At 67.8% G+C, this 56,037-nt stretch carries 50 protein-coding genes (2 of these 50 running past the window's edge); 15 read left to right on the top strand and 35 right to left on the bottom strand.

Annotated features, from left to right (window positions below):
• Together rbsK and NFT33_RS05540 are read left to right on the top strand one after the other, a co-directional pair.
• Nucleotides 1-628 carry the 3' portion of a ribokinase gene (rbsK, locus tag NFT33_RS05545; RefSeq protein WP_251673765.1) on the top strand. The gene continues 335 nt to the left of window position 1, outside the view, so only the last 628 of its 963 coding nucleotides appear in the window; the start codon falls outside the window, past its left edge; its stop codon occupies nt 626-628.
• Nucleotides 625-1,581 (top strand): nucleoside hydrolase, encoded by a 957-nt coding sequence (locus NFT33_RS05540; protein WP_251673763.1) that lies wholly within the window; start codon nt 625-627, stop codon nt 1,579-1,581. The genes rbsK and NFT33_RS05540 overlap by 4 nt, the downstream gene beginning before the upstream one ends.
• Nucleotides 1,582-1,851: 270 nt before the next feature.
• On the opposite strand, the gene NFT33_RS05535 is transcribed toward NFT33_RS05540, so the two are convergent.
• The 11 genes from NFT33_RS05535 to NFT33_RS05485 all read right to left on the bottom strand — a co-directional run bounded on the left by NFT33_RS05535 (nt 1,852) and on the right by NFT33_RS05485 (nt 16,831).
• Nucleotides 1,852-4,365: a S8 family peptidase gene (locus NFT33_RS05535; protein WP_251673761.1), complete on the bottom strand. Its 2,514-nt coding sequence runs from the start codon at nt 4,363-4,365 to the stop codon at nt 1,852-1,854.
• Nucleotides 4,343-5,374, bottom strand: a complete 1,032-nt coding sequence (locus NFT33_RS05530) for an AAA family ATPase (protein ID WP_251673759.1) — start codon at nt 5,372-5,374, stop codon at nt 4,343-4,345. The genes NFT33_RS05535 and NFT33_RS05530 overlap by 23 nt, the downstream gene beginning before the upstream one ends.
• A complete protein-coding gene (locus tag NFT33_RS05525) occupies nt 5,367-5,684 on the bottom strand; it encodes a helix-turn-helix domain-containing protein (RefSeq protein WP_251673757.1) in 318 nt (105 codons plus the stop codon). Before NFT33_RS05525 ends, NFT33_RS05530 begins: the two co-directional genes overlap by 8 nt.
• A gap of 571 nt (nt 5,685-6,255) precedes the next feature.
• Nucleotides 6,256-6,978 carry a histone H1 gene (locus NFT33_RS05520; RefSeq protein WP_251673755.1) on the bottom strand — a complete coding sequence of 241 codons (723 nt, stop codon included), beginning with the start codon at nt 6,976-6,978 and terminating at the stop codon, nt 6,256-6,258.
• A gap of 162 nt (nt 6,979-7,140) precedes the next feature.
• Entirely contained in the window at nt 7,141-8,274 is a 1,134-nt protein-coding gene (locus tag NFT33_RS05515; protein ID WP_251674084.1) for a ribonucleotide-diphosphate reductase subunit beta, read from the bottom strand.
• Nucleotides 8,275-8,447: 173 nt separating this feature from the next.
• Complete coding sequence (locus NFT33_RS05510; protein WP_376744131.1) at nt 8,448-11,360, bottom strand: ribonucleoside-diphosphate reductase subunit alpha; 2,913 nt, start codon at nt 11,358-11,360, stop codon at nt 8,448-8,450.
• Between the two features lie 243 nt (nt 11,361-11,603).
• Nucleotides 11,604-12,224, bottom strand: coding sequence for a 1,6-anhydro-N-acetylmuramyl-L-alanine amidase AmpD (gene ampD, locus NFT33_RS05505; protein ID WP_251673751.1), 621 nt, complete (start codon nt 12,222-12,224; stop codon nt 11,604-11,606).
• The gene (locus tag NFT33_RS05500) at nt 12,221-13,732 is read right to left on the bottom strand and encodes a sigma-54-dependent transcriptional regulator (RefSeq protein ID WP_251673749.1); all 1,512 of its coding nucleotides are present in this window, start codon (nt 13,730-13,732) and stop codon (nt 12,221-12,223) included. The genes ampD and NFT33_RS05500 overlap by 4 nt, the downstream gene beginning before the upstream one ends.
• Nucleotides 13,729-15,690, bottom strand: coding sequence for an ATP-binding protein (locus NFT33_RS05495; RefSeq protein ID WP_251673747.1), 1,962 nt, complete (start codon nt 15,688-15,690; stop codon nt 13,729-13,731). The genes NFT33_RS05500 and NFT33_RS05495 overlap by 4 nt, the downstream gene beginning before the upstream one ends.
• Before the next feature lie 18 nt (nt 15,691-15,708).
• On the bottom strand, nt 15,709-15,984 hold the full coding sequence (locus NFT33_RS05490) for a PP0621 family protein (RefSeq protein WP_251673746.1): 276 nt from the start codon (nt 15,982-15,984) through the stop codon (nt 15,709-15,711).
• 37 nt (nt 15,985-16,021) lie between these two features.
• Nucleotides 16,022-16,831, bottom strand: coding sequence for a cytochrome C assembly family protein (locus NFT33_RS05485; RefSeq protein ID WP_251673744.1), 810 nt, complete (start codon nt 16,829-16,831; stop codon nt 16,022-16,024).
• A 56-nt stretch (nt 16,832-16,887) separates the two neighbouring features.
• Between NFT33_RS05485 and ffh the strand changes: the two genes are divergently transcribed.
• From ffh to NFT33_RS05465, 4 genes are all read left to right on the top strand, one after another.
• On the top strand, nt 16,888-18,282 hold the full coding sequence (gene ffh, locus NFT33_RS05480; protein ID WP_149504859.1) for a signal recognition particle protein: 1,395 nt from the start codon (nt 16,888-16,890) through the stop codon (nt 18,280-18,282).
• 161 nt (nt 18,283-18,443) lie between these two features.
• Nucleotides 18,444-19,220: a DUF2726 domain-containing protein gene (locus NFT33_RS05475; protein WP_251673741.1), complete on the top strand. Its 777-nt coding sequence runs from the start codon at nt 18,444-18,446 to the stop codon at nt 19,218-19,220.
• A gap of 300 nt (nt 19,221-19,520) precedes the next feature.
• Nucleotides 19,521-20,528: a porphobilinogen synthase gene (hemB, locus tag NFT33_RS05470; protein ID WP_251673739.1), complete on the top strand. Its 1,008-nt coding sequence runs from the start codon at nt 19,521-19,523 to the stop codon at nt 20,526-20,528.
• 11 nt (nt 20,529-20,539) lie between these two features.
• Complete coding sequence (locus NFT33_RS05465) at nt 20,540-21,628, top strand: magnesium transporter CorA family protein (RefSeq protein ID WP_149504862.1); 1,089 nt, start codon at nt 20,540-20,542, stop codon at nt 21,626-21,628.
• A 47-nt stretch (nt 21,629-21,675) separates the two neighbouring features.
• Here NFT33_RS05465 and NFT33_RS05460 read toward each other — a convergent pair whose 3' ends face one another.
• From NFT33_RS05460 to tsaB, 3 genes are read right to left on the bottom strand one after another with little or no spacing between them, the layout of a single operon-like run.
• Nucleotides 21,676-22,503 carry a uracil-DNA glycosylase gene (locus NFT33_RS05460; protein ID WP_251673737.1) on the bottom strand — a complete coding sequence of 276 codons (828 nt, stop codon included), beginning with the start codon at nt 22,501-22,503 and terminating at the stop codon, nt 21,676-21,678.
• Nucleotides 22,500-22,988, bottom strand: a complete 489-nt coding sequence (gene rimI / locus NFT33_RS05455) for a ribosomal protein S18-alanine N-acetyltransferase (protein WP_251673735.1) — start codon at nt 22,986-22,988, stop codon at nt 22,500-22,502. The genes NFT33_RS05460 and rimI overlap by 4 nt, the downstream gene beginning before the upstream one ends.
• Entirely contained in the window at nt 22,985-23,728 is a 744-nt protein-coding gene (tsaB, locus tag NFT33_RS05450) for a tRNA (adenosine(37)-N6)-threonylcarbamoyltransferase complex dimerization subunit type 1 TsaB (protein ID WP_251673733.1), read from the bottom strand. Before tsaB ends, rimI begins: the two co-directional genes overlap by 4 nt.
• 169 nt (nt 23,729-23,897) lie before the next feature.
• Between tsaB and dacB the strand changes: the two genes are divergently transcribed.
• Nucleotides 23,898-25,391: a D-alanyl-D-alanine carboxypeptidase/D-alanyl-D-alanine endopeptidase gene (gene dacB / locus NFT33_RS05445; RefSeq protein WP_251673731.1), complete on the top strand. Its 1,494-nt coding sequence runs from the start codon at nt 23,898-23,900 to the stop codon at nt 25,389-25,391.
• 17 nt (nt 25,392-25,408) lie between these two features.
• A complete protein-coding gene (locus NFT33_RS05440; protein ID WP_149505396.1) occupies nt 25,409-25,675 on the top strand; it encodes a SemiSWEET transporter in 267 nt (88 codons plus the stop codon).
• A gap of 16 nt (nt 25,676-25,691) precedes the next feature.
• Here NFT33_RS05440 and NFT33_RS05435 read toward each other — a convergent pair whose 3' ends face one another.
• The 4 genes from NFT33_RS05435 to purE are packed head-to-tail and all read right to left on the bottom strand — an operon-like array spanning nt 25,692 to nt 29,404.
• Entirely contained in the window at nt 25,692-26,645 is a 954-nt protein-coding gene (locus tag NFT33_RS05435; RefSeq protein ID WP_251673729.1) for an SGNH/GDSL hydrolase family protein, read from the bottom strand.
• A 28-nt stretch (nt 26,646-26,673) separates the two neighbouring features.
• The gene (locus NFT33_RS05430) at nt 26,674-27,729 is read right to left on the bottom strand and encodes an L-threonylcarbamoyladenylate synthase (protein WP_251673727.1); all 1,056 of its coding nucleotides are present in this window, start codon (nt 27,727-27,729) and stop codon (nt 26,674-26,676) included.
• A gap of 8 nt (nt 27,730-27,737) precedes the next feature.
• A complete protein-coding gene (locus tag NFT33_RS05425) occupies nt 27,738-28,928 on the bottom strand; it encodes a 5-(carboxyamino)imidazole ribonucleotide synthase (protein WP_251673725.1) in 1,191 nt (396 codons plus the stop codon).
• Nucleotides 28,928-29,404, bottom strand: a complete 477-nt coding sequence (gene purE / locus NFT33_RS05420; RefSeq protein ID WP_149505397.1) for a 5-(carboxyamino)imidazole ribonucleotide mutase — start codon at nt 29,402-29,404, stop codon at nt 28,928-28,930. The genes NFT33_RS05425 and purE overlap by 1 nt, the downstream gene beginning before the upstream one ends.
• A gap of 188 nt (nt 29,405-29,592) precedes the next feature.
• Between purE and NFT33_RS05415 the strand changes: the two genes are divergently transcribed.
• Nucleotides 29,593-30,570: a tetratricopeptide repeat protein gene (locus NFT33_RS05415; protein WP_251673723.1), complete on the top strand. Its 978-nt coding sequence runs from the start codon at nt 29,593-29,595 to the stop codon at nt 30,568-30,570.
• On the opposite strand, the gene NFT33_RS05410 is transcribed toward NFT33_RS05415, so the two are convergent.
• The 5 genes from NFT33_RS05410 to NFT33_RS05390 all read right to left on the bottom strand — a co-directional run bounded on the left by NFT33_RS05410 (nt 30,551) and on the right by NFT33_RS05390 (nt 37,890).
• Complete coding sequence (locus tag NFT33_RS05410; protein WP_220784723.1) at nt 30,551-31,660, bottom strand: hypothetical protein; 1,110 nt, start codon at nt 31,658-31,660, stop codon at nt 30,551-30,553. The two genes, NFT33_RS05415 and NFT33_RS05410, sit on opposite strands and share 20 nt — an antisense overlap.
• A gap of 49 nt (nt 31,661-31,709) precedes the next feature.
• Nucleotides 31,710-32,618 (bottom strand): phosphoribosylaminoimidazolesuccinocarboxamide synthase, encoded by a 909-nt coding sequence (locus NFT33_RS05405; RefSeq protein ID WP_251673721.1) that lies wholly within the window; start codon nt 32,616-32,618, stop codon nt 31,710-31,712.
• A gap of 147 nt (nt 32,619-32,765) precedes the next feature.
• A complete protein-coding gene (gene fba, locus NFT33_RS05400) occupies nt 32,766-33,830 on the bottom strand; it encodes a class II fructose-bisphosphate aldolase (RefSeq protein WP_149504873.1) in 1,065 nt (354 codons plus the stop codon).
• A 256-nt stretch (nt 33,831-34,086) separates the two neighbouring features.
• Nucleotides 34,087-35,517 carry a pyruvate kinase gene (gene pyk / locus NFT33_RS05395; protein WP_251673719.1) on the bottom strand — a complete coding sequence of 477 codons (1,431 nt, stop codon included), beginning with the start codon at nt 35,515-35,517 and terminating at the stop codon, nt 34,087-34,089.
• 69 nt (nt 35,518-35,586) lie between these two features.
• Entirely contained in the window at nt 35,587-37,890 is a 2,304-nt protein-coding gene (locus tag NFT33_RS05390; RefSeq protein WP_251673717.1) for an NADP-dependent malic enzyme, read from the bottom strand.
• A gap of 286 nt (nt 37,891-38,176) precedes the next feature.
• On the opposite strand from NFT33_RS05390, the gene NFT33_RS05385 reads away from it, so the two are divergent.
• Together NFT33_RS05385 and NFT33_RS05380 are read left to right on the top strand one after the other, a co-directional pair.
• Nucleotides 38,177-38,350, top strand: coding sequence for a DUF4160 domain-containing protein (locus NFT33_RS05385; protein ID WP_251673715.1), 174 nt, complete (start codon nt 38,177-38,179; stop codon nt 38,348-38,350).
• Nucleotides 38,343-38,597: a DUF2442 domain-containing protein gene (locus NFT33_RS05380; RefSeq protein ID WP_251673713.1), complete on the top strand. Its 255-nt coding sequence runs from the start codon at nt 38,343-38,345 to the stop codon at nt 38,595-38,597. The genes NFT33_RS05385 and NFT33_RS05380 overlap by 8 nt, the downstream gene beginning before the upstream one ends.
• A 187-nt stretch (nt 38,598-38,784) precedes the next feature.
• On the opposite strand, the gene NFT33_RS05375 is transcribed toward NFT33_RS05380, so the two are convergent.
• The 11 genes from NFT33_RS05375 to def all read right to left on the bottom strand — a co-directional run bounded on the left by NFT33_RS05375 (nt 38,785) and on the right by def (nt 52,430).
• Nucleotides 38,785-39,876 carry an HNH endonuclease gene (locus tag NFT33_RS05375; RefSeq protein WP_251673711.1) on the bottom strand — a complete coding sequence of 364 codons (1,092 nt, stop codon included), beginning with the start codon at nt 39,874-39,876 and terminating at the stop codon, nt 38,785-38,787.
• Complete coding sequence (locus NFT33_RS05370) at nt 39,876-41,666, bottom strand: restriction system-associated AAA family ATPase (RefSeq protein ID WP_251673709.1); 1,791 nt, start codon at nt 41,664-41,666, stop codon at nt 39,876-39,878. The genes NFT33_RS05375 and NFT33_RS05370 overlap by 1 nt, the downstream gene beginning before the upstream one ends.
• On the bottom strand, nt 41,663-43,234 hold the full coding sequence (locus NFT33_RS05365) for a restriction endonuclease subunit S (protein WP_251673707.1): 1,572 nt from the start codon (nt 43,232-43,234) through the stop codon (nt 41,663-41,665). The genes NFT33_RS05370 and NFT33_RS05365 overlap by 4 nt, the downstream gene beginning before the upstream one ends.
• Entirely contained in the window at nt 43,231-44,895 is a 1,665-nt protein-coding gene (locus tag NFT33_RS05360; RefSeq protein WP_251673705.1) for a type I restriction-modification system subunit M, read from the bottom strand. The genes NFT33_RS05365 and NFT33_RS05360 overlap by 4 nt, the downstream gene beginning before the upstream one ends.
• Before the next feature lie 14 nt (nt 44,896-44,909).
• A complete protein-coding gene (locus tag NFT33_RS05355; RefSeq protein ID WP_251673703.1) occupies nt 44,910-47,708 on the bottom strand; it encodes a type I restriction endonuclease subunit R in 2,799 nt (932 codons plus the stop codon).
• Between the two features lie 217 nt (nt 47,709-47,925).
• Nucleotides 47,926-49,119: a phosphoglycerate kinase gene (locus NFT33_RS05350; RefSeq protein ID WP_251673701.1), complete on the bottom strand. Its 1,194-nt coding sequence runs from the start codon at nt 49,117-49,119 to the stop codon at nt 47,926-47,928.
• An 81-nt stretch (nt 49,120-49,200) separates the two neighbouring features.
• A complete protein-coding gene (locus NFT33_RS05345) occupies nt 49,201-49,530 on the bottom strand; it encodes an AzlD domain-containing protein (RefSeq protein WP_220784732.1) in 330 nt (109 codons plus the stop codon).
• 29 nt (nt 49,531-49,559) lie between these two features.
• Entirely contained in the window at nt 49,560-50,300 is a 741-nt protein-coding gene (locus NFT33_RS05340; protein ID WP_376744127.1) for an AzlC family ABC transporter permease, read from the bottom strand.
• A 150-nt stretch (nt 50,301-50,450) separates the two neighbouring features.
• Nucleotides 50,451-50,843, bottom strand: coding sequence for a hypothetical protein (locus NFT33_RS05335; RefSeq protein WP_149504879.1), 393 nt, complete (start codon nt 50,841-50,843; stop codon nt 50,451-50,453).
• Nucleotides 50,844-50,934: 91 nt separating this feature from the next.
• Nucleotides 50,935-51,882 (bottom strand): methionyl-tRNA formyltransferase, encoded by a 948-nt coding sequence (gene fmt, locus NFT33_RS05330; RefSeq protein ID WP_251674082.1) that lies wholly within the window; start codon nt 51,880-51,882, stop codon nt 50,935-50,937.
• Between the two features lie 32 nt (nt 51,883-51,914).
• A complete protein-coding gene (gene def / locus NFT33_RS05325; RefSeq protein WP_220784735.1) occupies nt 51,915-52,430 on the bottom strand; it encodes a peptide deformylase in 516 nt (171 codons plus the stop codon).
• Between def and NFT33_RS19155 the strand changes: the two genes are divergently transcribed.
• The 4 genes from NFT33_RS19155 to NFT33_RS05310 all read left to right on the top strand — a co-directional run bounded on the left by NFT33_RS19155 (nt 52,429) and on the right by NFT33_RS05310 (nt 55,476).
• Nucleotides 52,429-52,557, top strand: a complete 129-nt coding sequence (locus NFT33_RS19155) for a hypothetical protein (protein WP_259373207.1) — start codon at nt 52,429-52,431, stop codon at nt 52,555-52,557. The genes def and NFT33_RS19155 overlap by 2 nt on opposite strands.
• Nucleotides 52,558-52,603: 46 nt before the next feature.
• A complete protein-coding gene (locus tag NFT33_RS05320; RefSeq protein WP_251673700.1) occupies nt 52,604-53,785 on the top strand; it encodes a LysM peptidoglycan-binding domain-containing protein in 1,182 nt (393 codons plus the stop codon).
• A gap of 20 nt (nt 53,786-53,805) precedes the next feature.
• Nucleotides 53,806-54,957 carry a DNA-processing protein DprA gene (gene dprA / locus NFT33_RS05315; protein WP_251673698.1) on the top strand — a complete coding sequence of 384 codons (1,152 nt, stop codon included), beginning with the start codon at nt 53,806-53,808 and terminating at the stop codon, nt 54,955-54,957.
• A gap of 66 nt (nt 54,958-55,023) precedes the next feature.
• Nucleotides 55,024-55,476 (top strand): Smg family protein, encoded by a 453-nt coding sequence (locus NFT33_RS05310; RefSeq protein ID WP_149504883.1) that lies wholly within the window; start codon nt 55,024-55,026, stop codon nt 55,474-55,476.
• A 30-nt stretch (nt 55,477-55,506) separates the two neighbouring features.
• Here NFT33_RS05310 and NFT33_RS05305 read toward each other — a convergent pair whose 3' ends face one another.
• Nucleotides 55,507-56,037: the 3' end of a DUF1631 family protein gene (locus NFT33_RS05305; protein ID WP_251673695.1), read on the bottom strand. It continues 2,163 nt past the right edge of the window; 531 of the gene's 2,694 nt are visible here — the last part of the coding sequence; its start codon lies beyond the right edge, outside the window; it ends in the stop codon at nt 55,507-55,509.

The following is a 56,037-nucleotide window of genomic DNA, read 5'->3' as shown; positions in this document are numbered from 1 at the left end:
GAACAGCATCGTCGTCATTCCCGGTGCCAACCACGCGCTGACGCCGGAGCGGGTGCGTGCGCAGGCCGATCGGCTGCGCCAGGCCCGCGTGGTGGTCGCGCAGCTCGAATGCCCGCTCGACGCGGTGGCCGAGGCGCTGGCGATCGCACGCGAGGCCGGTGCGGTCACGGTGCTCAACGCCGCGCCGGTGCAGCCGCTGGGCGATGCACTGCTCGGCCAGCTCGACTGGCTGGTGGTCAACGAGATCGAGGCCGCGGCGCTGGCCGGCATGCCCGTGCCCGGCCCGGCCGAGGCGCGCGCGGTGGCCGAGCAGCTGCGCCGGCGCGGCCCGCGCCAGGTGCTGGTGACGCTTGGCGCCGAGGGCCTGGTGCTGGCCGGCCCCGAGGGCACGCTGGCGCTGCCGGCGCCACGGGTGCAGGCGGTCGACACCACCGGCGCCGGCGACACGGTGGTCGGCGCGCTGGCGGCTGCGCTGGCCGCCGGCCGGCCGCTGCGCGAGGCGCTGACCCGCGCCCAGGCCGCGGCCGCGCTGGCCGTCACCCGGCTCGGCACCCAGTCGGCGATGCCGACGGCCGCCGAGGTCGATCACCTCGTCGCCGACCTGCACCTTCAGGGAGACACCCCGTGAACCGCACCCGCATCCTCTTCGACACCGATCCGGGCATCGACGACGCGATGGCGCTGGCGATGCTGGCGCTCGATCCGCGCGCCGAGCTGGTCGGCATCACCACCGTCTTCGGCAATGTGCCGATCGAGCTGACCACCCGCAATGCGCTGGCGCTGCGCGAGCACTTCGGCATCGACCATGTCCCGGTGGCGCGCGGCGCGGCGCGGCCGCTGGTGAAGCCGGCCGGCGACTTCGCCGACTTCGTGCATGGCGCCAACGGCCTGGGCAACGTCGAGCTGCCCGAGCCGAGTGGCGCGCTCGATCCGCGCCCGGCCGCGCAGTTCATCGTCGAGATGGCGCGCCGGCATTCGGGCGAGCTGGTGCTGGTGCCGGTCGGGCCGCTGACCAATCTGGCGCTGGCGCTGCAGCTCGACCCGGATCTGCCCCGCCATGTGCGCGAGGTGGTGCTGATGGGCGGCGCCTTCGGCACGCACGGACACGGCGGCAACATGTCGCCGGTGGCCGAGGCCAACATCTTCAACGACCCGCATGCGGCCGACCTCGTCGCCACCGCGCCGTGGCCGGTGACCTTCGTCGGCCTGGACGTGACACACGAGGTGGTGATGACGACCGGCTACCTCGACGAGCTGGGCGCACGCGGCGGCCCGCACGGCACCTTCCTGCGCGACATCACCCGCTTCTACGAGGCCTTCTACGAGTTCCGCACCGGCGGCGGCATCTGCTGCCATGACGCCACCGCGGTGGCCTGCGCGCTCGACGTCTCGGCCTTCACCCGCCGACCCGGCGCGGTGCGGGTGGTGACCGAGGGGCTGGCGGCCGGCCAGACCATCCAGTCGGTGCGCGGCAGCCGCTTCCCCGCCACCGACTGGGACGCGCGACCCGAGCAGCAGGTCTGCACCGGCGTCGACGTCGCGCGGGTGCTGGCCGACTTCCGCCGGCTCTTTCCCGGCTGAGGCATGAAAAATGTCCGCTGTCAAGTCTTTCGTGCTGGCATGCAGCGGAACGAAAGTTCTTATGGGTCAACAGGTTAGGCCAGATTCCGGCCGTTTCTTGCTCTTGCTGTTGGCGCCGACCGGAAATTGAGCCCATTTTTCGGGTAATGCCGAAGTAAAAGTGAGCCAAGTGTTCAACCTACTCTGCTGCTTTTTTAAGCGGCGGGGTTCGAGGAGTTATCACCATGGACATGATTGGCAAGATCCGACGGCAGCACGCCGGGACGCTCGTTACGTATTCACGACGACGGCATTCGCCACAGGGATTTTCTGGGCGACAGCAGTGTAAAGATCAACGTCCGTCTGCTGCGTCTGAATGGACACTACAAGGCTATACCGTGCTGGCAGGCCATAGCGTTCCAGCGCAGGCCGCGTCCGCCACCACCCTGCCGAAGGATAGACAGCGATGAAGCCACGGCTGGCCAATTCAGCTGCCGTGCCTTTCCAGACATCCTGGTGCAGCGAACCACGATGTCGTTGCCGTTCACCCAGTAGCCAGTTGGGATCAGAGGGATTCACCGGATCGTCCTCGTCCTCGCGCTGGGCCGCAGCATTCACCCGTGCTACAAAGTTCTCAGTAGACGCATCAAGCGGACGCTGCACATCGAATCGCAGACGATGCGAAGGGTAGTGATACTTCGATGTAGCGCCACGCGCCGACGGATTGGGTTCAATGAAATAGGAGAGCGTGACACGCATCTCGACAGGCGTGTCCTGCAACGCCTCCAGTTCATCCTTCGGCCACGGCAAGGAATGCAGATTCATGTCGCGCGTCACAATGCCCTTGCCCTGAACCTTCGCATAGGGGTGCACCTGGTCTTCAACCAGCAAGGTCAGCGAGTCCCCCGCACTCCAGAGCGCCCGACTCAAATCAGGAGCACCCCATCCGCAGTGACGAATCAGGTGAACATAGTTATCCTTATTTGGCACTGCGGGCAAGAACATCCCGCGCATTGTCTCGCTCCATTGCGCCGAATGCACCAACAACGCACGCACGGTCTCCGGTCGGAGGTGCGGATAGGCCGCCATGATCTGCGCAGCCATCCCCGCACACAATGCCGACGCTGCGCTGGTGGCATTGCTGGTGGTGAACAAACGATTCAGCGGCTGGTTGTGGGTCGTCAGCAAGCTCAGGCTGACCATGCCAACCGCGCCAAGATCATCCTTGGCCGCATTGCCACCTTCCAGCACCACTTCGGGTTTCAACGGCCATGCTCGATCCCACGTTCTGGTTGTCGTTGTGAAGGGGCTGAGGCCACCGGCTTCAGCGACCGAATTCAAGGACGCATGCCCTTCTGTGTCGATCTTGTCAGTGCAAGCGCCCACCGTGATCGCGTTCCATGCCTGGCCGGGGTCATGCACAAGATTGGTGGAAAGGCTATCGGGATACCCTGCCCACGCATTGGGATCGCGCGTGTTGCCAGCGGACAGCACGAACAGGCGCGGACTTTCGCTAGCCCCATCGGTATCCGCTGCAAGGCTATCGACAGCAGCAGACCATGACGACGGACGGCCACGATCACGATAGTCCGAAGCTGTCACAGCCGACGTAAACACGCGCTGCCGGTTCGGGGCGGAGATTTCAGGGCGCGCGACGCCTTCGGTAAAAAGATAAGCATGGTGCCGCGCATCGCCTTCGTTGGCGCCTTCTGCAGGCACCAGCTTGACCGACTCCAGCCGATGCGGGACGCTGATCGGGTCAGCAGAGGACAAGGCATCCGTAAGATCGCCATAGGCCGCCAAGCCGGCCAAGCCCGTACCGTGATCCACTTCGTCATCCACGCCCCATGCCGGTTCTACCGTATGCAGGTCTCCGGCATCCATCAGGGGGGCCAGCAGCGGATGAGCGCGCGTCACGCCGGAGTCTAGTAGGCAAACTCGGGGGGCCGCATCGTCAGGTGGCGGCAATTGGGCACGTCGCAGCAAATCGTCTGCCCATTCGCGTTGCTCACCCACCCCCATGCCATCGAAGAATTCGGCAGTTTCCTTGGCATATCGAAGCTCGGCAACGCAGTTCAGCGTCATCACCGATCGTGAAAGCTGTTGCTGCGATCCGTGCATCAGCAGCACCGTGCGCTCGGGAAAGTTGACCTGTTTGTCGCTGACGACACATTCCGCCAAGCGAGCGAGCTTTTTGAAGTCTTCCACGACGACCTGCCGTTGCCCTTGACCTCGAACAGGTAGCCATACCTCCCACCAAAAGGCAACTGTCAAATCAGCAGGCAAGAGGGCGGGGTCGTCAGTCCACAAGGCTCGGACTTCTGCTGCTCGAATGGACTCGATGGCATCCAGCAGTTTCCGGTGGTCACGCGCCTGACCGCGGCTGTCCTTCTTCTCCGCCAGGTAATCGGAGACGTACCTCTCAAAATGCGCGAGGCCCCCATCAGGGACAAAGACATTAGCGAAAGTCCGATTGCCCTCGTGGCGCACACTGAGAAGCTCGATTTTCTTCGTCTCGTTCGCCAAGCTCTCGAACGCAAGTTCGACATCCGGGTGGCTGGTGAACTGGATTTGCAAACCCAGCCCGCTTTCCAGTTGTAGGTCTCGTTGGGCCTGCGCAGCTTGTGTTGCTGCGGGCTTCAAGTTGTCAATCTGACCGCTAAGGGACGCACCGTGCTGCTGCCGGGGTAGCGCCGGTACATCGCGCGTCGATCTGCCTCCAGCAGAGTGCGCTTTAAATTCGACAGCTTGTGATGTGTCTCGAAGAATTAAATGCGGACGTTTAGCTTGTTGTTGATCCGGCATGGTTCGGCACGACCTTCTTGGTGTTCATTCTGAAGCCAAATTTGCGGCGCTCATCGAAAGCGCGTGCCAGCACATCTGCCTTCACGCGCTCCTCGTCGTGCATTACCGCCTCCTTGATGGATTCATCCACAGCGCGTTTGATCTCTGCGTAACTCAAGCCTTCCGCCTTGGCCGTGATGGCCTTGAGCGGAAAAGGCTTGGGCGCAAACTTACCCAACCGAGACTGGAGCAGCTTGGCGGCCTGCGGCGTGGTCGGAAGCCGATACTCGATCACATCGTCGAATCGACGAAAAAGCGCGTAATCAAGAATATCCACATGGTTGGTCGCCGCGACGATCAAGCTATGGGATTGGTCGCTCTCGATCATTTGCAGGAAGCTGTTCAGTACCCTCCGAATCTCGCCCACATCGTTGGCCAGTCCTCTCTGCGAACCAATGGCATCGAATTCGTCGAAAAAGTAAACGCCGCGCACTTCATTGATAGCATCGAAGATTTGACGCAACTTGGCGGCAGTCTCCCCCATGAACTTGGTAATCAGGGCATCCAGTCGAACAGCAAACAGCGGGATGCCCAGTTCACCTGCCAGCACAGAGGCGGTCATCGTCTTACCAGTGCCTGGCGGTCCGACCAGCAGCAGTTTGCGTCTCGGCGACAGGCCATGCTCGCGGATGCGCGAATGGTGTTTCTGCTCTTTCATTATGCGGCCAAGCTGTTCAGCCATTTCCGCATCGAGCACCATATCTGCCAGACGATTCTTCGGATAGGAAACCGTTAACAGGTTAGCCAGCTCGCCGCGCGGACGAGCCAGCGGCACCAGTTTGCCCTCGGAGTTATCCGGCGAGACACGGGCTTTCGCCGCGTCGATCATGTCACGCAGTTCTTCGGCGAGCTTGCCGTGGCCCACCTTCGCTTCACGGGCCGCGACCTGCATGGCGACGGAGTAGAAGTGTCGGTCATCCCGCTCAATATGGGATTTCACCAACGCCTTGAGTTGTTCGGCATTAGCCATAGTGGCCTCCCACAATCGCTGTAAGGTTGGTCGATGTTCCCAGCGATGCCAGCGCAGACTGCATCAACTGATCGGCGAGGTGCTCGTCGATCGCACCCAGTTCCATTTGATCGGCAGCCAGCACGAACAGCAGGCCGACAGGCACATGCAACGCCTCTGCAATCTTGGTGACCGTCGAAAGTGTCGGGTCGCGCTTATTGTTCTCAAGCAACGACAGGTAGGATACGGAGCAATTGGCTCTGTTCGCAATGGCGCTTTGAGAGGCGCCCCGTTGCGTTCGGCACAGTCGAATGGCTTGTCCAACATTCATGGCGCTTGCTTTCTCACGGGCTGCGACGAGCCTAGATACAGCTAAATTTTACCACCAGTGAACCCTGTCGACGAGACTTCGCCCCTGATCACCGCGTTGGCAACGCCTCGGGCCGCCAGTCTTGAGCCACCACGACACAAGCCAACTCAACGATCTGCGGCCCGTGCAGCCCCAGCAAAGGCTTGCGCAGTAGGCCGACGGCGGAACGCTGGGGCACCCGGTTACCGCTGGAGTTTCACTCCCCGATCTCGCCGTCGAGCCCCCTACGACTGCGGTGCGCGATGGTGAGCACGAAGCGCCTTGTAGGTCCGCTGGAACGTTGCTCCGTACGTATTCACCCACCCCTCCGTGCGCCCCAGGAGCCTCGTAGGGGCCAGCGGAGGGGAAGCCAGGTCAGGTTTCGGAAAGCAACCGCATATGTTGGACTCGCCTAAGTTATTGATAAACCTGCCGTATCGGGCTCCGGCGTAGTCCAACGAAGTTCGGTGCTGGAGTCATGGTGAAATGAAAAAAGCCCGGCCGGGGCCGGGCTTCGTCAGGCCGGAAGCCGAGGCTTCCGGTCAGGCGGGAATCACGGCTTCTCGCCGGTCGGGAAGGGCCAGGCGGCCTTCGGGTTCAGCGTCGTCTTGGCGGTCGTCGACGGCGCGGCGGCGGTTGCGCTCTTCTTCGCGGCCTTCTTCGCCGGCTCGGCCTTCTTCAGCGCGGGCTTCGGCGTGGCCTTCTTGGCGGCTGCCTTCTTGGCAGCCGGCTTGGCTTCCTCGACGACCGGCACCGGAGCGGGAGCCGGTGCCGGCTCGGCGGCGACGGCCGGAGCCGCAGCCTTCTTCGGCGCCGCCTTCTTCGCGGCAGCCTTCTTGGCCGCCGGCTTGGCTTCCTCGACGACCGGCGCCGGAGCGGGGGCCGGAGCCGGTGCCGGCTCGGCGGCGACGGCCGGGGCCGCAGCCTTCTTCGGCGCCGCCTTCTTCGCGGCAGCCTTCTTGGCAGCCGGCTTGGCCTCCTCGACCACCGGGGCCGGCGCAGGCGTCGGGGCCGGCTCGGCCACGGCCGGAGCGGCTGCCTTCTTCAGCGCCGGCTTCGGCGTGGCCTTCTTGGCCGCAGCCTTCTTGGCGGCCGGCTTGGCCTCCTCGACCACCGGAGCCGGTGCAGGCGCCGGGGCAGGTGCTGCGGCGACCGTCTCGACGACGGCCGGGGCGGCCGCCTTCTTCGTGGTCTTGCGGGCCGGCTTCTCGGCCGGAGCGGCGGCCGGGGTTGCCGCGACAGCCTCCGGGGCCGCAGCCGTCTTCTTCGTTGCCATCACAGTTCTCCTAGATGAGATTGACATTGCGCACCCGGCCGGTCGCAGGCAGAGGAGCCGGGGGTGATCCTCGGTCCGCGCAGCTGTTCAGCACAGGCGCCCGGGGCCGTGAATGGGAAGGTCTCGAGACGCAGGCGACGGACGGCAGCAGCACGGCAGGGCTCAGTCCCAGGACAGGGCGCCGCCCGACTGATACTCGATCACGCGGGTCTCGAAGAAGTTGCGCTCCTTCTTCAGGTCGATCATCTCGCTCATCCACGGGAAGGGGTTTTCCTCGTTCGGGAAGAGCTCGTCGAGACCGATCTGGGTCGCGCGGCGGTTGGCGATGAAGCGCAGGTAGCCCTTGAACATCGACGCGTTCAGGCCCAGCACGCCGCGCGGCATGGTGTCCTCGGCGTAGCGGTATTCGAGGTCGACCGCCTTCAGGAACAGCGCCTTGATCTCGTCGCGGAAATCGGCCGTCCACAGGTGCGGGTTCTCGAGCTTGATCGCGTTGATCAGGTCGATGCCGAAGTTGCAGTGCATCGACTCGTCGCGCAGGATGTACTGGTACTGCTCGGCGGCACCGGTCATCTTGTTCTGGCGGCCCAAGGCGAGGATCTGCGTGAAGCCGACGTAGAAGAACAGGCCTTCCATCAGGCAGGCGAAGACGATCAGCGACTTCAGCAGCGTGCGATCCGCCTCGGGCGTGCCGGTGACGAAGTTCGGATCCATGATCGCGTCGATGAACGGGATCAGGAACTCGTCCTTGTCGCGGATCGAGGCCACCTCGTGGTAGGCGTTGAAGATCTCGCTCTCGTCCAGGCCCAGCGACTCGACGATGTACTGGTAGGCGTGCGTGTGGATCGCCTCCTCGAAGGCCTGGCGCAGCAGGAACTGGCGGCACTCCGGGGCAGTGATGTGGCGGTAGGTGCCCAGCACGATGTTGTTGGCCGCCAGCGAGTCGGCGGTCACGAAGAAGCCGAGGTTGCGCTTGATGATGCGGCGCTCGTCGTCGCTCAGGCCGTTCGGGTCCTTCCAGAGCGCGATGTCGCGGCTCATGTTCACTTCCTGCGGCATCCAGTGGTTGGCGCAGGTGGCCAGGTACTTGTCCCAGGCCCACTTGTACTTGAACGGCACCAGCTGGTTGACGTCGGTCTGGCCGTTGATGATGCGCTTGTCGGCGATGTTGACGCGGCGCTGGCTGGCGCCTTCGTCGGCGGTGACGGTCGCTGCCGAGCCGGCGCCGTCAAGATTCGACGCGTTCGTGTTCGGGGGGGTGAGCGTGGAGAGAGGGGTGTCGTCCCAGTCCAGCATGTCTGACATGTCTGACTTCCTAGTGGGGGTGAATTATCGGAACCTTGCCCGCAAACACCAAGCATTTCTTCGGCGAAATACGAGGTGCGCGGACCGGTTTCACCACGGGGTCATATGCCGTGGCGGCGGGGGCGTCGCTGCGGCGCGCATGAGGCGCCGGCGACGCCTGGCGATCACTGGCAGGCTTCGCAGCCGGGGTCGTCGATGGCGCAGAACTTGACGTCGGTGGCCGGCGTCGAGGCGCCGGCTGCCGCGGCCATCTGCGCCTGCGCGGCGGCAGCGGCCTTCTCCATCGCGCTCTGGCCGGTGCTGCTGCCGCCGGCGCTGACCGCGTTGAGCTGGCCGGCGCGGCCGGTCGACTTCTCGGCGTGCGTGGCGCCCATCGTGCGCAGGTAGTAGGTGGTCTTCAGGCCGCGGATCCAGGCGAGCTTGTAGGTCTCGTCGAGCTTCTTGCCCGAGGCGCCGGCCATGTAGATGTTCAGGCTCTGCGCCTGGTCGATCCACTTCTGGCGACGCGAGGCGGCCTCGACCAGCCAGCGCGGCTCGACCTCGAAGGCGGTCGCGTAGAGCTGCTTGAGCTCCTCGGGCACGCGGTCGATGCGGCGCAGCGAGCCGTCGAAATGCTTCAGGTCCATGACCATGATGTCATCCCACAGGCCGAGCTTCTTCAGGTCGCGCACCAGGTACTCGTTGACCACGGTGAACTCGCCCGACAGGTTGGACTTGACCGAGAGGTTGCCGAAGCACGGCTCGATCGAGGCGTCCACGCCGATGATGTTCGAGATGGTCGCGGTCGGCGCGATGGCCACGCAGTTGGAGTTGCGCATGCCGTTGTCGCGGATGCGCAGGCGCAGCGCCTCCCAGTCCAGCGTCGAGGAGGTGTCAGCCTCGACGTAGCCGCCGCGGGCCTCGGCCAGCAGCTTGAGCGAGTCCAGCGGCAGGATGCCCTTCGACCACAGCGAGCCGTCGTAGCTCGCGTAGCGGCCACGCTCGGCGGCCAGCTCGGTCGAGGCCCAGTAGGCGTGGTAGCAGATCGCCTCCATCGAGCGGTCGGCGAACTCGACCGCCGCCTGCGAGGCGTAGGGCACGCGTAGCTGGTAGAGCGCGTCCTGGAAGCCCATCAGGCCCAGGCCGACCGGGCGGTGCTTCAGGTTCGAGTTGCGGGCCTTGGCGACGGCGTAGTAGTTGATGTCGATGACGTTGTCGAGCATGCGCATCGCCACCGACACCGTCTTCTTCAGCTTGGCCTGGTCGAGCACCTTGGCGCCGTCCGCGCCGGTCGTCAGGTGGTGCGCCAGGTTGACCGAGCCGAGGTTGCAGACCGCGATCTCCTGGGCATTGGTGTTCAGCGTGATCTCGGTGCAGAGGTTGCTCGAGTGCACCACGCCGACATGCTGCTGCGGCGAGCGCAGGTTGCAGGCGTCCTTGAACGTGATCCACGGGTGGCCCGTCTCGAACAGCATCGTCAGCATCTTGCGCCACAGGTCGACCGCGCGCACCCGCTTGAAGAGCTTGATCTCGCCGGAGCGGGTCTTCTCCTCGTAGGCGGTGTAGGCGCGCTCGAAGGCGGTGCCGAACAGGTCATGCAGGTCCGGGCAGGTCGACGGGCTGAACAGCGTCCACTCGCCGCCCTCCATCACGCGCTTCATGAACAGGTCCGGAATCCAGTTCGCGGTGTTCATGTCGTGGGTGCGGCGGCGGTCGTCGCCGGTGTTCTTGCGCAGCTCCAGGAACTCCTCGATGTCGAGGTGCCAGGTCTCCAGGTAGGCGCAGACCGCGCCCTTGCGCTTGCCGCCCTGGTTGACCGCAACGGCCGTGTCGTTGACCACCTTCAGGAAGGGCACGACGCCCTGCGACTCGCCGTTGGTGCCCTTGATGTGGCTGCCCAGCGCGCGCACCGGCGTCCAGTCGTTGCCCAGGCCGCCGGCGAACTTGCTCAGCAGCGCGTTGTCCTTGATCGCCTCGTAGATGCCGTCCAGGTCGTCGGGCACGGTCGTCAGGTAGCAGCTCGAGAGCTGCGAGCGGCGGGTGCCGGCGTTGAACAGCGTCGGCGTCGACGACATGAAGTCGAAGCTCGAGAGCACCTCGTAGAACTCGATCGTGCGCGCCTCGCGGTCGACCTCGTTCAGCGCCAGACCCATGGCCACGCGCATGAAGAAGGCCTGCGGCAGCTCGATGCGGGCCTTGCGCACATGCAGGAAGTAGCGGTCGTACAGCGTCTGCAGGCCGAGGTAGTCGAAGTTCATGTCGCGCTCGGGCCGCAGCGCGGCGCCCAGACGCGACAGGTCGAACTGCAGCAGGCGCTCGTCGAGCAGCTCGGCCTCGACGCCGCGGCGCACGAACTCGGGGAAGTACAGCGGATAGCGCAGGCTCATCTCGGCCTGGGTCACGTCGTCGCCCAGCACCTCGCGGCGGATGGTGTGCATCAGCAGGCGGGCGGTGACGCGGGTGTAGCCCGGATCCTTCTCGATCAGCGTGCGCGCGGCCAGGATCGCGGCCTTGTAGACCTCCTCGACCGGCACACCGTCGTACAGGTTGCGGCGCGTCTCGGCCAGCACCGGCGCGGCGGTGACCTCCTCGCCCAGGCCGGCGCAGGCCGACTCGACCAGCGCCTGCAGGCCGCCCTTGTCCAGCGGCTTGCGCTGGCCATGGTCCTGCACGACCACATCGGCCGGCGCCTGCGCCGGCGCGCGGCCCTGGCTCAGGCGCTCCTGCGAGCGGCGCTCGCGGTACAGCACGTAGGCACGCGCCACGTCATGGTGGCTGCCGCGCATCAGGCCCAGCTCGACCTGGTCCTGCACATCCTCGATGTGGAAGGTGCCGCCGCTCGGACGCGAGCGCAGCAGCGCGCGCACCACCGACTCGGTCAGCACGTCGACCGTCTCGCGCACGCTGGCCGAGGCCGCGCCCTGCGCGCCGCGCACCGCCAGGAAGGCCTTCATCAGCGCCACCGCGATCTTGTGCGGCTCGAACGCGACCACCGCGCCGTTGCGGCGGATGATCTGGTAGCCGGCGTAGGCGGAAGGCGACGGCGCGGTCGGGGCGGTCGAGGTCGGATCGATGGAGCTGAAGTCGGTTGTCTGCATGGACATGGAGTCTTCCTGTGTTCGTTCCCTGAGGACGTCAGGCGGTCGTCGTCGGCAATGCGCCGCCCCGGTCGGCCTGCGGGTGGCGGGCCGTCCTGGACGGTGAAATGGGGAGTGGTCTGGGCGTTGCGGTGCTGGACGCGCGGCCATTCTGCGGAGAGCCCGCAGCCGCGACGGACGCGAGCATAACACTAGCCGTAGTGTCCTGCGATCTGCAAAACACTATGGCTAGTGTCCCTCAGTTCATGTGCCTCTTGACAGGAGCGGCAGGAGCGGCTTGTGCGCGCCGAGGTGGCGCGCCAGCCGGCGCCAATCGAAGCCTGCGCCCGGATCGTGCTTGCGCCCGGGCGCGACATGCTCGTGGCCGACCGCCTCGAGAATCGGCCAGGCCTGTGCGGCCTGCCTCAGCAGTCGTGCCAGCGCCCGGTACTGGGCGGCACGGAAGGGGTGTCCTTCCAGCCCCTCCAGCTCGATGCCGAGCGAATGGTCGTTGCAGTTGTCGACGCCGCGCCACGACGAGCGCCCGGCATGCCAGGCCCGCCCGTCGACCGCCACGAACTGCACCAGCTCGCCGTCGCGCCGGATCAGGAAATGCGCCGACACCTCCAGCCCGGCCAGGCCGGCGAAATACGGGTGCGCAGCCGGATCGAGCCGGTTGGTGAACAGCCGCTCGACCGCGTCGCCGCCGTAGCGGCCGGGCGGCAGGCTGATCGAATGAATGATCGCCAGATCGACCGCCCGCCCCGGGGGACGCGGTCCGAAGTTCGGGCTCGGCACCCGGCGCGCGTCGCGGTGCCAGCCATCCTGCCAGGGCGAGACGGGCGTCGGCACGGGCTGGCGACGCCGGGCAGCGACCGGGCTCATGCGCCGCCCTCCTCGCCCTCGTCGCTGCCGTCGCCGGCGGCCTGCACGCCCAGCCGGCTCATGCGGTAGCGCATCTGGCGCAGCGTCAGGCCGATGGCGGCGGCGGCGGCGGTGCGGTTGCCGCGGTGCAGCGCCAGCGCGCGCACCAGCACCTCGCGCTCGACCTCGTCGAGGTGGGCCATCAGGTCCGCAGGCAGCGGTGGCTCGCCCGTCGGACCGACCGGACCGGCCGGACCCGTGCCCGCGGCCGCGGCCGGTGCGGCCACCGGCGGCACGGCCGGCGGCGCCGGCACGCCCCCGCCCGGCAGCCCCAGATCGTCGACATCGACCCGGCCGCCGCCCGACAGCGCCACCACCCGGTGCAGCAGGTTCTCGAGCTCGCGCACATTGCCGGGAAAGTCGTGCCGGGCCAGCCGGGCCAGGGCCGCCGGCGTCAGCCGGGGCACGGCCGCCAGGCCGGACTCGGCGGCGATGCGCGCCAGCACCGTCTCGCACAGCAGTGGCAGATCGTCGAGCCGCTCGCGCAGCGGCGGCACCCGCACCTGAATGACATTGAGCCGGTAGTACAGATCCTGGCGAAAGCGCCCGGCACGCACCTCGGCCTCGAGATCGCGATGCGTCGCGCTGATGATGCGCACATCGAGCACCTGCTCGGCGGTGGCACCGACCGGCCGCACCGCGCGCTCCTGGATCGCGCGCAGCAGCTTGCTCTGCATCGCCAGCGGCAGCTCGCCGAGCTCGTCGAGAAAGAGCGTGCCGCCGCTGGCGGCCTGGAAGAAGCCCTCGCGGTCCTCGCTGGCGCCGGTGAAGGCGCCCTTGCGGTAGCCGAAGAACTCCGCCTCGAGCAGAGGCTCGGGAATCGCGCCGCAGTTGACCGCGACGAAGGGCTGAGCGGCACGGTGGCTGACCTGATGGACCGCGCGGGCCACCAGCTCCTTGCCGGTGCCGGACTCGCCGTGCACCAGCACCGGCGCCATGCCGCGCGCCACCTTGGTCACCAGCTCGCGCACCTGGCCCATCACCGCCGAGCCGCCCGACAGGCGCTGCAGCGCCGCGACCGGCGGTGCCGGCACGGCGGCGGCCACGACGCCCACCGCCATCATGGCCGCACGCGGCGGCGCCGGCACCCGCCCCAGCGCGGAGGCCACGACGCTGCGGAACTGGCGCAGGTCGACCGGCTTGGTCAGATAGTCGAAGGCACCGGCCTTGAGCGCCAGCACCGCGTTCTCGGCCGAGCCGTAGGCGGTGATGACCAGCGTCTTCTCGGGCCGGCCGGCCTGCTCGAGCCGGCGCAGCAGCTCCAGCCCGTTGCCGTCGGGCAGCCGCATGTCGGTGATGACCGCATCGAAGCGGGCGGCCTGCAGCAGCGCCCAGGCCTCCTCGACGCAGGCCGCCGTCTCGATGTCGTAGCCCTCGCGCAGCAGCGCCAGCTCGTAGAGGGTGCGCAGATCGGGCTCGTCGTCGACGACCAGCAGGCGCGGCGCGGCAGCAACTGGGGGCGGATTCATGAGGCAGCGGCAGGAAGCGTCGTCACGCCCGAGGCCAGCGCGACCCGCGGCATGGTGACGACGAAGACATTGCGGTGGCGCGCGCCGGGGCCGCGCGGACGGAACTCGATCGCGGCGCGGTAGCGCCCACACAGCTCGCGGCAGATGTACAGGCCCAGGCCGGTGCCACGGCTGCGTGTCGAGAAGAAGGGCTCGAAGAGATGCGGCTCGACATCGGGCGCGATCACCGCACCGTCGCTGGCCACCGACAGCTCGATCAGCCCCTGCGGCCGCGCGCAGGCGCACACCCAGACCGCATGCGGCTGGCCGCTGCCATGGCGCAGCGCGTTGTCGAGCAGATTGACCAGCACCCGGCGCAGATGCTCGATGTCGAAGCGCACCGGCAGCGGCTGGTCGCCGGCATCGACGAACAGCACCGCGTCGCGGTCGGCCCGGAGGCCGGCGGTGCGCGACCAGTCGGCGCACAGCGCGCTGACCTGGGCGCCGAGATCGATCACCGGCGCCTCGCGCGGCGCGCCCGGCGAGACCTCGGCCACATCGTCGACGATGCGCTGCAGCCGCACCACGTTGTCGGCGACGATGCGCGCCAGGCGCTGCTGCGCCGGATCGAGCAGTTCCTCGGCCAGCAGCGCGTTGGCCTGGGCGATGGCCGCCAGCGGATTGCGGATCTCATGGGCGATGCCGGCCGAGACCCGGCCCATCGCCGCCAGCCGCTCCTGGCGTTCGCGGGCCCGCAGCGTGCGCACATCCTCCAGGAAGAGCACGCACAGCGCCTCGCCCGGACGGGTGCGGCGCCGGGCGAAGCGCATGCGCAGGCGCAGCGGCCGCTCCTGCGGATGGCGCTCGTCGCCGCCCGGGCCGGGCAGGCGCAGGCTCAGCTCGCGGCCGGCCTCGGGCCAGGCGCCCTCGGCGAAGGCCTGTGCCAGCGCCTGCTGAAGCGGCTCCCAGCTCGGCGACCGGTCGAGTCCGAAGGCCTCGAAGCGCCCGCCTTCCGGCAGCCCGATGAGCTGCAGCGCGGCCGGATTGGCGGCCTGCACCCGCCCGTGGCGATCGGCGACCATCACCCCGTCCTGGATCTCCTCGATCATCAGCCGGTTCAGCCGCGCCTGCTGGCGTGCCAGCTCGAGCGTGTTGCGCGCGGCCAGCTCCTGGCGGGCCAGCCGGTCGGCCAGCTCGCCGGCCAGCGCCGCGACGGTCATCACGCCGCCGCCGGCGATGCCGGCGTGCATCATCGCGGCGGCCAGCTCGGCCGGGGTGTCGGTGCCCCACCAGGCCGCGGCCAGCATCAGCAGCACCACCAGCGAGGCCACGCCCAGCGCCGGGCGGCGCGGCATCAGCGTGGCGGCCATCAGCACCGGCAGCATGTAGAGCGCCACCGCGTTGACCGACGGCCCGCTCAGCGTCAGCAGCAGCGTGAAGGCGATCAGGTCCACCGCCACCGTCGCCAGCGCCCAGCGCCCGCGCAGCCGGCCGGAAATCGCCATGTAGCCGTCCGGCGGCACCGGCCAGGCCAGCACCGCCACCGCGGCGGCCACCTGCAGCGCGCACACCGCCAGCGTCGGCCACTGCGCCCGCCCGCCCAGATAGAAGACCACCAGACCCTGGATGCCCAGCAGCAGCAGGCCCAGCAGCAGCCGGGCGATCGAGAAGGCGCGGAACAGCCGCAGCAGCGGCGCCGGCGGCTCGCTGCGCGGCCGGGGCGGGCTGTCGGGCGCGGCCTGCAGCGGCGTCTCGGCCGCGGCCGGCGGCGCTTGCGAGCCACGCCGCACGAAGGGCCGCACCGGCTCGTCTGCTGCAGAGGCGGCCGGAGCGGTGCTCGGCCCGGGCCGGGTGTCGGGCGACAGGTCGGTGTCGAGATCGGCGTCGAGCGGGCCGGTGCGCTCGGCGCCGAGCACCATCGTCTGGAACCAGATGCCGCCGTTGCGGTGGCCGCGTCGGCGCTCCTGCCCGCCCTTCATGCCCGCTCCGGCGCCACCTCAGCGCCGCCCGTAGGGCGCACGCGGACCAGCCAAGCGGTGCAGCCGGCTGCAGTAGGCCCGGCCTTCGTGGAGCAGCGCCTCGGCCTGGGGCAGGTGCAGGCCGCAGTGCGCGCAGCGCGCCATCGGCTGCAGCGCGCCGGTGTCCTGCGGCGTGTCCGCGGCCCCGGAAGTCCGGGACGTCCGGTCGGCATCGCCGCCGGTACGGCGTGCACCGCGCAGCAGCCACACGATGCCGAGAATGGCCAGAATGATCAGCAGCAGCTTGCCCAGCATGGTGAGGTCGAGATCGTGGGGGGGTGCGGGTTTCGAATCAGGCGCCGGCGGGCAGGCGCTGCAGCAGCACCTCCAGCACGAAGCGCGAGCCCACATAGGCCAGCAGCAGCAGCACGCTGCCGGCATAGAGCCAGCGGGTCGCGCGCCGGCCGCGCCAGCCGAAGAACTGCCGCCCGGCCATCAGCCCGGCCAGCACCACCCAGCCCAGCAGGGAGAACACCGTCTTGTGGTCCCAGTGCCAGACCGGCGTGAACCACACGCCCAGCAGCAGCGCCAGCGTCAGCATCACGAAGCCGGCGGCGACGAAGCGGTAGGTCAGCCGCTCCAGCGTCAGCAGCGGCAGGCCGATGGCGCCGGCAGGTGCCTCGAGCCGGGCGCGGGAGCGGTCGCGCATCTGGCGCTCGGCCCGGTCCAGCCAGGCGGCATGCAGCACCGCGGCCGCCACCAGACCGTAGGCGGCCAGGCCCATCATCCAGTGCAGCGGCGCCCAGGGCGAGCTGGAGCGCAGACCCTCGCCGGGAAACAGCATCGCCAGCGCCAGCGTCATCAGCCCGGACAGCGCCAGCCAGCGCCGCACCCCGGGCACCGGCACGAAGCGGCTCTCGAGCGCATGCAGGCCGATCACCAGCCAGGCGGTGGCCGCCAGCGCCGGCGCGAAGCCGAAGCGCACGCCCTGGCCGGGCTCGCCGATGCCGAAGAGGTGCAGCGCGCCGGCCAGACCATGCGCCAGCCAGGCCAGCGGCAGCAGCCGGACCCGCCAGGGCCGCTCGCCCGGGCGCATCGCCAGCAGATAGCCCGCCAGCGCCGCCAGCGACGGCACCAGCCACGGGGTCAGTCCGAGGGACATGGGGGTCGATAGAATCACCCGCACAGTGTACTTATCCTCCTTACCCGGGACACCCGATGGCCTCCGCTCTTTCTGAACGCCTGTCACGCATGGTCAAGACGATGCGGGGCCAGGCCCGCATCACCGAATCGAACGTGCAGGACATGCTGCGCGAGGTGCGCATGGCGCTGCTGGAGGCGGACGTGGCGCTGCCGGTGGTGCGCGACTTCATCGCCCGCGTCAAGGAACGCGCGCTCGGCGCCGAGGTCGCCAACTCGCTGACGCCCGGCCAGGTGCTGGTGAGCATCGTGCACAAGGAGCTGGCCGCGACCATGGGCGAGGGCGTGGCCGACCTGAACCTGGCCACCCAGCCGCCGGCGATCATCCTGATGGCCGGTCTGCAGGGCGCCGGCAAGACCACCACCACCGCCAAGCTGACCCGGCACCTGATCGAGCGCCGCAAGAAGAAGGTGCTGACCGTCTCGGCCGACGTCTACCGCCCGGCCGCGATCGAGCAGCTCAAGACCGTGACCAAGCAGGCCGGCGGCGAGTGGTTTCCCTCCTCCGGCGACCAGAAGCCGCGCGACATCGCGCTGGCCGCGCTGGACTACGCGAAGAAGCACTTCATCGACGTGCTGCTGGTCGACACCGCCGGCCGCCTGGCGATCGACGAGGCGCTGATGGCCGAGATCCGCGACCTGCACGCCACGCTCGACCCGGTCGAGACGCTGTTCGTCGTCGACGCGATGCAGGGCCAGGACGCCATCAACACCGCGCGCGCCTTCAAGGAGGCGCTGCCGCTGACCGGCATCGTGCTGACCAAGCTCGACGGCGACAGCCGCGGCGGCGCGGCCCTGTCAGTGCGCCAGATCACCGGCGCGCCGATCAAGTTCGCCGGCGTGTCCGAGAAGATCGACGGGCTGGAAGTCTTCGACGCCGAGCGCCACGCCGGGCGCGTGCTCGGCATGGGCGACATCGTCGCGCTGGTCGAGGAAGTCCAGAAGGGCGTCGACATCGAGGCTGCGCAGAAGCTCGCCGAGAAGGTCAAGGGCGGCGGCGGCTTCGACCTCGACGACTTCCTGGCCCAGATCAGCCAGATGAAGAAGATGGGCGGGCTGTCGGGCCTGCTCGACAAGCTGCCGACCGAGCTGGCCGCCAAGGCCGGCCAGGCCGACATGAACAAGGCCGAGCGCGATGTGCGCCGCATGGAGGGCATCATCCGCTCGATGACGCCGCTGGAGCGCCGCAAGCCCGAGCTGATCAAGGCCAGCCGCAAGCGCCGCATCGCCGCCGGTGCCGGCGTTCAGGTCCAGGAGGTCAACCGCCTGCTCAACCAGTTCGAGCAGATGCAGGGCATGATGAAGAAGATGAAGGGCGGCGGCCTGATGAAGATGATGAAGCGCTTCGGCGGCAAGAAGGGCCTGCCCGGCATGGGCGGCGGCATGGGGGGCATGGGCGGCATGGGGTTCTGACAGGGCCGGGCCCGGCCACTGAAACCCCTGGTGGTGTTTTCAAGCGAAGACTCACAGTTGTAACGCCGCATCGGTGACCTGGGTACCACCCCGACTTCTGTTACATCCATCACACCCTTGGCGGGATTGACGTCAAGCATCCGCAAAGATAGCTTGACGGAATGGATTTTTCACTTGCCAACCCACTCGATGGCGCACTGCTTCTGGCGGGCGGCCTGATCCTCGTCGCCCTGCTGGCCTGGCGGCTCCGTGCCCAGCGCGGCACCCCGGCCAGCCGCCCGGGACGGCCGCGCACGCTCGATGCGGTCGACACGGTGATCGGCTGGCCGCCGGAAGCCACCCGGGTGCTGACGGTTCGCCACCAGTGCGCGATGGAGGTGCTGCGTCGGGCGATGCCCGGCCATCTGATCCTGGCGCAGGTGCCGCTGTCGCACTTCATCAAGGTGCCGACGCGGCTGTCGTATGTCGAATGGCTGCGCCGCGTCGGTCATGTCTGCGTCGACCTGATGGTGTGCGACGCCGCCTCGAACGTGGTGGCCATCATCGAGGTGCGCCAGGCCGACAGGACCGAATCCGAGCGGGCCCGCAAGCGCCACCAGCGCGTCGAGCGGGTGCTGCGCGCTGCGGGCATTCCGCTGCATGTCTGGAACGAGTCGGTCCTGCCGGATCCGGTGGCGGTTCGCCGGGCCCTGCTGCCCGAGGACCAGGATGCCGAGCGTCATGTCGACACCGGACCGGACACCCACCCGCTGGGCCAGGCTGGCGCACGCCGCCCGGGCACGCGCGACCTCGATCCGCCGCGCAGCACCTGGTTCGACGAGCTGCATGCCACCCAGCCGGTCCGGCTCGACGAAGGCGTGGATGTGTCGATCGATGCGCCAATGCCGCCACAGGCGCTGGCACCAGGCCGTGCTGCGCCGGTCCTGCAGTCGCGCTGAAAACGAGAAGACAAAAAAAGAGCCCCGGCATGTGCCGGGGCTTCGAAGCCTTAGCGCTGTCAACACGGTAAGGCACCTGCTCAGGGAGGAAAAGCAGGGAATGAACGCCGAGCGGCGTGTCATTCAGGATGAATCTTAACACCGCCCCCGGTTTTGACAATGCCCGGAGTCTCCCGGTGGCTTTGCGTGTGCGCGTGGTGTAGGCGATCGGCAGGACTTCGCCGACACTGGCAGGCCTTGGCAGGCCGCGTGATCCGCGTGCCGCAACTCACGAATCCTCCGCTTCCATCGATCCTGCCCATGCCGACCTCCGCTCGCCATCCGCTGCACCGCCCCCGTCGCCTGCGCCGCGACGCCTTCACCCGCGATCTGGTGCGCGAACACCGACTGCATGCAAGCGACCTGATCTATCCGGTCTTCGTGCTGGAGGGTCAGGGCCAGGTGCAGGAGGTCGGCTCGATGCCGGGCGTGCAGCGCCGCAGCCTCGACCAGCTGCTGCCGGTGGCCGAGCAGTGCGTCGAGCTGGGCATTCCGGTGATGGCGCTGTTCCCGGTGCTCGGCCCGGAAGGCAAGACACCCGACGGCCGCGAGGCCTGCAACCCGGAAGGCCTGGTGCCGACGGTGGTGCGCGAGCTCAAGCGCCGCTTCCCCGAGCTGGGCGTGATGACCGATGTCGCGCTCGACCCCTACACCAGCCACGGCCAGGACGGCCTGATCGACGACACCGGCTATGTGCTCAACGACGAGACCATCGAGGTGCTGGTGCAGCAGGCGCTGACCCAGGCCGAGGCCGGCGTGGACATCGTCGCCCCGAGCGACATGATGGACGGGCGCATCGGCGCCATCCGCGAGGCCCTGGAGGCCCGCCGGCTGATCCACACCCGGATCATGGCCTACAGCGCCAAGTACGCGAGCAGCTTCTACGGCCCTTTCCGCGACGCGGTCGGCTCGGCCGGCAACCTCGGCAAGAGCGACAAGAAGGTCTACCAGATGGACCCGGGCAACAGCGACGAGGCGCTGCGCGAGGTGGCGCTGGACATCGCCGAGGGCGCCGACATGGTGATGGTCAAGCCCGGCATGCCGTATCTGGACATCGTGCGCCGGGTGAAGGACGAGTTCCGCGTGCCGACCTTCGCCTATCAGGTCAGCGGCGAATACGCGATGCTGAAGGCCGCCGCGCTCAACGGCTGGCTCGACCACGACGCGGTGATGATGGAGTCGCTGCTGGGCTTCAAGCGCGCCGGCGCCGACGGCATCCTGACCTACTTCGCGATCGAGGCGGCGCGGCGGATGCGCCAGCAGGGCTGAGCAGGCCCGGGATGCGGATCTTCCTGATCGCCGAGACCTGCACCGAGCTCGAGGCCCTGCCCGACGCGCTGCCGGCACGCGGCTTCGTCTGGATCGCCAGCGCGCGGCGCGAGTTCGAGGTCGGCTCCCCGGTGCTGCAGTCGCGGCTGCACCAGTGGGGCTGCGGGCCGCTGGTCGATCTGCATGTGTCCGACCTGCTCAGCAACCAGCTGCCCTCGCAGTTCGACTACACCTCCTGGTACGACCTGATGGTCTTTCGCCGGCTGGCGGCCGCCCCCGGCAGCAGCGGTCTGTTCCTCGACGAGGAGCACGGCACGCTGGCCTCGGCGCGGCGGGCACTGCAGGCGATCGACACCAGTCCGGTCGGCTTCGCGGTCTATGACCGGCTGCTGCTGACGGTGCATCCGGCCGACTGCCAGGTGCGCGACCACTTCGCGCAGCGGCTGCTGCAGATGCCGGCAGGCGGCAACGGCAGCAGCCGCATCCCGCCCAGTCCGGCCGACCTGATGCTGCGCATCGTCAACCACATGGTCGACAGCTACCTCGAGCTGCGCCGGCTGCTGACCCGCCAGCTCGCGACGCTGCAGCAGGAGCTGTTCGGCCCGCGCAGCCGCAGCGTCGACTGGCAGATGCTGCTGGAGTCGCGCAACACGCTGCACATGCTCGAGGACATCTGCGAGGACCAGCGCAGCGCGGTGCAGGAATGGATCGACGCGCTCGACGAGTGGCCGGTCGAAACCGACAACCAGGCACGGCGCGAGCGCGAGCTGCTGCGGGTGCGCTCGCGCGATGTGCTCGAGCACATCGAACGGGTGCTCGGCCATGTGCGCCGGCTGGAATCCTCGATCGAGAGCGCGGTGCAGATGCATTTCTCGGCGGTCGGCCAGCGCACCAACGACATCATGCGCACCCTCACCGTGCTGACCGCGATCTTCCTGCCGCTGAACCTGATCACCGGCATCTTCGGCATGAACTTCGACGCGCTGCCGCTGATCCACGACGCGACCGGCTTCTGGATCGCGCTGCTGCTGATGGCGGGCATCGGCGGCGGGCTGGGCGCACTGTTCTGGCGCAAGCGCTATCTGGGCACCCGCCACTGAACGGCCGTCCAGCCGGACGGCCGGGCCACGGAACCAGCGCGAAGCGCTCAGGCCGGTGCCGGGCCGCCGCCGCGCAGCACCTCGCGCGCCAGGCAGAGATCGTCCCAGGAGCGCGCCTTGTCGGCCGGGTTGCGCAGCAGATAGGCCGGGTGGTAGGTGACCACCACCGGCACGCCCTGGTAGGCATGCACCCGCCCGCGCAGCCGCCCGATCGGCTCGCCGGTCTGCAGGATCGACTGCACCGCGAAGCGCCCCATCGCCAGGATCAGCTTCGGCGCCACCAGCTCGACCTGGCGCTTCAGGAAGGGCTCGCACTGCGCGACCTCCTGCGGCTCGGGATTGCGGTTCATCGGCGGGCGGCACTTCAGCACGTTGGCGATGTAGACCTGCTGCTCCGGCACGGCCTCGTCGCGGGTCAGGCCGACCGCGCGCAGCATGTTGTCGAGCAGCTGGCCGGCCTTGCCGACGAAGGGCTCGCCCTGCCGGTCTTCCTGCTCGCCGGGGGCCTCGCCGATGATCATCCACTGCGCCTGCGCATGGCCGACGCCGAAGACGGTGTTGCGGCGGCTGCGGCACAGGCCGCAGGCCTCGCAGCCGGCGACCGCCTCGCGCAGCGCCGGCCAGTCCATGGCCGCCACGCCGGACGGGCGCGCGGCCAGCGGCCGTGGCGCAGACGGCGAATTCGCCTCGGCCGGTGCGGCCACCGGCCGGGACATCCGGACCGGCGCGGGCGAAGGAGATGCCACCGGCGCCTGGGCCGGCACGGGCGCCGTCACCTCGGGCAAGGGCACCTCCGCAGGCGCCGGCGGCAGCCACAGCGTCACGCCCATCTCGCGCAGCATCGCCTGCTGCCGGTCGCTCCAGCGTGCGCTCATCCGGCCGCTCCGGGCTGCAGTTCGAGGCACAGCACCAGCGCGTCCTCGCGCCGGCCGCCCGCATCCGGGTAGTAGTCGCGCCGCACGCCGACCTGCGCATAGCCCAGCCGCGCATAGAGCGCCCGGGCGCGGTGGTTGCTGGGGCGGACCTCCAGCCACAGGCAGTCGGCGCCCTCGGTCTCGGCATGCTCGCGCAGCGCCTGCATCAGCTGGCGTGCCAGTCCGCGGCCCTGGTGCTCGGGCGAGACCGTCACGTTCAGCAGATGCCACTCGCGAAAGCCCGCCATCGCCACCAGATAGCCCAGCAGCTCGCCCTCGGGCGAGACCAGGCAGCGCGTCAGGTAGCCGGCCGCGATCGAGTCGACGAAGTTGCCGCGGCTCCACGGAAAGGGATAGGCGCGCACCTCGATCGCCATCACCGCGTCGAGCAGCTGCACGCCCATCGGCAGCAGCACCGGCTCGCCCCCACCGGCAGCGGCGCTCATGCGGCCTCCCCTCGGGCGGCGCGGGCCGCGGCCTCGCGCTCGGCGGTGGTCTGCGCGACCTTGTCGCGCACATAGAGCGGCAGCGCCACCGCCGGATCGAGCGTCGCGCCGGCCGCCCAGGCCGCACACGCCAGCTCGGCCAGCGCCAGGCCGTCGGGCACCGCCTGCGCATCGGTCGCCAGGCCGAGCGCGGCGGCCAGCGGCTGCAGCACCTCGGCCTGCGCCAGCAGCGCGTTGCCGGCGATCGGGGCCGGGCACGCGGCGATCGCCTCGGCCAGCGCCGCCGGCGACCACAGCGCGACCGCGCCGTCGGCCTGCCAGCCGCCGCCGGGCACCGCGGTCCAGCGGGCCGCGTAGATCTCGCCCATGCGCGCGTCGAGCGCGCTCCAGACCGCCGGGGTGGCTTCGGCACCGAGCCGGCGCCGCGCACATGCCGCCAGCGCCGCCAGCGTGTCGAGCGCCAGCATCGGCCGGCCGGCGCCGACCGCCAGTCCCTGCGCGATCGCGCAGGCGGTGCGCAGGCCGGTGAAGGCGCCGGGCCCCCGGCCATAGCCGATCGCGTCGAGATCGCGCAGCGCCAGCCCGGCCTCGGCCAGCAGCTCGGCGACCTGCGGCAGCAGCGTCGCCGAGGCCTGCGCGCCGCCGGGCAGCGCCCGGACAAGCCGGTCCGGGCCATCGACCAGCACGAGGTGGACGGTGTCGGTGGCGGTATCGACCGCAAGAAGACGGGGCGAGGACATGAGGGCGGAGCGAGCGACGGCGGTCCGCCAGTGTAGCGGCCGCCTCCCGGCGCGAGCCATTCACGCCGGATCCGGGCCGGAGCCGGAAAAAGCACGGTCAGAGGAAGGCCTGAGCGTCAACCGGAGCGCGCCTTGATCCGTATCATCAGGGCTTTCCCTGATGACCCCCATGCCCGCCCTGCTTTCGACCCCGCGTCACGCCGGACTGCGACCGCTGCTGACCGTGCTGCCGCTGCTGCTGGTCGCCACGGCCTGCAGCGCGCAGGCCGAACCGCCCGCCGGACCGAGCGCCGAGACCGTGCCCACAAGCGTGCGGGTCGCGCTCGAGCGTGCGCGCATCGAGCCGGGCGCACTGTCGGCCTGGGTCGCGCCGGCCGAGGGCGGCGAGGTGCGGCTGGCGCTGCGCCCGGCCGAGGCGGTCGCCCCGGCCTCGGTGATGAAGCTGGTGACCGCGATCGCGGCGCTGGAGCGGCTCGGGCCGGTGCACGCCTGGCGCACCCCGGTGCTGGCCGCCGGGCCGGACCGCATCCTGCGCGGCAGCGGCGACCCGCGCCTGACCGCAGAGCGCCTGGCGCTGCTGCTGCGCCAGGCGATGGATGCCGGCGGCGCCACGATCGACGGCGACCTGATCCTGGATCGCAGCGCCTACGCCCTGCCCGCCCATGATCCGGCCGCCTTCGACGGCCAGCCGCTGCGGCCCTACAACGTCGGCCCGGACGCGCTGATGGTGGCACACCGCAGCGTGGTGCTGACGCTGCGGCCCGATCCGGCGCGCGGCGTGGCGCGCATCGCGGTCGATCTGCCGCTGGCCGGCGTGCAGTGGCCCGAGACCGTGCCGCTGACCGGCGGCGAGTGCCAGGACTGGCGCACCCAGCTGGCGCCGGACTTCACCGATCTGTCGCGCCCCCGGCTGACCGGGCGCCTGGCCGCTGCCTGCGGCGAGCGCAGCTGGCCGATCGCCTTCCCGGAGCCGGCGCCCGCCGGCTTTGCCGCCCGGGCGATCGAGGCGCAATGGCTGGCGCTGGGTGGACGCATCCAGGGCCGGGTGCGCGAAGGCCTCACGCCGGCCGGCGCGAGCGTACTGACCGAATGGAGCTCGCCAGCCCTGCCCGAGGTGCTGCGCGACATGAACAAGCACAGCAACAACATGATCGCGCAGCAGGTGCTGCTGGCGCTGGCACCGGGTCAGCCGGCGCAGCCCGCCACCTTCGAGGCGGCCCGGGCCGAGGTGCAGGCGCTGGCGCTGGCGCGCGGCTGCCGCGAGGGCGAGCTGGTGATCGACAACGGCTCGGGCCTGTCACGCCAGGAGCGCCTGACGCCGCGCTGCCTGGGCCGGCTGCTGCAGTGGTCCTGGCGCCAGCCGTGGATGCCGGAGCTGCTGGCCTCGCTGCCGGTGGCCGGCATCGAGACCACCGCGCGCCGGCTGGTCGGCGCCAGCGGCCGCGCGCATCTGAAGACCGGCTCGCTCGACGGCGTGGCCGCACTCGCCGGCTATGTGCACGGCGACGACGGCCGCCGCCATGCGCTGGTCGCCATCCTGAACCATCCGAAAGCCGGCAGCGCCCAGGCGCGCGCCGTGCTCGACGAGGTCGTGCGCTGGGCCGCCGACGATCTCGCCCGCCCCGGCCCGGCCACTTTCTCTGCCTCGAAGGATTCCCAGTGAGTCTCGATCCGACCGCCCTGCCCTTGAACGAGCTGATCGGCCTCGTCGCCGCGCTGCTGACGACGCTGTCCTTCCTGCCGCAGGCGCTGCTGACGCTGCGCACCCGCGATGTCAGCGGCATCTCGCTGTCGATGTACAGCGCCTTCACGCTCGGTGTCGGGCTGTGGCTGGTCTACGGGGTGATGCTCGGGGCCTGGCCGGTCATCATCGCCAACGCGCTGACGCTGGCGCTGGCGACCTCGATCCTCGGCATGAAGCTCTGGTTCGGTCGCCGCCCGGCCTGAGACCGGGCGGGAACGCTCAGAACGGGTTGTTGCGGGCGCGGCTCAGCGCGGCGCTGCCGACCCGGGCCTGCCAGTTCGGGCCCGGCACCTTGGCGTCGGCCCACAGGTAGGTGGTGCCGCTGGACGCGGCACCCGACACCAGCGTCGCCACGGTGCACGAGGTCAGCGGCGTGACGGTGCAGGCCGCCTCGGTGTTGTTGGTCAGCGAGTAGGCGGAAAGGTTGGTGTTCGTGGCCATGCTGACGGTGAGCTGGTCGGCGGTGATCAGCGCGGCGTAGGCGCCGTCATTGGTGACCGCCAGGCGCATCGCCTCGACGAAGGCGGCCGTCAGATCGCGCAGCATCGTGCGGCGGTCCTCCGAGCCGGCGCTGGCCACCTCGGACGCAGCGAACGGCGAGTAGCCGATGTCGGGCGGCGTGGCGTAGAGCACCCGGCCCCCGTTGCCCGAGGCGGTGATGGTGTTGACCAGCGTGCCCAGCGTCTTGCCGGCGGCCGCGACCTGCGCTGTGGCCTGGGTGCGGGTCAGCGTGCCGGCCACCCAGTCGGCATAGGCCGCCAGGATGTCGTTCTGGCCGGCCATCAGCGTGACCAGCGTGGAGCGGGTGAAGCCGGTCGTGCCCTGATAGGCCTGCACCGCAGCGACCACATCGGCGACCTTGGCGCCCGCCACCGCTTTCATCTCGGCCGAGGTGGTCAGCACGCCGGAGCTGTTGCACTGCGGGAAGACCAGGCCATAGCCCGAGGCCACCGCCTGCGGCCAGACCGGGTAGGTCGCGCAGTCCAGTTCGGTCGAATTGGTCTTCAGCGCGTTGACGCCGTATTTGCTGCCGTCGCTGTTGATGACGCTGAGCTCGTCGCCAAAGGCGACCAGCTTCGTCGGCACATAGTCCTCGACCCGCTCGGAGCCGCCGCAGGCGGCCAGCAGCGCGGCCAGGGCCGCCGGGACGAGGATGGACTTCAGGACTCTCATGCAATCTCCAGCGAGGGGTTCTCGGCGCTCAGGCCGCGGCGGCGCGCTGCAGCCGGTCGCGCACGCCATCCCAGGCGGCATCGTCCGGCGGCATCTCGACCCAGATCAGCGGCACGCCGCTGGCATCGAGCGCGCGCAGGTCGGCGAACAGCGCGTGCGCGGCCGCGGCCGCATCCGCCGGCATCCGGCACAGCACCGTGCCGGCGACCGCGGCGCGGGCGCTGCGGGAATATACCGCCAGCGTCGGTGCGGAAGATGTCGCGCCCTTTGCCTGCGCCGGCGTGCTCGCGCCCCAGACCGTCAGCGCCGCGTCGATCTGCGCGGCCGTCATCAGCCGCACCTTGGCGGTCGGCGCGTAGTGCGCCTCCAGCGTGCCCGAGGCGCGCGGCGCCGAGCCGTCCCGGGCCACCAGCGCCTGGCCGGCGGCGGCCTCGATCTCGGCCACCGTCAGCCGCCCGGGGCGCAGCAGCACCGGCCGGCCATGCTCGCGGCTGCAGTCGATGATGGTCGACTCGATGCCGACCTCGCAGTCGCCGCCGTCGAGCACCCGCAGGTCGTCCTGGCCGGCGATGCCCTCGAATTCGGACACCACATGCGCGGCCTGCGTCGGGCTGACGCGGCCGAAGCGGTTGGCGCTCGGCGCGGCCACGCCGGGCACGCCCAGGCCGGCCGCCTCGCGCAGCAGCGCCAGCGCGACCGGATGATCGGGGCAGCGCAGACCGACGGTGTCCTGGCCGCCGGCGGCCTCGGCGGCCAGCCCCTCGCGGCGCGGCACGATGACCGTCAGCGGCCCCGGCCAGAAGGCCGCGACCAGGCGCCGCGCCACCTCGGGCAGCGCGCCGCCCTCCGCGAACACCTCGGCGCCGGCCGCGTCGGCGACATGCACGATCAGCGGGTGATCGCTCGGCCGGCCCTTGGCGGCGAAGATCCTGGCGACCGCCTCGGCCCGGTCGGCGCGCGCGCCCAGGCCGTAGACCGTCTCGGTGGGCAAGGCGACCAGATCGCCGGCGGCCAGGCGCGCGGCGGCCTCGGTCACCGCGGCGGTCAGCGCTGCGGGCGTCGTGGCATCGAGCAGGCGCGGCATGGCGCGGCTCAGAACGGCGCGATGCCCAGCAGCGCCGCGGCCTGCAGCGCGGTCTCGCGCGCAGCCGCCGGCGTCGCGCCGGTGATCGTCAGGTGGCCCATCTTGCGGCCGCGCCGCGCGGACTCCTTGCCGTACAGGTGCAGGTTCGCCCCGGGCAGCGCCAGCACCGCGGCCCAGTCGGGCGTGCGCTCCGCGTCAGCAGCGTCGAACCAGAGATCGCCCAGGAGGTTCAGCATCACGGTGGGCGAATGCAGCCGCGGCTTGGCCAGCGGCAGACCGGCCATCGCGCGCACCTGCAGGTCGAACTGCGACAGGTCGCAGGAATCGATCGTGTGGTGGCCGGAGTTGTGCGGGCGCGGCGCCATCTCGTTGGCGACCAGCGAGCCGTCCTCCAGGATGAAGAACTCGATGCACAGCACGCCGACATAGCCCAGGTCGGCGGCGATGCGCGCGGCGCAGCCGATGGCCTCGGCCTCCAGCGCGGGCGTGCCGGCCGGCGCCGGCACCGTGGTGACCGCCAGGATGCCGTCGCGGTGCAGGTTCTGCTGCAGCGGGAAGGCGACGACACGGCCGTCGCGCCCGCGTGCCACGATCACGCTGACCTCGAAGGCCAGCGGCAGGCGCTTCTCCAGCACGCAGGTGACGCGCCCGAGCTCCGCCCAGCCGGCCTCCAGCGCGGCGCGGTCGGCCACACGGATCTGGCCCTTGCCGTCGTAGCCCATGCGGGCGGTCTTCAGGATGCCGGGCAGCAGATCGTCGGAGACCGCGGCCAGCGCGGCCTCGTCGGCGATCACCGCATGCGGCGCCACCGGCACGCCGCAGCCGACGAAATGGGCCTTCTCGGCGGCGCGGTCCTGGCAGACCGCCACCGCATCGCCCGAGGGCGCGACCGGGCGTCGCTCGGCCAGCCGGCGCAGCGCCTCGGCCGGCACGTTCTCGAACTCGGTGGTGATCGCGTCGGCGGTGTCGGCCAGCGCCTGCAGGCCGGCCTCGTCGAGGTACTCGGCCTGCACATGCGCGTGCGCCACCAGCCCGGCCGGACTGGTCGCGTCCGGATCGAGCACCGCGGTGCGGAAGCCGAGCTGCTGCGCGGCGTGGACGAACATGCGGCCGAGCTGGCCGCCGCCCATGACGCCCAGCGTCAGCGCGCGCTCGGGATCGGCCGCGGCGCGGTCGCCGGGCAGCAGTCGGATCGTCATCAGCCCTGGCCCTCCAGCGGCGTCAGCTCCATCGCGCGGGCCGCCTCGGTCTGGCGGGCGCGGAAGGCATCGAGTTCGGCGCGCAGCCGCTCGTCGTGGTTGGCCAGCAGCGCGACCGCGAACAGCGCCGCGTTGGCCGCGCCAGCCACGCCGATCGCGAAGGTCGCCACCGGCACGCCCTTGGGCATCTGCACGATCGAATGCAGCGAGTCCACGCCCTGCAGATGGCGGCTGGCCACCGGCACGCCGAGCACCGGCACCGGCGTCTTGGCCGCGAGCATGCCCGGCAGGTGGGCCGCGCCGCCGGCACCGGCGATGATCGCCTGCAGGCCGCGCTCGCGCGCGCGCTCGGCGTAGCGGAACATGTCGTCGGGCATGCGGTGCGCCGAGACGACCTGGGCTTCGAAGGGCACGCCGAAGTCGGCGAGAATCTGGGCGGCGTTCTTCATGGTGTCCCAGTCGCTGTTGGACCCCATGACGATGCCGACCACGGGCGAGGCGCTGTTCAAGGCGGGGCTCCGGGCTTGGGCAAAGGAGGGATTTTAGGCGCGCCGGCCGCGCCGGACTTGCTTTTCCCCCGCGCCGCCCTCAGATGAACCGGCCAGACCCGTCCGACCAGACCCCTGCGCATGCGCCGCGCGCATGCCACCCACCAGGTGCCGCGATGATCGACATCACCCTCCAGAACTTCGAATCCGAACTGATCCAGGCCTCGATGCAGCAGCCGGTGCTGCTCGACATCTGGGCGCCGTGGTGCGGCCCGTGCAAGCAGCTCGGCCCGGTGCTCGAGAAGCTCGAGACCGAATACGCCGGCGGCTTCGTGCTGGCCAAGCTCAACGCCGACGAGGTGCCGGAGATCGCCGGCCAGCTCAGCCAGATGTTCGGCGTGCGCTCGATTCCCTTCTGCGTGATGTTCGCGCAGGGCCAGCCGGTCGACGGCTTCGTCGGCGCCATCCCCGAGGCGCAGATCCGCGAGTTCCTCGCCAAGCATGTGGCCACGCCCGAGCAGATCGAGGCCGAGGAGGAAGTCGAGGAGGCCGAGCAGATGCTCGCCAGCGACAAGCCGGACATTCACGCGGTGCTGGAGCGACTGCGCGCCGCGGTCGAGACCGATCCGGCCAACGACGTCGCCTGGATCGACTACCTGAAGGTGCTGCTGGGCATGGCCCGCCATGACGACGCGGCGCTGGCCGAGGCCCGCCAGGCCTACGCGCAGGTCGCGCCGCGCGCGCTGGCCGATGCGCGCTTCGCCGCGCTCGAGCACGGGCTGCTGGCGGCCGAGGCGGTGCGCGACGCCCGCGCCGCCGGCCGCACGCCCGAGGCGCTGCGCGCGGCCATCGCCGCCGCGCCGCGCGACTTCGCTGCCCGGCTGGAGCTGGCACGCCACCTGTTCGCCGCCGGCGCGATGACCGAGGCGATGGACGAGCTGCTCGAGATCCTGATGCGCGACAAGGGCTGGAGCGACGGCCTGGCGCGCAAGACCTATGTCGCCATCCTGGAGCTGATGAGCAAGCCGGCCCCGAAGGCCGCGACGCCGGAAGCCAAGAAGGGCGCCGTCGAGATCGCCGGCAAGGCGGTGGTCGTGCCGGGCGACCCGGTGATCGACAGCTACCGCCGCAAGCTCAGCATGGCGCTGTTCTGAGCCCCAGCCGGTCCAGCCCGGCCAGCAGCGCCGCGATGCGGTCGCTGTAGACGCGGTAGTGCGCCGCGCCGCGGTCCTCATGGATCGCGGCCACCTCGTCGAGACCGAGCCGGCGGAAGACCCGCTCGAGCATGCCGTGGGCGATGACCAGATCCTCGGGCTCGACCGCACCATGGAGCGCGGCCTCGGCATCGCGGGCGGTGCGCAGCGCCGCATCGCTGCGGCCGAGCATCGCCAGGCACCAGGCCTGGTCGGCACGGAACACGCTTTCCGAGACGCCGAGCCCCTCCTCGATCGCCTTGCGGGTGTGCTCCTCGTAGAGCGCCAGCGCGGCCTCGATCTCGCCGGTCAGCAGCAGGATCTGCGCCCGGCGCATCGGCGGATGGTTGCTGAGCGCGCGGGTCTGCACGCTGCGGTCCAGATGCACCGAGGACTCGGTGCCCAGCACCGCCCGGCGCAGCACGCCCTCCGGGCAGCCGCCGGGATCGCGCAGATCGGCCACCCGGGCGTCGAGCACCCGCAGGAAGGCCATGTTGTACATGATGGAGCTGAGCGCGGCGCCGTCACCCTCGGTGGTGGCGTGGCGACGCGCCAGGGCGTACCAGGCCTGGGATTCCTCGTCCCGGCGCGCGTAGTGCAGCATGCCCGCCACCACCAGGCTGGCGCGCGAGCGCGCGCCGTGGTGATCGGACCGCGCCAGCTTGAGCGCCAGCGCGACATGCTCGAGCGCGGACGCATCGTCGCGCACATAGAAGTCCAGATGCGCCAGCCAGGCCGCCGCCAGCGACTGCACCCGCGCATTGCGCGCGGCCTTGCCCAGCGCCAGCGAGCGGCGCACCCGCTCGTGCGAGCGCAGCGACAGGTCGGCGTAGAAGTCGCCCAGCCCCTCGGCCAGCAGCAGCCAGGCGTTGAGCACCGGCATCGTCAGCATCTCGGGCGAGGCCCTGAGCGTGGCCACCTCCTGGCGCATGCGGTCCAGCTCGCCGAGCCGCGCCAGCACCACCGCACGCTCGGCACGCAGCAGGGGCACCTCGCGCGGCAGGCGCGAGGCGGCGATCGCGTCATCGAGCCGGGACAGCAGCCGGTTCATCATCGCTTCACCTGCCGGCGGGCGATCGGGATCCGTCCGGTGTGCCGGCTCAGCCCATCAGACGCTCGAGGGCCTCGCGGTACTTGGCCGCGGTGTGCTCGATCACCTCGGCGGGCAGCGCCGGCGCCGGCTTGACCTTGCCCCACGGCTGGCCGTCGATGCGCACCGCCTCGAGCCAGTCGCGCAGGTACTGCTTGTCGAAGCTCGGCGGGTTCTCGCCGGCGGCCAGCGCCGCGGCATAGCTCTCGACCGGCCAGTAGCGCGAGGAGTCGGGCGTCAGCACCTCGTCCATCAGCACCAGCGCGCCGTTCTCGTCGAGGCCGAACTCGAACTTGGTGTCGGCGATGATGATGCCGCGGGTCAGCGCATGCTCGGCCGCAGTGGTGTACAGGCGGATCGAGATGTCGCGCACCTGCTCGGCCAGCTCGCGGCCGATGATCTCGACCATGCGGTCGAAGCTGATGTTCTCGTCATGGTCGCCGACGTCGGCCTTGGTGGCCGGCGTGAAGATCGGCGCGGGCAGCTTGGCCGCGTTGGTCAGGCCCTCGGGCAGCGCCACGCCGCAGACCGAGCGGCTGTCCTGGTATTCCTTCCAGCCCGAACCGGCCAGGTAGCCGCGCACCACCGCCTCGACCGGCAGCGGCTTCAGGCGCTTGACCAGCATCGAGCGGTCGCGGACCTGGTCACGCTCGTCGTCGGCCACGACCGACAGCGGATCCTCGCCGGTCAGGTGGTTCGGCACGATGTGGCCCAGTCGCGAGAACCAGAACAGCGCGACCTGGGTCAGCAGCGCGCCCTTGCCGGGAATCGGCTCTTCCATGATGACGTCGAAGGCCGACAGCCGGTCGGTGGCGACCATCAGGATGCGGTCCTCGCCGACGGCGTAGTTGTCGCGCACCTTGCCGCGCGCGAGCAGCGGCAGGGAGTGGAGGCTGGAGTTGTGCAGGGCGGTGGTCACGGCGTGGACTCGGCTGAGGCTGTCTTGGAACCGGCCGATTGTAGGGGCGCAACCCCAGGTACCAAGAAGAACGGCCCGCCAGGGGCGGGCCGTCGGATCAGGAAAAACGCGCAGGCGCCCGGCAGCGGGCCGCGCGGATTCCGGGGATCAGAGCACCTTCTGCGCCAGCTCGCCGGCAGCGTACTTCTGGGCCATCACGGCCAGCGAGACGCCCTGGATGCGCGAGCCCTGGCCTTCGCAGCCGAACTCCATGTAGCGCTGCTTGCAGATCGCCTTGGCCGCCTCGCGGGCGGGCTTGAGCCATTCGCGCGCGTCGAACTTCTCCGGGTTCTCGGTCAGGAACTTGCGCACCGCGCCGGTCATCGCCATGCGGATGTCGGTGTCGATGTTGATCTTGCGCACGCCGTACTTGATGGCTTCCTGGATCTCGGAGACCGGCACGCCGTAGGTCTCCTTCATCGCGCCGCCGTACTGGTTGATGATCGCGCGCAGGTCCTGCGGCACCGACGAGGAGCCGTGCATCACCAGGTGGGTGTTGGGAATGCGGGCGTTGATCTCCTTGACGCGGGAGATCGCCAGGATGTCGCCGGTGGGCGGGCGGCTGAACTTGTAGGCGCCGTGGCTGGTGCCGATGGCGATGGCCAGCGCGTCGAGCTGGGTTTCCTGCACGAAGCGGGCGGCCTCTTCCGGGTCGGTCAGCATCTGGCTGTGGTCCAGCTTGCCTTCGGCGCCGATGCCGTCTTCCTCGCCGGCGTCACCGGTCTCGAGGTTGCCCAGGCAGCCCAGCTCGCCCTCGACGGTGGCGCCGATCCGGTGCGCCATCGCGACGACCTGGCGGGTCACGTCGACGTTGTAGCCGAAGTCGGCCGGGGTCTTGCCGTCCTCGCGCAGCGAGCCGTCCATCATCACCGAGCCGAAGCCCAGCTCCAGCGCGCCGGCGCAGACCTTCGGGCTGGTGCCGTGGTCCTGGTGCATCACCATCGGGATGTGCGGATAGGCTTCGGACGCGGCCAGGATCAGGTGCTTGATGAAGGCTTCGCCGGCGTACTTGCGCGCACCCGCCGAGGCCTGCAGGATCACCGGGGCGCCGACCTCGTCGGCGGCGGCCATCACCGCCTGGACCTGCTCGAGGTTGTTGACGTTGAACGCCGGAATGCCATAGCCGTTTTCGGCGGCATGGTCCAGCAGCTGGCGCATGGAAACGAGGGGCATGGGAAGAACCTCAGAAGTGACTGGAAACCGGCGCGGGCGGCTGGCCGGGCACCCGATGGGTCGAACACCCCTGAAACCACCCTGAAACTTCCGAGATTCTACGGGCACGCCATCGTGCAGATGCGCGATTTCCGCTGAAGCAGCCCCTTGGCCGGGGCCCGATGCGTGCCAATTTTGCACAACGGGGGTGGCGAGTTACACGCCACCCCCGTCGGGTTACATCGCCGGCCCGCAGACCGCGGGCGAGTCCGCGGCCTCAGCCGACGCGGCAGACCTTCAGCATGTTGGTTCCACCCGGGTACCCCATCGGTTCGCCGCAGGTGATCGCGTAGGTGTCGCCCGGACGCAGCACGCCGCGCTCGACCAGCAGCTGCTCGGCCGCGGCCAGCGCGGTGTCGCGGTCCTCGAACTTGGGCATCAGGATCGGGCGCACATTGCGGTAGAGCGCCATCTTGCGCTCGGACAGCGACTGCGTCGTCAGCGCGTAGATCGGCACGTCGATGCGGTGGCGGCTCATCCACAGCGCGGTCGAGCCCGACTCGGTCAGCGCCAGGATGGCCTTGCAGCCCAGGTGATGCGCGGTGAACAGCGCGCCCATCGCGATCGACTGGTCGATGCGGCCGACGGTGCGGCTGCCCATGTCGGCCTCGAAGCGGACTTCCTCGGCCGCCTCGGCCGCCTCGGCGATCGCCACCATCTGCTCGACCGTCTCGACCGGGTACTTGCCGGCCGCCGTCTCGGCCGAGAGCATCACCGCATCGGTGCCATCGAGCACCGCGTTGGCGACGTCCGAGACCTCGGCGCGGGTCGGCACCGGGTTCTGGATCATCGACTCCATCATCTGCGTGGCGGTGATGACGACCTTGTCCATCTCGCGCGCCATGCGGATCATCTTCTTCTGCAGCGCCGGCACCGCGGCGTTGCCGACCTCGACCGCCAGATCGCCGCGCGCGACCATGATGCCGTCGGAGGCCTTCAGGATGGCCTCGAGCTGCGGGATGGCCTCGGTGCGCTCGATCTTGGCGATCATGCCCGGCTTGTGGCGCCACGGCTCGCCGGCGACATTGGCCAGCTGGCGCGCCATCTCCATGTCGATGGCGCTCTTCGGGAAGCTCACCGCCAGGTACTCGCACTGGAAGGACATCGCGGTCTTGATGTCCTCCATGTCCTTGGAGGTCAGCGCCGGGGCGGTCAGGCCGCCGCCCTGCTTGTTGATGCCCTTGTTGTTGGACAGCTCGCCGCCGATCTTCACGACGGTGTGGACCTTGTCGCCCCGCACCAGCTCGACGACCAGCACGATCAGGCCGTCGTTGAGCAGCAGCGTGTCGCCGGGCCGCACGTCGCGCGGCAGTTCCTTGTAGTCGAGGCCCACGCCCTCGAGGTCGCCCGGCGCGGTGCGGCTGGCGTCCAGCACGAAGTGCGCGCCGGCCTCCAGCATCACCTTGCCTTCGGCGAACTTGCCGACGCGGATCTTCGGCCCCTGCAGGTCGGCCATGATCGCCACCGGCTTGCCGACGCGGGCGGCGACCTCGCGCACCAGCGTGGCGCGGTCGATGTGGTCCTGCGCCTTGCCATGGCTGAAGTTCAGCCGCACGACGTCGACCCCGGCGCGGATGATCCGCTCCAGCACCGCCGGGTCGGACGAGGCGGGGCCGAGGGTGGCGACGATCTTGGTGTGGCGAGGCATCGGGCAGTCTCCTGGGTGTCGAAAAAACGCAGTGCCAGGGATTATCGACCGCCGTTCAGAACAAGGTGGTTACGAAGAACGCCGGGCTTCTGCCGCATCCGCCACCGCCAGCGCGGTCATGTTGACCACCCGGCGCATCGAGGCCGACGGGGTCAGGATATGCACCGGCGCGGCCGAGCCCAGCAGGATCGGTCCGACGGTCACGCCCTTGCCGGCGGTCACCTTCAGCACGTTGAACAGGATGTTGGCGGCGTCGATGTTGGGCAGCACCAGCAGGTTGGCCGCGCCGTTGAGGCTCGAGTCCGGCAGGATGTTGCGGCGGATCGCCTCCGACAGCGCCGCGTCGCCGTGCATCTCGCCGTCGCACTCGATCTCGGGCGCACGCTCGACGAAGAGATCGCGTGCGGCACGCACCCGCTTCGCCGACGGACGGTGCGAGGTGCCGAACATCGAGTGCGACAGGAAGGCCACCTTCGGCGGCAGGCCGAAGCGGCGCACCTCGTCGGCGGCCATCAGCGCGATCTCGGCCAGTTCCTCGGCGGTGGGCTGCTCGTTGATGAAGGTGTCGGTGATGAAGAGGTTGTGCTCCTCCAGCATCAGCGCGTTCATCGTCGCGAAGACCTTGGCGCCGGGCTTCTGGCCGATGACGCTCTTCACATACTCGAAGTGGGTGTCGTAGCGGCCATGCAGGCCGCAGAGCATCGCGTCGGCGTGACCCAGCTTCAGCAGCATGGTGGCGATCAGCGTGGTCGAGCGGCGCACCGCCGCCTTGGCGGCCTCGACCGAGACGCCGTCGCGCTTCATGATGCGGTGGTACTCCTCCCAGCAGGCGCGGAAGCGGCTGTCCTCCTCGGGATTGACCACCTCGAAGTCGACGCCCGGCTTCAGGCGCAGGCCGGCGCGCTCGATGCGCGAGGCGATCACGCCCGGGCGGCCCACCAGGATCGGCCGGGCCATGCCTTCGGCCAGCACCGCCTGCACCGCACGCAGCACCCGCTCGTCCTCGCCCTCGGCGTAGACGACACGCGCCGGGTTGCGCTTGGCCGCGGCGAAGACCGGGCGCATGAACATGCCGGTCTGGTAGACATAGCGGGTCAGCGAGTCGCGGTAGGCGTCCAGGTCGGCGATCGGGCGCTCGGCGACACCCGACTCGACCGCGGCCGCGGCCACCGCCGGCGCGATGCGCAGGATCAGGCGTGCATCGAAGGGCTTCGGGATCAGGTAGTCGGGGCCGAACTTCAGGTCCTGGCCGGCGTAGGCGGCCGCGACCTCGTCGCTGGTCTCTTCCTTGGCCAGCGCGGCGATCTCGCGCACGCAGGCCAGCTTCATCGCCTCGGTGATCTTCGTGGCGCCGCAGTCCAGCGCGCCGCGGAAGATGTAGGGGAAGCACAGGACGTTGTTGACCTGGTTCGGATAGTCCGAACGGCCGGTGGCGATGATGCAGTCGGGCCGCGCGGCCTTGGCGACCTCAGGGCGGATCTCCGGCTCGGGGTTGGCCAGCGCCAGGATGATCGGCTTGTCGGCCATCGTGGCCACCATCTCGGCGGTCAGCACGCCGGCGGCCGAGCAGCCCAGGAAGACGTCGGCGTCGCGCACCACATCGGCCAGCGTCTTGGCCTCGGTCTTCTGGCAGTAGCGCTGCTTGGACTCGTCGAGGCGGTCGCCGCGACCTTCGCGGATCACGCCCTTGGAGTCGCAGACGAAGATGTTCTCGACCTTCACGCCCAGGCCCACCATCAGGTCCAGGCAGGCGATCGCCGCCGCGCCGGCGCCCGACACCGCCATCTTCACTTCGCCGATCTTCTTGCCGACCAGCTCCAGGCCGTTGAGCAGCGCCGCGCCCGAGATGATCGCGGTGCCGTGCTGGTCGTCGTGGAAGACGGGAATCTTCATGCGCTCGCGCAGCTTCTTCTCGATGTAGAAGCACTCGGGCGCCTTGATGTCCTCGAGGTTGATGCCGCCCAGCGTCGGCTCCAGCGAGGCGATGATCTCGACCAGCTTGTCCGGATCGCGCTCGGCCAGCTCGATGTCGAAGACATCGATGCCGGCGAACTTCTTGAAGAGGCAGCCCTTGCCCTCCATCACCGGCTTGGACGCCAGCGGGCCGATGTCGCCCAGGCCCAGCACCGCGGTGCCGTTGGTGACCACGGCCACCAGATTGCCGCGCGAGGTGTACTCGGCCGCCTTGGACGGATCCTGCTCGATGGCCAGGCAGGGATAGGCCACGCCGGGCGAGTAGGCCAGCGACAGGTCGCGCTGGTTCATCAGCGGCTTGAGCGGGGTGACGGCGATCTTGCCCCGGACCGGCGCGCGGTGATATTCGAGCGCGGCATCATGCAGAGCCTGTTCGGCGGGCGACAAGGGTTGGGTCATCGAGGGCGCTCCTGAAGCACACAAATCAACAAGGGGAGCGCAGATTACTGCCGACGAAAGCGGCCCGCATGCGTACTTCCCGTGCGCAAGGGCCTGAAAGCGGGGTTCATGCCGCCAGCCGCAGTGCTCATGCAGAAAAGGCATAAAGATGTGCAGGAACACCCGCCTGTGCCAGAACGGCACAGGCTCGGCGTGAGCGCGCGGAATCAGCCTGCGGCGCGGCTGCCTCGACGCGCACTGCACATCGACAGCGGCCACCGATAGCGCGGATGCCTAGAATCCGCCCATGCCCACCATCGCCATCGACACCGGAGAGGTGGTCCAAGGCAACCTGCCACGCAAGGTGGCGGCCATCCTCAAGGAATGGTGTGCCACCCACCGCGACGAACTGCGTGCCAACTGGGAGCGAGCACAACGCTTCGAGCCGCTGGAACGCATCCAAGGAGCTGACCGTGATTAAGGTGCTGACCCTCGACCATGCAGGCGACTTCGAACTGGTCCTGACCTTCTCGAACGGTGCGCGAGGACGTTTCGACGGGGGCGCCTATCTGTCCACGCGCCAAGGTCCGCTGCTCGCCCCCCTGCGCCAAGCCGACTACTTTCGGCGCTGCTTCGTTGAGGCAGGTGCTGTCTGCTGGCCGAACGGGCTGGAACTGAGTGGGGCGCGGGTGTTCGAGTTGAGCCATCCGCTGAGCTTGGCGGCTTGATCCTTCTGGCATAGGCGGCCGGTCAGACGTCGTCCCCATCCGCCTTGGGCCGCAGTCGCACGGTCCAATGCCCGCCGGGTTCCTGCTGGAGCGTGAACAGGTCATCGGTCATCGGTGTGGCCAAAGCCGGCCCCGACGAACCAAGTTGCGCCGGAAGACTCGTGTGGGCATGCGCTACTCATGCGGCTTACGCCTCGTTGAATATCCCTTTCCTTTGACAGGCGTCGAGAAAAGGTTTTTTAAGGAAATTGCAGTCGGTGAATGGGCGTTTTTCGGTGTTGAGCGCCAACGCCTGGAGAAAATCTTGAGGATCTTTCCCGAGCTCTCTCCATTCATCCAGCACTTGCGTGAGCCACGCCTTTCCATCACTTTCTGTACAAAGCTTCAACTTGTAGCGCTCTTCGATGCCGTACACGTCCTTCCACGTGTCAATCTCCTGTGCGACGGCCGCAGGGCCAAATTGCAGGGCGATGTCTGCCGGGTGCAGCCTGGCAATGTCTGCATGCTGCAGGTCGATTTGCAGCTCAATGGAATGCGGCGTTGTCTTGTAGGGGTAGAAGATCGGACGGCGATGAACCGCCCCTGCTGGATCCTTGATCGGATAGGCGGGATCCTTGCTGGTTTTGTAGCTGCTGTTGCAGTGATGACAGGCCGGGACAAGATTGCGAAAGTTGATGGAGTTAAACGGGTAAAGTGCTTTGGGGAAGTAGTGATCGTAGGCTTCACGAGGAGTGTGGTTTGGCCCTAGCAAATCGCTCATGCCGCAAAACGGGCACTTCCCAGTATTGTTGATTTTTACAAAGGTCTTGTAATGATTGTCGATGTCACCGATCTCGGCGCGCAGTGCGGCGAGTCCTAGAAGCGACTGCGAGTACAAGTCTTTGAAGAATGCGCCAAGTTGGGCTGCAAGGTCTTTGTGATTGATGGCAATGTCAGCGTAACGAGCGACGTGTGTTGCCGGATCATTAGCGCATACTTTTTCCAGATCGTTATTGCCTTGGTACCAACACTTGAATTGATCGATCTCCGTCGCTGAGAGTAGCGCAAATAGTTCGTAGATCGCTTTCACGTCTTTGTAAAACGTCTTCCCCCGCTCTGCCGCCTTTGCAGAGAATCCAAACTTCGTCATGATCTCCTTTAGGTCTGAATTTCCAACGAACAGATCAGGATGGAAGTCCAGACCGACGGGAGCCTTGCACCATACCTCATGAAAGATGAAGTCGATGAACGCCTGCATCTTTTCCATCTGGTGCGGAACGTAGGTGTACGGAAACAGCATCAGCCCTGCGCCTCCCCGTTGCGTGGCGGATCGCTGTCGAGGATGGCTTTGATCAACAGCACCTTTTCCACTGAGTCACCAAGCTGCCGGTGAATTTCCGTGATCAAGGCTTCCTTTTCTTCGTCGCCCTGTTCAAAACGAGCACGCAGTGCCTCCAGCAAGGCCTGCGCATGGCCGCCGATGGTTTCGCGCTTGCCGAAGGTGCTCATGGTGATCTTGTTGATCGAAGCGCCCAGCGTGTTGTAGTCCGGGTGGCTGATGCTGACCTTGCCACTGGTTTTGTCCTTGGTAAACACCAGGACCTTCTCCGGCTTGCTATCGGAAATCAAGAATGGCGTGTGGGTGGTGATCAGCATCTCCTGCGCGAACTCACCGTTGCCGGGCAGGCACTTGCGCAAGCGGCTGATGAAGTTGGCGCGCCAGTCGGGGTTGAAGTGCGTTTCGGGCTCGTCAAGCAGGAACAGGCTGTTGGTCTCGCGGAACAGCAGGCATAAGCCGAGGCTGTGCAGCAATTGATGTTCGCCGTCCGACAACTCCTTGAGCATCATCGGCTCGGCCACATCCTGCTTGGTGAAGCGCACAAACTTGAAGCGCATGATGCGCTGGTCAGATGCCAAGGTGGGCACCGTCTCGCTGACGTAGTGGCTGGTCGAGGTGTAGAGCTCGGTCTTCAGAACCTCGTTGACGGCATACAGGTTGAGTGTCAACAGCACCTGAAACGCCTGGAACAGTGCCAGCGCTGAACCATCGAAGTTCTCGCGGAATGCCTGCCGGGTTGCCTCATTCACCCAGTAGTCGAGCACCAGGGTATCGCTGGCGTCATCAATGTAACTGAGCGTGGCACAACGCTTGAGCGCGCTCACCACCAATGAGGACTTCTCGTCACCCTCCAGCAGCTGCAGCATATTCAGGCGATATCGCGTGTTGCCCAGTTCGTCGGTTTCGGCGTGCAGGGCCGGGTTGCCTTTGGCGACAGCCTCCAGCGACTGGCGCGCATTTTCGTCTTCGCTGGTGAAGGCGGCCAGTTGCTCCGGCCGCAATTCGATGCTGCGGCGCAGGATGATGCGGAATTCCCGCAATGCCTCGATACCCGCATCCTCGCAGAAGGGCTGCAGTGTGGCATCGTCCTGAAATAGCAGGTTGCACAGCAGGATGGCCTGACTGAATCCGCTGTCCAGATAGGCCAGTCGACTTTCGGGGTGGCCGGGGTAGCTGAGTTGCCGGGTCAGCGCATTCCAGTACTCGTCGAACTGCACGAAACGCATCTTGAAGAACGGCAGGCTGAGGATTTCGTTCTCGCCCGAGGAATAACCCAGGACGTACTGCGGCAGCAGGATGTCGGCGTGTCCGCCCTTGAACGCCTCGACCACATCGGTGCTGAAGTCGCCCCGGTTCTCCCAAAGAAGGCGTACCGATTCGCCGGCGTTCTTCCTCACACCCACCTTCGCCCACGGCGGGCTGTCGGGGCTGCGGTGCTCGGCGGGCACGCGGATCAGGTAATCCAGTTCAAAGGCGACGGGCGAAACGTCCAGTGCCTCGTCCTGCAGGGCTTCGGGCAGAAAGCTGCGGCGCACGCGCAGCACTTCCAGCTGAAAGAAGATGGCCGCCAGCGCTTCGAGCAGGTTGGATTTGCCGCTGCCGTTGGGCCCGGCGCAGACGAAGGGCGCAAAGTCGGTCGCTTGCACCAGCTCGTTCTGCAAGCCCCACTCTGTGCGGAAGTGGTGCTCAAACCCGCAGGGCAGGCTGCGAAAGCCTTTGGGGTCAGTGATCTTGAGGCGCAGCAGCTTCATGCCAGGCTTTGCTCGGTGGCGGCTTTGAGATCAATGCGATTGCCGTCGTCGTCAAACGTCTGCATCAGGGCACCAGCGGCCAAGGACTCAAACACCCATGCTTTGATGATCTCGTAGTCGCTGGCACGCAGTTCGAAATCGTTGTCCGGGTGCAGTTCGCCTAGCCGGATTCGCACGGCAGCCATAAAGCGTTCGAGGCAGAAAGCCGCACTGCCCAACTGCGTGAGATAGGCCTCTAACCAGAAGTGCAGCAGCGGCGCAAGCTGTGTGCGGTCTTGCAGTGCGGGCAGCAGCAAATCGGTGTCGGGCAGATCGATCACCGGCGTGGTGATGGGCGCAGGCACGGCAGTGGCCACCGGGCTTTCTCCTTCAATGGGGGCGGTAGGCAAGGCCACCCGGGACAAATCCAGCTCACCCTTGAAGGCTTGCTGGCTTAGGGCACCGTAGAGGGCTTCGAGATCGGTGAGGCTCTGTTGGTAACGGGATTTGATGCCTTCGACTTTTTCTACGATGACAGCGAATTGATTCTGGATTTCAACGGGCGGCTTGATCATCGTGATCTTCTCAAAATCCCCTTTTGTCAGAATCTTCTTCATCCCTATCGTGGCGTGGCTCTGTATGTAAGCCCGAGACAGCTTGAACAAACCATACAAATACAGAGAGTTGACATCCTTGCCAGGCTGAATGGCATTGATCTGCTGATTGAACGACACCGTTCTGTCTGTTAGTGCGGCACGCCCGATTGATTCGACGCTACCCGCGATGCAGGCCACAAGCAACGCACCGTTCGTGACCGTTCTCGCCTTTTTCGCTCCAACCTCAGAAAGGTGCTCGGTGGCCGACGTAACGAAAACAGCATTACCGGTGATGTTGTCCGTCTTAATCCACTCGATGAAATTTCCATCGTAATTTGCAGATTCATTTCTGGGTGGCGTGTTGCCGGTCGAAATCTTGCCGAAGGCTTTCAACTCAGGTCTATCCCACCCCTTCTCATTCCGCACCGGGTCACCAAACATCTCCAGAAACACGCTCTTGAGCAGGGCGTCGAGTTGTTGCAGGTGTTGCTTGCGCTGGGTGATCAGCCCTTCCACTTTGCCGAGCAGATTGGCAATGCGGATTTGGTCGTCTAGGGGCGGTAGAGGGATTTCGAAGTTCTCGACGGCCGGTTTGGCCAGCTCCTTGAATGTTGCGCCGTTTCCTCGGGCCTGAAGAGCTTTTACATTAGCCTTGAGAACGTAGTAGAGGTACTCAGCATTTATGTCATTGCCCGGAACAAGACTCTTGAATCCTTGATTTGTACAGACAGGTACTTTATTTATCGCCAGAAGTCCAATTGGCGCTCTAGAGCTCAGCAGTACCGAGCCAATTGGGAGCATGGATGTAGAGCAGGAATCAAATCCTTCTTGGGTGATTTTTTCCTCAGAGTGCCACAAGTAGGGCGAAGACAAGCGGCTGATTTCCTTTGGTGTAACCCATGGAATATCACCGCCCCAGTATTCAGCTTTCTCCCTCTTTGGCGTCGATCCTGAGACAACTTTGCATACCTCTCCAAGGGTGACGACTCTCATCCCACCATCCCCTTCAACTCCAGCAATTCACGCACGATGCCGCTCTGCACTTTGCCCAGTTCCGCTTCATCCATATCCCCAACTTCGGCTTGAATCAGCCGATCCAGAATCACGCCCGGCGCGTCGTAGTGCACCTCCTCGAAGACATCCTGCTTGTAGCGTGAGAGCGAGAGGTCGTAGTTGTTCTTCTCTTCGGCAATCTCGCTGCGCGGCACCATGAAGCATTTGGAGGTGCGGTCGGTGTCAGTGGCGGCATCGCGAGCGTGAAATCTGGCGATGATGTCTTGCAGGTCGCCGTAGCCTTCCTGCTTGCTGCGCTTGTCGTCCAGCGAATAGCCATCGGCGGCCATTTCGTAAAACCAGACGTGTTCGGTGGCTGCCTTGCTCACCTTGTCTTTCGGCCCCCAGACCTTGGTGAACAGCAGAATGGCGGTGCTGACCCCGGCATAGGGTTTGAACACGCCGCTGGGCAGGGTGATCACGGCCTTGAGGTCGCAACGCTCAACCAGCATCTGGCGCAGCGTTTTGAACGCGCCGCCGGAGCCGAAAAGCACGCCCTGCGGCACGATCACGCAGGCGGTGCCACCCTTCTTGAGCAGGCGGTAAATGTTCTCGACAAACAGCAGTTCGGTCTTGGTGGTGGCAAGTTGCAGATGCTCGTTGATATCGCCCTTGTCGATGCTACCGGTAAAGGGCGGGTTGGCCAACACGATGTCGTATTCGGATTCTTCGGTATAGCTCTTGCTGAGCGTGTCTTTGTAGTCGATGTGCGGCTCGTCAATGCCGTGCATCATCAGGTTCATCAGCCCCAGGCGCACCATGGTCTGGTCGATGTCGTAGCCCCAGAGAGATTTGGCCAAAATGTCTTGCGCTCTTTCGGTGAGCGCAGCGGCGACCGAGGTGCGCACAAAGCCGTCTTCATCGGGTGCAAGGTCTTTGCTGCCCGCCTTGATGGCAAGCTGCGTGACGATGTACTGATAGGCGCCGAGCAAGAATCCACCAGACCCACAGGCCGGGTCTGCAATCTTGTGACCCAGTTGCGGCCGCACCAGATCGGCCATCAGTTTGATGATGTGGCGCGGCGTGCGGAATTGGCCGTTCTTTCCTGCGGTGGCGATCTCGGACAGCAGCATTTCATAAACATCGCCCTGGATGTCCTGAAAGGCTTGGCCGTTCTCGCGCGAATCGCGCTCCATGATCTCAAAGAGGCCATCAATGGTCTTCACCGCCTCCACCAGCAGGGCTGGTTTTTGGATGATGAAGACGGCATTCCTCATGTGATGGGTGAAATTGGACTCCGCGCCGTTGAGGTCTTTGAGGAAAGGAAAAACCTTGCCCTGCACGTGCGGCAGCATCGCTTCAGCCTGCATGTGCTTGAATTCGCTCCAGCGCAGCTCAGCGCGGTCAATAGCATACCGGCCGGGTTCCGGTTGCTGCCTGTACTCTGGCGGTATCCAAAATCCGCTGAACTTTGAGCGATATTCAATGCCAATCCATTCCGCATCGGCTTGGCGCTTCTGGTCCAGCTCATCGAGCCGTTTCATGAACAGCAGGTAGGTGATTTGCTCGATGGCGGTGAGCGGGTTGCTGATGCCGCCGCTCCAGAACTTGTTCCAGAGCTGGTCGATCTTACTTTTGAGTTCGGGGTTGTTTTGCAGCATGGTGTGCTTGTTATTCAAGCAGCCAACCGTTCGGTCAACTGCAGAATCTCGTTGATTTCAAGTGGGCTGAACACGCCACGGATGCCTTGCGGATGGATGACCGTGAAGGGGGCGTTGATCAGGTCCTTCTTCTCCACCTTTTCGCGCTCGATGATGAAGCCCTTCAGCAGATTGAGAAATTCCATCTGCCGGCTGCTGAGCGTGGTGTGGGCGCGGATGAATTGGTCGAATGCGGCGCTGACCTCGTCCGGGAAGCTCCTGAGCACTTCAATACCCAGGATGTGGCGGATGAACTGGATGAAGCGCGCCTTGCGGTTCTTGTAGACCTGCCGCAGCAGGCCTTCGGTGATGTGGGGGTGTTCTTCGTGCAGCAGCTCGGCCAGTTCGTTGGCTTCTTCGCTGCTCACCGCCTCGCCGTTCTTGATCTTCTGCAGTACCGGGTTGTGCGCGGTGAGTTCGGCAATCAGGCTTTCCACCATTTCGCGGTAGCGGGTGATGCTGACCGCTTCGTGCTGCGGGCCGAACTCCACCCATTCCTTCTTGTGCAGCTCATCGGCCAGATCGAGGTGGGTTTGCTCCTGCCCGGTGGATTGCTCGCGGAATTTCATCAGCGGGCCAAGTTTGGCGACCAGTTCGTCGAAGGCGTCTTCATCCGCCTTGGCCCAGTAGTGGCTGGTTTGCGCGGCGCGGATCAGCGCCCCTTCCTGCTTGACGAAGCTGACCGAGAGCGGCAGTTCGCTGATCTGCTCGACGATGCCTTCCTTGAGGGTGTCGGCCTTTTCCTTTTCTTCGCTCAAAACGGCCAGCGAGTACTCCAGCAGGTCGCGCTCGAAGCGCATGGCCTTGAAGTCGGCCTCGGAGACGCTGCGGAACAGCGGCTTGATTTCTGCGCGCAGGAACTCCAGCCGGTCGTGGCTGAGGCTGGTCCAGAAGTTGTCGTCGTCCAGCCGCGCCAGCGCAGCGGCGGCTTCCTTGATCACCACCGACTCTTTGGGCAACGCCGCAATCTGCAGGCGGAGCTTGGCGATTTCCCGCGCTGCGATGTCGGAATGGCCGCTGTCATTGGCTTTTTCAATCTTGTCGAGGCGCAGGCCCACCAGTCGCACCGGCAGCGGCAACTGGGCTTTCAGGTCCTTGCCCTTGGGGTTGAGCTTGAAGTATTCGAAGTTGTCCCAGCAGTCGAGGATCAGGAACACATCCTTCTCAAGACACCAGGGCTTGGGCTTGCTGGTTTCCAGCAGGCGTGTGCCGCGCCCGACCATCTGCCAGAACTTGGTGTACGAGTAGACCGGCTTGGCGAACACGAGGTTGACGATCTCGCGCACGTCGATGCCGGTATCGAGCATGTCCACGCTGATGGCAATACGCGGCATGTCGTTGTTGGTGAACTGATCGAGCAGGCCGCCTTTGCCGTAGACGCGCGGGTCGTCCGACACCAGCACCTTGGCCAATTCACCGTGGTGTTGCGGGTAGAGCTTGTCGAAGATCTCTTCCATGCGCCGGGCGTGGGCCTTGGTGGCGCAAAAGAAGATGGTCTTGCCGGGCAGCACACCGTTGGCGTCCTTGATGGCCTCTTCCATGAACTCGCGGACGATCAGGGTGTTGGTGCCCTTGTTGATCACCTGCTTTTCAAGCTGAGTGCCCTCGAAGTTGATGTCTTCAACCTCTTTGCCCTGGAGGATCAGCTTCTTTTGGTCTTCCAGGGAAATCGTGCGCTTGCTGATGCCTTCCATCTGGAACTTGGTCTGAATCTTCATGACCTGGAAGTTGCAGAGGTAGGGAGGCACGTTGTTCACAGCTTCTTCATAGGTGTAGGCAAACGTGGGAATGCCGTCTTCGCAATGGAAAAGCTGGAAAGTGTTGTGGTCGATGATGTCGGTCGGCGTAGCCGTCAGACCCAGCGTGATGGCTTTGAAGTAGTTGAGTACTTCGCCGAAGGTGTTGTAGATGGAGCGATGGCTCTCATCAACGACGATGAAGTCGAAAAAGTGCGGCGACAGGTGCTGCGCGTCGTCCCGGATGATGTTCAGCATCGTCGGGTAGGTGGCGACGTACACACGGCGGTCCGTGGCAATCAGCTTTTCGCCCACATTGGGCCAACGCGGCTCGTTGGGCATGTGCTCCTTGAAGGCGGCCAGCGCCTGCTCTCGCAACGCGATCCGGTCAACCAAGAACAGGACCTTCTCGGCGTGGCCGGCACGCATCAGCGCGTCAACCATGGCAATACAAGTTCGCGTCTTGCCGGTGCCAGTGGCCATCACCAGTAGGAAATTGCGCTTTTTCTGTTCGATGCCTTCGAGCACTGCGCGAATCGCGCGGATCTGGTAGTCACGGCCAGCAATCGAGGTGTTGATGAACTCCTGCGTTAACGGCTTGCGATTGCGGCGGATGTAGGCAAAGCGCTCCAGATCGTCACGGGTGGGGAAGCCGACCACCTTGCGCGGCGGCGCGTTCTCTAGATCCCAGAAATAGAGCTCGTGACCGTTGGTGTAGAAGCAGAACGGCAACTCGCACCTTAGCTGCTTCTGAATGTTGTAGCAGTACTGCTTCGCTTGCTCGCGGCCGATGGCGGCATCGCGACTGGTCTTCTTGGCCTCGATTACGGCCAGCGGCTTGCGGTCTTTGCCGAGCAGGACGTAATCGCTGAATTGGTGGCCCTCGTAGAACGTGCGCGGCTCCGCTACCACATCGGGCAGGGCGGTAAGGATGTCGAATTCCTCAACAACCTGGGTCGGATCTTTCACGTCCCAACCTGCCAAGGCAAGTTGCTGGTCGATCAGTTCCGATCTAGTTTGGGCCTCAGTTTTCGTCATTTTTCTCCCTCTCGCCACTACGGCGCAACACGGCACGACCAAACTGGGCAGCCACGCGCAACGCGTGCTCCAGCAGCTCCAGGGCGGTGTTATCACAGTCGACTAACACCGTGACACGACTCTCTTGAGACCCTGTAGCAGACATCTTGGATTTCCTCGGCCTCCAAGCGATAAGGCCGCCTCCCGGCGGCCTCCAATGGTCAAACGCGCAGCGCGATCACCCAGCCGCCCGTTTCGCCAGAATCTCAAACGCCGGCAGGGTCTTGCCTTCCAGCACTTCCAGGAAGGCGCCGCCGCCGGTGGAGATGTAGCCGACGTCACCCTCGATGCCGTACTTGGCGATCGCGGCCAGCGTGTCGCCGCCGCCGGCGATCGAGAAGGCCTCGGACTCGGCGATCGCGCGCGCCAGCGTCTCGGTGCCCTTGGCGAAGGCATCGAACTCGAACACGCCCACCGGGCCGTTCCAGACGATGGTGCCGGCAGCCTTGAGCTGGGCGGCCAGGATCTCGGCGGTCTTCGGGCCGATGTCGAGGATCAGGTCGTCGTCGGCGACATCGGTGGCGGCCTTGACGGTGGCTTCGGCGTCGGCCGAGAAGACCTTGGCGCAGACCACGTCGACCGGAATCGGCACGGCGGCGCCGCGCGCGGCCATCGCCTCGATCACCGCCTTGGCTTCACCGACCAGGTCGGCCTCGGCCAGCGACTTGCCGATCTTCAGGCCCGCGGCCAGCATGAAGGTGTTGGCGATGCCGCCGCCGACGATCAGGCCGTCGACGTTGTTGGAGAGGGCCTTCAGGATGGTCAGCTTGGTCGAGACCTTCGAGCCCGCGACGATCGCCACCAGCGGGCGCTTCGGGTTGGCCAGGGCCTTGGAGATCGCGTCGATCTCGGCGGCCAGCAGCGGGCCGGCGCAGGCGACCGGGGCGAACTGGGCGATGCCGTAGGTCGAGGCCTCGGCGCGGTGCGCGGTGCCGAAGGCGTCATGCACGAAGACATCGCACAGCGCGGCCATCTTCTGCGCGAGATCCTCCTTGTTCTTCTTCTCGCCCTTGTTCAGGCGGCAGTTCTCGAGCATCACCACCTCGCCCGGGGCGACCTCGACGCCGTCGACCCAGTTCGAGACCAGCCGGACCTCGCGGCCGAGCAGCTCGCTCATGCGGGCGGCGACCGGCGCCAGGGTGTCTTCGGGCTTGAATTCACCTTCGGTCGGGCGGCCGAGGTGGCTGGTGACCATCACGGCGGCACCGGCGTCGAGCGCCATCTTCACGCACGGCACGGACGCACGGATGCGGGTGTCTTCGGTGATGTTGCCTGCGTCATCCTGCGGCACGTTCAGGTCGGCGCGGATGAAGACGCGCTTGCCGGCGATCTTGCCGTCGGCGATCAGGTCCTGGAGGCGGAGAACTTTCATGGTGGGTCGCTGTTGCGGAGTTGATGAAACAGGGAAAGGAAGAGGACAAGCCGGGGCGGGCGGGGCGGGGCGCGGTCCGGGCTACCAGCCCAGCCCGATGCGCAGCGGCAGGAAGACCGCCATGCCGACGACGATGGTGCCGAGAATGCCGCGGCGGAAGAAGAACCAGGCCACCGCCACCGCCGCGCCGATCAGCCGGGCGTCGAGCGGCGTGGCGATCAGCGCGCCGTTCTTCATCAGCACCTCGGGCGCGATGATCGCCACCAGCGCGGCCAGCGGCGCGTACTTCAGCGCGCGCCGCGCCCACGGCGGCATCGGCAGCTCGCGCTCGGGCAGCATCAGGAAGCTGCGGGTCAGCACGGTGACCAGCGCCAGGCCGAGAATGGTGAAGAAGGCTTCGAGGCTGGACATCGTGCGTTCGTGCTCCGCGGACGGATCGGTCAGGAAGGACGCCGGGCGGGCTGCACCGCGCCGATCGGGCGCCCGCCCCCGCCGCCGGGCATCTCCATCATCAGGCCGGCGGCCACCGCTGCGGCCACCGCGACGACGATGTTGAGCTTGTAGGGCAGCGCGAAGGCCGCCACCGCGGCGGCGGCCGCCACGCCCGCGCAGACCCAGGTCGCGCGGTCGACCAGCAGCGAGCAGGTCAGACCGATCAGCGCCAGCGTGCCGGCGAATCCCAGGCCCCACTGCGCCGGCACGCCGTCGGCCAGCACGATGCCCAGGATCGACGGAATCTGCCAGCCCAGCCACAGCAGCAGTGCCCCGCCAAGAAAATACGCGATCTGGCCCGACTGCGGCTCGGGCTCGGGCCAGCGGCGCATGAACATCGCGTAGCTGACATCCGCACCCAGATAGCCCAGCGACATGCGCTGCCAGCGCGGCAGGTGGCCGAAATAGAAGCGCCACTGCGCGCTGTAGATGACGAAGCGCAGATTGACGACGAAGCCGGTCAGCAGCACCACCCAGATCGGCGCACCGGCGGCGATCAGCGGCAGCGAGGCCAGCTGCGACGAGCCGGCATAGACGGTCAGCGACATCAGCAGCGCCAGCCAGGGATCGAGCCCGCTGCGCACCATGGCCACGCCGGTGACCAGGCCCCAGGCGGCCAGACCCGGCACCATCGGCGCCATGTCCCGCAGGCCACGCCGGAATTCCGGATGGCGACAGAGGGACTGCACATGCCGCTTCAGTGCGGCCGCAGGAGAGCCGGGGGAAGACATCCCTCGATTGTCACATCGGGAGCGGTCCTGCGGATCAGGTCCGGCACGCGGACCTCAGGGATTGCGCCGCAATGGCGGCCGGTGCGTCGACCGGGTGCGGCGGATCGATCAGTGCGTCGACTTGCCGTGGGCCTTGTCGTCGGCCTTGGCCTTGGGCTCGTCGATGATTTCCTCGTCCTCGGCCGGCTTGGGCTTCTTCTTCTTCGACGGCTCGACCGGGCGCGGCACGACCGGCGCGATGCCCTCGAGCTTGTTCTCGCGCATGTACTCGTCCATCTCGCGCCAGCCGGTGTAGACGGAGGCCTTGACCGCCTTCGGATTGAGGGTGTAGCAGTCCTCGATCGCACGCATCGCGTGGCGGCAGGCGCTGCCGATGGCCTTGCCCTCGGCCTCGTTGCGGGCGGCGACGGCTTCGCCGGACTCGATGCCGAGCAGGTCGCAGCTGGCCAGCAGGGGCAGCGCGGCGAGCAGGGCGATGACGGAAAGTCTCGGCAGTCTCATGGCGGGGGGAGGGCAAGCGGAGGGCGGGGGCTGCCTCGCTTATCGTCTGTCGCCCGGAGCGACTTGAGCAGTCCGGGCGAGGCGCCCCGTTTCAGCCCAGCCGCTCGCCAGGGCGGATGTCACAGCCGGCCAGCCATTCGCGCACCGGCTGACGCCGCCCGCCCGGGCGCTGCACCCGCTCGATCTCCAGCGCGCCCTCGCCGCAGGCCACCCGCAGCAGGCCGGCGTCGCCCGGCAGCACCTCGCCGGGCGCGCCCTGCCCTGGCGTCGGCCGGGCCTGCCAGACCTTGATCGCCTCGGCACCGCGCACGAAGCTCGCGCCGGGAAAGGGATCGAAGGCGCGCACCCGGCGCGCGATCACCGCCGCCGGCAGCGTCCAGTCGATCGCCGCCTCCTTCTTGTCGATCTTGTGCGCGTAGTTCACGCCCTCCAGCGGCTGCGGCACCGGCTGCAGGCGCCCGGCCGCCGCATCGGCCAGGGCCGCGACGATCATGCGCCCGCCCAGCAGCGCCAGCCGGTCATGCAGCAGCGCGGTGGTGTCGTCCGGGCCGATCGGCTCGCGCGCGACCGAGAGCATGTCGCCGGTGTCCAGCCCTTCGTCCATCTGCATGATGGTGATGCCGGTCTCGGCGTCGCCGGCCTCGATCGCGCGGTGGATCGGCGCCGCGCCGCGCCAGCGCGGCAGGATCGAGCCGTGAATGTTCAGGCAGCCCAGGCGCGGCAGCGCCAGCACCCAGCGCGGCAGGATCAGGCCGTAGGCGGCGACCACCAGCACATCCAGACGCGCGGCCAGCAGCGCCTCGCGCGCGGCCGCTGCCTCGTCGGGGAAGCGGCCGTCGAGCTTCAGGCTGGTCGGCTGCGCCACCGCGATGCCGTGCTCCAGCGCGAGCTGCTTGACCGGCGAGGGCTGCAGCTTCATGCCGCGCCCGGCCGGGCGGTCGGGCTGGGTCAGCACCAGCGGCACCGAGATGCCGGCGGCCAGCATCGCCGCCAGCGCCTCGCGGGCGAACTCCGGCGTGCCGGCAAAGCCGACGCGCAGCGGCGCGAGAGCTGCAGGTGTCGGGAGCGCGCTCATTCCGCGGCCTCGTCCTCGCGGCCGCGCTTGAGCAGCTTGGTGCGGATGCGGTTGCGCTTGAGCGGCGAGAGGTACTCGACGAAGACCCGGCCCATCAGGTGGTCCATCTCGTGCTGGATGCAGATCGCCAGCAGGCCGTCGGCCTCGAGGTCGAAGGAGCGGCCCTCGCGGTCGAGCGCGCGCACCGTGACGCGCTCATGGCGCTCGACCTTGTCGTAGATCGTCGGCACCGACAGGCAGCCCTCGTCGCCGACCACACGCTCCGGGCTGCGCACGATCAGCTCCGGGTTGATCAGCACCAGCTGCTCCGTGCGGTCTTCGGAGACATCGATGACGATCAGGCGCTCGTGCACATCGACCTGGGTCGCGGCCAGGCCGATGCCGCGCGACTTGTACATCGTCTCGAACATGTCGTCGATCAGCGTGCGGATGCGCGCATCGACGGCCGCCACCGGCTTGGCGACCTTGTTCAGGCGGGGATCGGGATAGCGAAGAATGGTCAGCAGGCTCATGGCGATGACGATGGCGATCGGTCGCGACGCGACAGTGAAGGGCAGGCCCGAAGCGGCAGAAGTGGCAAAACAGCCGATTTCATTGCAGCCTCAGGGCTTCGGGGGCAGAATCGACGAGTCTGAATGAAGTGTTTCGCGCGGGCCTGCCGGGTCGGCGCACGGAGAAGAACTCCATGATCCTGTGCCACGGCGAGCACGCTCGAACCCGGCGCGCCCTCGCCAGCCCCTCAAGGCTGCTGGCGGCGACGCTGCTGGGCCTGTCGCTCCAGGCGACTCACGCAGCCCCCGATTATCCGGTCACTGCCGCGCAGCGCAGCACGGCCCGACAGGTCGCCGAGGCCGGCGTGCCGCTTTCCGAGCTGGCGCCCAACGCGCCCGAAAGCCATGTCGTGCGCCGCGGCGACACGCTCTGGGACATCTCGAAGCTCTTCCTGCGCAGCCCCTGGCGCTGGCCGGAACTCTGGGGCATGAACCTGGAGCAGATCCGCAATCCGCACCTGATCTATCCGGGCCAGGAGCTGGTGCTGGTACGCGAGGGCGGCCGCGCGCGGCTGCAGTTCGGCCGCGCCGGCTCGGGCACGGTGAAGCTCTCGCCGCGGGTGCGCGCGGGCGATGTCGACAACGGGCCGCTCGCCTCGATCTCGCTGCACCTGATCGAGCCCTTCCTGAACGACGCGATCGTGCTCGAGGCCGACGAGCTGGACAAGGCGCCGCGCATCGTCGCCGGCCGCGAGGGCCGGGTGCTGCTCGGCCGCGGCGACACCGCCTATGTGCGCGGCGAGATGCCGCCGCTGCGCAACTGGCGCGTCTTCCGCCAGGCCCGGCCGCTGCTCGATCCCGACACCCGGGCGCTGCTCGGCTACGAGGCGGCCTTCGTCGGCTCGGCCGAATATGTCCGTCCGGGCAGCGTGACCGCCAGCGCCGATGGCAAGACCCAGGAGATCGTGCCCGGCACGGTGGTGCTGACGACGCTGCGCCAGGAAGCCGGCGCCGGCGACCGCCTGGCGCAGGCCCCGACCCGCGACACCACCAATTTCGTCCCGCATGCGCCCTCGGCGCCGATCGCCGGGCGCATCGTCTCGATCTACGGCGACGGCATGTCGGCCGGCCAGAACCAGATCGTCGCGCTGAACCGTGGCCGGGTCGACGGCATCGAGCGCGGCCATGTGCTGGCGATCCAGCGCGCCGGCGAGCGCATCGCCGATCGCACCGACCCGCAGCGGGCCGCGCTGCAGCTGCCCGACGAGACGCACGGACACCTGTTCGTGTTCCGCGTCTTCGAGCGGGTGGCCTACGCGCTGATCCTCGACGCGCAGACCGCGGTGCGCCCCGGCGACCGCTTCACCCAGCCCTGAGCCAGGCCGGGAGCGCGACGATGCCGCTGGCCGGACACGCGCCCGACGAGATCGCCGCCTGGCTGCGGCTGCTGCAGACGCCGGGCTGCGGCCGCCAGCGCGCGCGCCAGCTGCTCGCGGCCTTCGGCTCGCCCGAGGGCGTGTTCGCCGCCTCGTCGGTGGCACAGCGCCAGATCGTCGGCGAGGCGCTGGTGCAGGCGCTGCGCTCGCCGCCCGACGGACTGGATGCGCTGGTCGACGCCACGCTGGACTGGCTCGCGCATCCCGACCACCATCTGCTGATCCTCGGCGACGAGGGCTACCCGCCGGGCTGGATGCACATGCCCGACTCGCCGCTGCTGCTGCACCTGCACGGCGCACCGCAGCGCCTGAACGACCGCGATCTGATCGCGCTGGTCGGCAGCCGTCATCCGACCGCCAGCGGCGCCGCGCTGGCGCGCGAGTTCGCCGCCGGACTGGGTCGCGACGGCCTGGGCATCGTCTCCGGACTGGCGCAGGGCATCGACGCGGCCGCCCATCTGGGCGCGCTGGATGCCGACGCGCCGACGGTGGCGGTCATCGGCACCGGCATCGACCGCTGCTATCCGCGCCAGCATGAGGCGCTGGCCGCGCGCATCGTCGCTGCTGGCGGCCTGATCGTCAGCGAGCATGTGCTCGGCACCGGACCGCTGGCACCGCATTTCCCGCAGCGCAACCGGCTGATCGCCGGGCTGTCGCTGGGCACGCTGGTGGTGGAGGCCGCGCTGCAGTCGGGCTCGCTGATCACCGCGCGGCTGGCGCTGGAGAGCAACCGCGAGGTGTTCGCGATCCCGGGCCCGATCCGCAGCCCGCAGTCGCGCGGCTGCCACCGGCTGATCCGCGATGGCGCGCGGCTGGTCGAGTCGGTCGAGGACATCCTGGAGGACCTGCGGCCGCTGCGCCGGGCGCCCGCCACCGACGAGATGCCGGAGACGGCAGCGGCGGCGGCGGCCACCACTGCGCCCGATGTGCAGGACGACGTCTCCGACCCGATCCTCCAGGCCCTGGGCTGGAGTCCGGCCACGCTGGACGCGCTGCAGGCGCGCACCGGCTGGGCCACGCCGCAGCTGCAGGCCCGGCTGCTCGAGCTGGAAATGCTGGAGCAGATCGTCCGGCTGCCCGGACAGATCTTTCAACGCCAGAATCGTGCGTGACCCCGCTCACGGGGGCCGGCCGGCACGGGTTCTCCGGGTCACCATGCCCTCGGGTATAGTGAATCCATGTTCGACGTGCTCGTCTACCTCTACGAAAACTACTGGCGCCCGGACTCCTGTCCGGAGCATGACCAGCTGTCGCGCAAGCTGACCTCGGTCGGCTTCGAGAGCGACGAGATCGAGGAGGCGCTGAGCTGGCTCGACGGCCTGACCAGCGTGGCCGAGACCCAGGCGCAGATGCAGAGCGCGCTGTCGATGCGCATCTACACCGCCTCGGAGCAGGACCGGCTCGGCACCGCCTCGATCGCCTTCCTGAGCTTCCTGGAATCGGCCGGCGTGCTGCCGGCGCACATGCGCGAGATCGCGGTCGACCGGGCGATGGCCGCACCGGGCGGATCGCTGGCGCTCGAGGACCTGAAGATCATCGTGCTGATGGTCTTCTGGAGCATGGGCGAGGAGCCCGACGCGCTGATCCTCGACGAACTCTTCGTCGACGACGCCGACCGCCTCATCCACTGACACGCCCAGGCCGGGCGTGACCGCAGCGCCTCAGTGCAGCAGCCGCGCCGGATCGGCGTCGAGCTTGGCCAGCGCGTTGCGGGTGGCGCGCACCGTCAGTGACTCCTCCTCGAAGGGCACCAGCAGGCCGGCCTGCAGGAAGGAGGCCAGGCGGTGCTTCTGGAACATGATGCCGCGCCCCTGCACCGACACGAACAGGCTGAACTGCTTGCGACTGCCCTGCCAGGCCAGCTGCACCGGCTCGATGCGGTCGCGGTAGTCGAGCCGGAACCAGTTGCCGACCGTCAGGTCGGCCACCCAGGCCACCATCGCCGGCGTCGGCATCGAGCCGCCCTCGGCGACCACCTCCAGATCCTGGGTCTCGTGGCCCGAGAGATCGCGCACCATCGACTCGTCGATCTCGATGTCACCGGCCTCGGGCAACAGATCCTCCAGCGCCTCGAGCTGCATCATCAGCTCGTCGAGACGCTCGGTCGGAATGGTGGCGGTGCGCGCCGAGAACGCCGCCTGCAGCGCATTGTTGATCGACTGCACATACTCGTCCTGCCGAGGCATCGGCAC

Origin of the sequence: Sphaerotilus sp. FB-3 (genome assembly GCF_023706025.1) — a bacterium.
GTDB classification, from domain to species: Bacteria; Pseudomonadota; Gammaproteobacteria; order Burkholderiales; family Burkholderiaceae_C; genus Sphaerotilus; species Sphaerotilus sulfidivorans.
This window is presented reverse-complemented; position numbering and strand designations above follow the sequence as displayed.

Excerpts from the sequence above, each read along its gene's own strand:
- NFT33_RS05535 (WP_251673761.1), bottom strand. The coding sequence starts at position 4,365 with ATGCCGGATCAACAACAAGCTAAACGTCCGCATTTAATTCTTCGAGAC.
- NFT33_RS05530 (WP_251673759.1), bottom strand. The coding sequence starts at position 5,374 with ATGGCTAATGCCGAACAACTCAAGGCGTTGGTGAAATCCCATATTGAG.
- NFT33_RS05525 (WP_251673757.1), bottom strand. The coding sequence starts at position 5,684 with ATGAATGTTGGACAAGCCATTCGACTGTGCCGAACGCAACGGGGCGCC.
- NFT33_RS05520 (WP_251673755.1), bottom strand. The coding sequence starts at position 6,978 with ATGGCAACGAAGAAGACGGCTGCGGCCCCGGAGGCTGTCGCGGCAACC.
- NFT33_RS05515 (WP_251674084.1), bottom strand. The coding sequence starts at position 8,274 with ATGCTGGACTGGGACGACACCCCTCTCTCCACGCTCACCCCCCCGAAC.
- NFT33_RS05510 (WP_376744131.1), bottom strand. The coding sequence starts at position 11,360 with ATGCAGACAACCGACTTCAGCTCCATCGATCCGACCTCGACCGCCCCG.
- ampD (WP_251673751.1), bottom strand. The coding sequence starts at position 12,224 with ATGAGCCCGGTCGCTGCCCGGCGTCGCCAGCCCGTGCCGACGCCCGTC.
- NFT33_RS05500 (WP_251673749.1), bottom strand. The coding sequence starts at position 13,732 with ATGAATCCGCCCCCAGTTGCTGCCGCGCCGCGCCTGCTGGTCGTCGAC.
- NFT33_RS05495 (WP_251673747.1), bottom strand. The coding sequence starts at position 15,690 with ATGAAGGGCGGGCAGGAGCGCCGACGCGGCCACCGCAACGGCGGCATC.
- NFT33_RS05490 (WP_251673746.1), bottom strand. The coding sequence starts at position 15,984 with ATGCTGGGCAAGCTGCTGCTGATCATTCTGGCCATTCTCGGCATCGTG.
- NFT33_RS05485 (WP_251673744.1), bottom strand. The coding sequence starts at position 16,831 with ATGTCCCTCGGACTGACCCCGTGGCTGGTGCCGTCGCTGGCGGCGCTG.
- ffh (WP_149504859.1), top strand. The coding sequence starts at position 16,888 with ATGGCCTCCGCTCTTTCTGAACGCCTGTCACGCATGGTCAAGACGATG.
- NFT33_RS05475 (WP_251673741.1), top strand. The coding sequence starts at position 18,444 with ATGGATTTTTCACTTGCCAACCCACTCGATGGCGCACTGCTTCTGGCG.
- hemB (WP_251673739.1), top strand. The coding sequence starts at position 19,521 with ATGCCGACCTCCGCTCGCCATCCGCTGCACCGCCCCCGTCGCCTGCGC.
- NFT33_RS05465 (WP_149504862.1), top strand. The coding sequence starts at position 20,540 with ATGCGGATCTTCCTGATCGCCGAGACCTGCACCGAGCTCGAGGCCCTG.
- NFT33_RS05460 (WP_251673737.1), bottom strand. The coding sequence starts at position 22,503 with ATGAGCGCACGCTGGAGCGACCGGCAGCAGGCGATGCTGCGCGAGATG.
- rimI (WP_251673735.1), bottom strand. The coding sequence starts at position 22,988 with ATGAGCGCCGCTGCCGGTGGGGGCGAGCCGGTGCTGCTGCCGATGGGC.
- tsaB (WP_251673733.1), bottom strand. The coding sequence starts at position 23,728 with ATGTCCTCGCCCCGTCTTCTTGCGGTCGATACCGCCACCGACACCGTC.
- dacB (WP_251673731.1), top strand. The coding sequence starts at position 23,898 with ATGCCCGCCCTGCTTTCGACCCCGCGTCACGCCGGACTGCGACCGCTG.
- NFT33_RS05435 (WP_251673729.1), bottom strand. The coding sequence starts at position 26,645 with ATGAGAGTCCTGAAGTCCATCCTCGTCCCGGCGGCCCTGGCCGCGCTG.
- NFT33_RS05430 (WP_251673727.1), bottom strand. The coding sequence starts at position 27,729 with ATGCCGCGCCTGCTCGATGCCACGACGCCCGCAGCGCTGACCGCCGCG.
- NFT33_RS05425 (WP_251673725.1), bottom strand. The coding sequence starts at position 28,928 with ATGACGATCCGACTGCTGCCCGGCGACCGCGCCGCGGCCGATCCCGAG.
- purE (WP_149505397.1), bottom strand. The coding sequence starts at position 29,404 with ATGGGGTCCAACAGCGACTGGGACACCATGAAGAACGCCGCCCAGATT.
- NFT33_RS05415 (WP_251673723.1), top strand. The coding sequence starts at position 29,593 with ATGATCGACATCACCCTCCAGAACTTCGAATCCGAACTGATCCAGGCC.
- NFT33_RS05410 (WP_220784723.1), bottom strand. The coding sequence starts at position 31,660 with ATGAACCGGCTGCTGTCCCGGCTCGATGACGCGATCGCCGCCTCGCGC.
- fba (WP_149504873.1), bottom strand. The coding sequence starts at position 33,830 with ATGCCCCTCGTTTCCATGCGCCAGCTGCTGGACCATGCCGCCGAAAAC.
- pyk (WP_251673719.1), bottom strand. The coding sequence starts at position 35,517 with ATGCCTCGCCACACCAAGATCGTCGCCACCCTCGGCCCCGCCTCGTCC.
- NFT33_RS05390 (WP_251673717.1), bottom strand. The coding sequence starts at position 37,890 with ATGACCCAACCCTTGTCGCCCGCCGAACAGGCTCTGCATGATGCCGCG.
- NFT33_RS05385 (WP_251673715.1), top strand. The coding sequence starts at position 38,177 with ATGCCCACCATCGCCATCGACACCGGAGAGGTGGTCCAAGGCAACCTG.
- NFT33_RS05375 (WP_251673711.1), bottom strand. The coding sequence starts at position 39,876 with ATGCTGTTTCCGTACACCTACGTTCCGCACCAGATGGAAAAGATGCAG.
- NFT33_RS05370 (WP_251673709.1), bottom strand. The coding sequence starts at position 41,666 with ATGAAGCTGCTGCGCCTCAAGATCACTGACCCCAAAGGCTTTCGCAGC.
- NFT33_RS05365 (WP_251673707.1), bottom strand. The coding sequence starts at position 43,234 with ATGAGAGTCGTCACCCTTGGAGAGGTATGCAAAGTTGTCTCAGGATCG.
- NFT33_RS05360 (WP_251673705.1), bottom strand. The coding sequence starts at position 44,895 with ATGCTGCAAAACAACCCCGAACTCAAAAGTAAGATCGACCAGCTCTGG.
- NFT33_RS05355 (WP_251673703.1), bottom strand. The coding sequence starts at position 47,708 with ATGACGAAAACTGAGGCCCAAACTAGATCGGAACTGATCGACCAGCAA.
- NFT33_RS05350 (WP_251673701.1), bottom strand. The coding sequence starts at position 49,119 with ATGAAAGTTCTCCGCCTCCAGGACCTGATCGCCGACGGCAAGATCGCC.
- NFT33_RS05345 (WP_220784732.1), bottom strand. The coding sequence starts at position 49,530 with ATGTCCAGCCTCGAAGCCTTCTTCACCATTCTCGGCCTGGCGCTGGTC.
- NFT33_RS05335 (WP_149504879.1), bottom strand. The coding sequence starts at position 50,843 with ATGAGACTGCCGAGACTTTCCGTCATCGCCCTGCTCGCCGCGCTGCCC.
- NFT33_RS19155 (WP_259373207.1), top strand. The coding sequence starts at position 52,429 with ATGGCGATGACGATGGCGATCGGTCGCGACGCGACAGTGAAGGGCAGG.
- def (WP_220784735.1), bottom strand. The coding sequence starts at position 52,430 with ATGAGCCTGCTGACCATTCTTCGCTATCCCGATCCCCGCCTGAACAAG.
- NFT33_RS05320 (WP_251673700.1), top strand. The coding sequence starts at position 52,604 with ATGATCCTGTGCCACGGCGAGCACGCTCGAACCCGGCGCGCCCTCGCC.
- dprA (WP_251673698.1), top strand. The coding sequence starts at position 53,806 with ATGCCGCTGGCCGGACACGCGCCCGACGAGATCGCCGCCTGGCTGCGG.
- NFT33_RS05310 (WP_149504883.1), top strand. The coding sequence starts at position 55,024 with ATGTTCGACGTGCTCGTCTACCTCTACGAAAACTACTGGCGCCCGGAC.